This window comes from Nocardia takedensis NBRC 100417, from assembly GCF_000308695.1.
Taxonomy (GTDB): domain Bacteria; phylum Actinomycetota; class Actinomycetes; order Mycobacteriales; family Mycobacteriaceae; genus Nocardia; species Nocardia takedensis.
Map to the genome: position 1 here is coordinate 57,293 of NZ_BAGG01000009.1, position 55,845 is coordinate 113,137.

Here is a 55,845-nt window from a genome sequence, read left to right on the forward strand (position 1 = left end):
GCCACACTCGATTCCGCGCCCGAGTCGGGTAACGCGCGACTGCTGGTCGCCGCGAAGGTAGGCGCGACCAGGCTGATCGACAACGCCGCCGTCACGCTCGGCGCGAGCATCGACGGCCATCCCACCGTATCGACCACCTCCGCTCGGACCGCGGGCTAGAAAGGCGACGAAGATGTTGCGCACCATGATGAAGTCCAAGATCCACCGGGCCACCGTCACCCACGCCGACCTGCACTACGTCGGTTCGGTGACCGTGGATCAGGATCTGCTCGACGCCGCCGACCTGCTCGAGGGCGAGCAGGTCTGCATCGTCGACATCGACAACGGCGCCCGCCTGGAGACCTATGTCATCGCGGGCGAGCGGGGTTCGGGTGTCATCGGGATCAACGGCGCCGCCGCGCATCTGGTCCATCCCGGTGATCTGGTGATCCTGATCGCCTACGGCATGATGAACGAGCAGGAGATCGCCGCCTACGAGCCGAAGGTGGTCTTCGTCGACGATCGCAACCGTCCGGTCGAGTTGGGCGCGGATCCCGCGCACGCGCCGGAGGGTTCCGGGCTGACCTCGCCTCGTACGCTGAGCTTCGCCTGACCCACCCCCACCCCCCACCTCTCACGACCCCGGGATCGGTTGAGCAATGCTGCTGACCATCGACGTCCGCAACACCAGCATCGAGTTGGGCCTGTTCGCGGGCAGCGGCGCGCACGCCAGGCTCGAACGGCACTGGCGGATGCACACCAATCCGCTGCTGACCGCGGACGAATTCGCCATGCAGGTGCGCGGCCTGGTCGGCGAGGACCTCGCGCAGGTGATGGGCGTGTCCGCGCTGTCCACGGTGCCGCCGGTGCTGCGGGAATTGCGCACGATGCTCGACCGGTATTGGCAGCACGTGCCGCACGTGGTCGTGGAACCCGGTGTGCGAACGGGAATTCCGCTGCTGGTCGACAATCCCAAGGAGATCGGCGCAGACCGCATCGTGAACACCCTTGCGGCACATCACCGTTTCGGTTCAGCGGCAATTGTCGTCGATTTCGGCACGGCCACCACCGTCGACCTCGTTTCGGCGAAGGGTGAATTTCTCGGCGGCGTGCTCGCGCCGGGCGTGGAGATCGCGGGCGAGGCGTTGATCGAGCGGGCGGCGTTGCGGCGCGTCGAATTGGCGCGGCCGCGCTCGGTGGTCGGCAAGAATACTGTCGAGGCCATTCAATCCGGCGCGGTTTTCGGTTTCGCCGGCATGGTGGACGGCCTGATCGATCGCATTCGCGACGAGTTCGACGCATTCGCGGGCGACGACGTCGCGGTGGTGGCGACCGGATTCAGCGCGCCGTTGATCGTGGCGGAGTCCGAGACCATCGATCACCACGAACCGCATCTGACCCTGACCGGCCTGCGATTGGTCTACGAGCGCAATCAGGCGCGACGGAAGTGAACGGCGCGACGCGCGCGGATGCGGCGCAGATCACCGTGGCGTGGGGTGTTGCGGCTCCGTCGGCCGCTGCTATGCTCGCCGACATGTTCTCCAGTGTGAGCACCCGGGAGTGTTGTCGAGGCCGATAAGGGCCTCGACCGTTCGAGGCCGTCCGTGACCCTCGATCGTCGACACATGCTGGAGATGCGCTCATGCGTTCATCTGTTCTCTCCCTCACGTCCGGACGGACGCCTCTCTCGGCCACCCCGCCGCTGGATCGCGCGGTCGCCTCGGCGCTGCCGACTCGGCTGCGGCCCGCCGACCTGCTGCGTCTGACCGACGAGGGTGCCGAGGACGTGCTCGCGGGCCGCTACGACCACCTGCTCCCGCCCGGCGGCGTCTGGCCGCTGGAGCGGCGCTGGGCGGCCCGGCTGCTCGCCGACGACGAGGTCGACGTCTGGCTCATCAGCTGGACCCCGGACAAATCCACCGAACTGCACGATCACGCGGGCTCGCTCGGCGCGCTGACCGTGCTCAGCGGCGCGCTGTCGGAATTCCGTTGGAACGGAAAGGAATTACGCGGCCGCACGTTGACCGCGGGCGATCAGGCCTCCTTCCCGATCGGCTGGGTGCACGACGTCATGCGCGCGCCCGCGGCCGTGGAATCCGCCGGTCCGCTCGACCCGACACTGAGCGTGCACGCCTATTCGCCGCCCCTCACCGCCATGTCGTACTACGAGGTGACCGGCCACGGCACCCTGCGACGCACCCGCACCGTTCTCACCGACCAGCCCGAAGGTGAACTCTGACATGAGCCTGACCATTGATCAGATGCTCGACAACGCCCGCGCCAAACTGACCCGCGTCTACGCCTTCGAGATTCCGCAGGCGCTGAGCAGGGGAGCGATCCTGGTCGATATCCGGCCCCAGGCCCAGCGCGACCGGGAGGGCACCCTGCCCGGCGCGCTGGTCATCGAACGCAATGTCCTGGAATGGCGCCTCGACCCCAGCAGTTCGGCCCGCCTGGCCGCGGCCACCGATCACGACGTGGAATGGATCATCCTGTGCTCGGAGGGCTACACCTCGAGCCTCGCGGCGGCCTCCTTGCAGGATCTGGGATTGCATCGCGCCACCGATCTGGTCGGCGGATATCAGGCGTTGAAGGCGGCCGGGCTGCTGACCGTCGGAATCCGCGCCGCGCATTTCACCCGCGAGGTCGCCTCGCTCGCCTCCCTCTGACACCCGCGTCCGCCGCCGCCCGCCGAACAGGTCGGCGGCGCAGCGATTTTCGTCCGGCGACGATTCGTCCACCCCTGCCGGTCCCGGTGTTGAACCGTGCCCGTACCCGGCGTGCGACCAGTCCGATCGGCTATCGGTCAGCACTGGCCGGGCACCGCGCGAAACGATTTCCGGTGCCCGCTAGGGTAGTTGGTTGTGAGTGAGCGTAGCGAGCGATCCATAGGCGCGGCAGCATTGCTCGCGACCCTGCCGAGCATCTGCGAGGTGCGGCCGTGAGCGAGCCGCGTAACCCTTCGTCACCCGGGTCAGTTCCCCGCGGGCAAACCCCCGGCGCGGCTACCGGGGCCGACGACGTACCCGAGCAGATGCGTATTCGCCGGGAGAAGCGGGAGCGTTTGCTCGCCGCGGGCGGCGAGGCATATCCCGTGGTCGTGCCGCGCACCCATTCGCTCGCCGAAATCCGGGCCGCGTACCCCGACCTGCCCGCCGATTCCCAGACCGGTGATCAGGTCGGCGTCGCCGGGCGGGTGATCTTCCTGCGCAATACCGGCAAGCTGTGTTTCGCCACCCTGCAAGAGGGCGACGGCACGAAGTTGCAGGCGATGATCAGCCTCAACGGCGTCGGGCCCGAGGCGCTTACCGCCTGGAAGTCCGACGTCGATCTCGGCGATTTCGTCTTCGTGCACGGCGAGGTCATCGTGTCGCGCACCGGGGAATTGAGCGTGATGGCCGATTCCTGGTCGATGTCGGCCAAGTCGCTGCGCCCGTTGCCGGTCGCGCACAAGGAGATGAGCGAGGAATCGCGGGTCCGTCAGCGCTATGTCGACCTGATCGTGCGCCCCGAGGCCAGGGAAATGGCCAGGACCAGGGTCGCGGTCGTCAAGTCGCTGCGCGCGGCGCTGGAGCGGCGCGGATTCCTCGAGGTCGAGACCCCGATGTTGCAGACCCTGCACGGCGGGGCGGCGGCCAGGCCGTTCGTCACCCACTCCAATGCCCTCGATATCGACCTCTACCTGCGCATCGCTCCGGAACTGTTCCTGAAGCGGTGCGTGGTCGGCGGCCTGGAGAAGGTCTTCGAGATCAACCGCAACTTCCGCAACGAAGGCGCGGACTCCACGCATTCGCCGGAGTTCGCGATGCTGGAAACCTACGAGGCCTACGGGACCTACGACGACTCGGCCCGGATGATCCGGGAATTGGTGCAGGAAGTCGCGCAAGAGGCTTTCGGCACCCAGGTGGTCACCCTGGCCGACGGGACCGAATACGATCTCGGCGGCGAGTGGGCGACCGTCGAGATGTACCCCTCGCTGTCGGACGCGCTGGGCGTGCCGGTGACGCCGGAAACGACGGTCGAGGAATTGCGGGCGCTCGCCGATCGGGTGGGACTCGAAATTCCGGAGGGCAAGGGCTACGGCCACGGCAAACTGGTAGAGGAACTCTGGGAGCACCAGTACGGGGACAAGTTGTATGCCCCGACTTTCGTCCGCGACTTCCCGGTGGAGACTTCTCCGCTGACCCGGCAGCATCGCAGCAAGCCCGGAGTTACCGAGAAGTGGGATCTGTATGTGCGCGGCTTCGAGTTGGCAACCGGCTATTCGGAGTTGGTCGATCCCGTGATCCAACGGGAACGGTTCGTCGATCAGGCGCGGTTGGCCGCAGCCGGCGACGACGAGGCTATGGTGCTCGACGAAGACTTCCTCGCCGCGATGGAGCACGGCATGCCCCCGACAACCGGAACCGGTATGGGAATCGACCGGTTGTTGATGGCGCTGACGGGATTGGGAATCCGAGAAACAATACTGTTCCCCATTGTGCGTCCGGTCACTCGCTGAGTGGCGGTTTGCATAGACAAGTCTCGTCTTGGAATTTCCGGAATTCGAGGTATTCTTGCCTCGGGTAATCGGCCTAGTATGCGGGTCGCACGATTTCGAGAGGACGTTCATCTCATGGCAAAGAAGGTCACCGTTAGCCTGATCGACGATGTCGACGGTGAGTCCATCGCGGACGAGACCATCGAGTTCGCGATCGATGGTGTTTCGTACGAGATCGACCTGTCGACGGCGAATGCCTCGAAGCTGCGCGACGAGTTGGAGCAGTGGGTTTCCAGCGCGCGGCGGGTCAGCGGCCGTCGTCGCGTCAAGGCCGCCGCGGCAGGCGCCACCGCGGGCCCCAAGAGCCGGGTTTCGATCGACCGCGAACAAAGCGCCGCAATTCGCGAGTGGGCTCGCCGGAATGGGCACAAGGTATCCGCGCGGGGTCGTATCTCCGCCGACATCACCGACGCGTACAACAAGGCTGCCAAGGGCTGACCCCGATCGGTCTGCCGCCCGGGCGAATCGTGCGACGCCCGGGCGGCAGCCTTGTTTCCGGCGCCGTACCCGGCGCTCGCCAGGGGGCGGCGGCGCGGCCGATCGTGCACAGTGGGAAAGTGTCGGGCGGTCGAGCCCTCGTTCGACCCGCGCGGCCCGATCTTGCTCGTGATTCCCCGAGGCGGCACCATGGAAACCGTGGGTCGGGTGTCACTGGCGGTATGGAGAGACGAGGTATCGGCACAGTGACAGGATTCGTCGGATCATTCCTGCGATTCACCGACGACACGGGTCGTCAGCAGGAGTTGATGCTCACCCCCGATCGGCAGCGCATCACCATCGGGCGCTCCCCGCAGGCCGATCTGACCCTCGGGTGGGACGCCGAAGTCTCCCGTCTGCACGCCGCCGTCGAATATCTGGGCGCGCATTGGACCATCGTCGACGACGGCCTGTCCCGCAACGGCACCTTCGTCAACGGCGAACGCCTGGTCGGCAGACATCGACTGATGGCGGGCGACAAGATCCGCGTCGGCACCTCGCTGGTCTCCTTCCACGATTTCGGCGGCGCGGCCGAGGACATCACCCGTGCGGCCACCGGGGCCATGCCCACCCTGCGCTCGCTCACCGAGACCCAGCGGTCGGTGCTGATCGCGCTGTGCAGGCCCTACAAGAACGGTGCCGGATTCGCGACGCCCGCCTCCAACCAGCAGATCGCCGACGAGTTGTTCCTCAGCGTCGACGCGATCAAGACCCATCTGCGCGCGCTGTTCGCGAAATTCGGGGTGGAGTCGCTGCCGCAGAACCAGAAGCGGGTGCGGTTGGCCTTTCTCGCCATGCAGAGCGGGATCATCTCCGAACGAGATCTGTGAGGCCGCTGCCCGCGATCGGCGCGGTCGAGGCGGAGGTAGACGCTCGCTGGTGTACCCGAGTCGCTGACACATGTTCACCGAGGTCGCGACGCGGTTGACTCGAGATATCGAACCGGAGGGGCCACCCCGACGGACATCCGAGTCAGGAGAAGCGCATGCTCGCCGCCCGTATCGCCGCCTTGGTCGCGGCCACGCTCGCGACCGGACTGGTCGCCGGGGTCTTCTACGCCTACGCGATCTCGGTGATGCCCGCCCTGGCGCGCACCGAGGACCGCACGATCATCGACGTGATGCAGAAGATCAACGTGGTGATCATCAATCCGTGGTTCATGATCGGATTCGTCGGCACCGTCGTCTTCGGCATCGCCACCGTCGTCCTGCACCTGGGGTCCGAGCACCGCACCACGCTGATCTGGATCGGCGTCGCGCTGGCGCTGAACGTCATCGCCTTCGCGATCACCGCGGCCTGCAACGTCCCCTTGAACGATCAACTCATGGCGGCGGGCGACCCGGCGAGCGCGGCCGAGGCGGCCTCGGTCCGCGCCGACTTCGAATCCTCCTGGGTCCGTTGGAACATTGTTCGCGCCGTCGTGCACACCTTGGCCTTCCTGGTGCTGTGCGGTGCGCTGTTCGTCGGGGGAATCCAGCATGGCAAGCAATCGGTCCAGGCGGCGGTGCCGTCCGCGACCGGTGACTTCGCTCCGCAGGTGGTCGCCGGAACGCCGTTCCGGGGCTTCTGAGCCGCACACCGACCGCGGGGTCCGTTGCCGGGGCGTCGGGAGAAAAATCCCACACCCGCCCGCCAACGGGCCCCACGGTCGGTGTTCGTCCACGATGATGGAGGTACGCGGTCGATGACGGGTAGCGGTCGAGCTGTTCGCTGTAGGCAAAACCCGCTCGGAAACGAAACCCGCCACGGGCACGTTATGAGTGAATGACCGTGCTGTCGCCGCTCACCAATAGGGTGGACTGGAGGCGGCCCGAACCCCCGCCAACTAGAGTGGAGGCGGGGGCCGCAACCCCCGGGCTTCATGGCAGGCTGACGACCACAGCTTGGACACAGCACTGAAGCGTCGGACGCCAGTGAAGGCTTGAGCAGGAGAGTGAGGGAGCGATGTTCGAGAGGTTCACCGACCGCGCGAGGCGTGTCGTTGTCCTGGCCCAGGAAGAGGCCCGGATGCTCAACCACAACTACATCGGCACCGAGCACATCCTGCTTGGGTTGATCCACGAGGGTGAGGGCGTCGCGGCCAAGTCGCTGGAATCCCTCGGCATTTCGCTCGAGGGTGTGCGCAGCCAGGTCGAGGAGATCATCGGCCAGGGCCAGCAGGCCCCCTCCGGTCACATCCCCTTCACCCCGCGCGCCAAGAAAGTACTCGAGCTCAGCCTGCGCGAAGCGCTGCAGCTCGGCCACAACTACATCGGCACCGAGCACATCCTGCTCGGCCTGATCCGCGAGGGCGAGGGCGTCGCCGCCCAGGTCCTGGTGAAGCTGGGCGCCGATCTCAACCGGGTGCGCCAGCAGGTCATCCAGTTGCTGTCCGGATACCAGGGCAAGGAGCCGGTGGAATCCGGTTCCCGCGGCGAGGCGGGCACCCCGTCCACGTCGCTGGTGCTCGACCAGTTCGGCCGCAACCTCACCCAGGCCGCCCTGGAAGGCAAGCTCGACCCGGTCATCGGCCGCTCGAAGGAGATCGAGCGGGTCATGCAGGTGCTCAGCCGCCGCACCAAGAACAACCCGGTGCTCATCGGCGAGCCCGGCGTCGGCAAGACCGCCGTGGTCGAGGGCCTGGCGCAGGCCATCGTCAACGGCGAGGTCCCCGAGACGCTCAAGGACAAGCAGCTCTACACCCTCGACCTGGGTTCGCTGGTCGCGGGCAGCCGCTACCGCGGTGATTTCGAGGAGCGCCTGAAGAAGGTCCTCAAGGAGATCAACACCCGCGGCGACATCATCCTGTTCATCGACGAGTTGCACACGCTGGTCGGCGCGGGAGCCGCCGAGGGCGCGATCGACGCGGCCTCCATCCTCAAGCCCAAGCTCGCCCGCGGTGAACTCCAGACCATCGGCGCCACCACCCTCGACGAGTACCGCAAGTACATCGAGAAGGACGCCGCCCTCGAGCGCCGCTTCCAGCCGGTGCAGGTCGGCGAGCCCACCGTCGAGCACACCATCAACATCCTCAAGGGTCTGCGCGACCGCTACGAGGCGCACCACCGGGTCTCCATCACCGACGGCGCGCTGGTGGCCGCGGCCACCTTGGCCGACCGCTACATCAACGACCGGTTCCTCCCGGACAAGGCCATCGACCTCATCGACGAGGCGGGCGCGCGCATGCGCATCCGCCGGATGACCGCGCCGCCGGACCTGCGCGAATTCGACGACAAGATCGCCGACGCGCGCCGGGAGAAGGAATCGGCGATCGACGCGCAGGACTTCGAGAAGGCCGCGCGGCTGCGCGACAAGGAGAAGCAGCTCGTCGCCAAGCGGGCCGAGCGCGAGAAGCAGTGGCGCTCCGGTGATCTGGACGTCGTGGCCGAGGTCGACGACGAGCAGATCGCCGAGGTGCTGGCCAACTGGACCGGTATCCCCGTCTTCAAGCTCACCGAGGAGGAGACCACCCGTCTGCTCCGCATGGAGGACGAGCTGCACAAGCGGATCATCGGCCAGGAGGACGCGGTCAAGGCGGTCTCCAAGGCGATCCGCCGCACCCGCGCCGGCCTGAAGGATCCCAAGCGTCCCTCCGGCTCGTTCATCTTCGCCGGTCCGTCCGGCGTCGGTAAGACCGAGCTGTCCAAGGCGCTGGCGAACTTCCTGTTCGGCGACGACGACGCGCTCATCCAGATCGACATGGGCGAGTTCCACGACCGCTTCACCGCCTCGCGGCTCTTCGGCGCGCCTCCCGGGTACGTCGGCTACGAGGAGGGCGGCCAGCTCACCGAGAAGGTGCGGCGCAAGCCGTTCTCGGTCGTGCTGTTCGACGAGATCGAGAAGGCCCACCAGGAGATCTACAACACCCTGTTGCAGGTCCTCGAGGACGGCCGCCTGACCGACGGTCAGGGCCGCACCGTGGACTTCAAGAACACGGTGCTGATCTTCACCTCGAACCTCGGCACCTCCGACATCTCCAAGGCCGTGGGTCTGGGCTTCTCGCAGTCCAACAGCGAGGGCTCGAACTACGAGCGGATGAAGCTCAAGGTCAACGATGAGCTGAAGAAGCACTTCCGCCCCGAATTCCTCAACCGCATCGACGACGTCATCGTCTTCCACCAGCTCACCAACGAGCAGATCGTCCAGATGGTGGACTTGATGATCGGCCGCGTCGAGAAGCAGCTGAAGAACAAGGACATGGCGCTGGAGCTGTCCGAGAAGGGCAAGTCCCTGCTGGCCAAGCGCGGATTCGATCCGGTGTTGGGTGCGCGGCCGCTGCGTCGCACCATTCAGCGCGAGATCGAGGATCAGCTGTCGGAGAAGATCCTGTTCGGCGAGATCGGCCCCGGTCAGACGGTGTTCGTCGATGTCGAGAACTGGGACGGCGAGGGTTCGGGTGAGGACGCCAAGTTCACCTTCACCCCGAAGGCCAAGCTGACCAAGGCGCCCGCCGCCGAGGACAAGCCCGAGGTCGTGCTGACCGGTGCGGCCGAAGGGCCCACCGAGGCCGCTTCCGGCGAATAAGTTCTGACGGCGAATGGCCCATCCCGATGCGGGGTGGGCCATTCGCCGTTTCGGGGCTCAGCCCCAGTTCATCAGCGCCGCTTGTTCACGGGCGGCGGTGGTGAAGAAGAATTGCCGCAGGTCGCGGTACCTGTCGAGGATGTAGTCCCGCGCCCAGTCGGTGCCCCAGATATTCGGGTACACGTTCTCCCGCGCCATTCGCGCCTGGTCGAAATACGGCAGCAGATCCGCAAACGGCACCTCCCACAGTGTCGCGGAGGTCCGCGCGACCAATTCCGCGTCCCAGATCGCCTGATTCCCCTCGTCCCCGAGGAAGGCGGGCGTCTCCAGCAGGTCCACCCCCAAGTCCGCGACCGCCATCAGATACCGGATGCCACCCCACGCTTTGTCCAGATAGACGTGGCCGTACCCGGCCCGCTCCAACCCGATAAAACTGTCCACCCCCTTCGCATCCCGCACCAACCCGTCCGCCTCCCGCTCGGACACCGCGGTGAAACTCATGACCATCCCCACAACGCACTCCCGATCGACACCGACACAACGCCGCGACCGTAACAGCGCCCCCCGACAATCGCTCACGCGTCGGGTTCCTGCCCCGCGGTGGTGCAGCGGTGGGCGAGGGTGGTGAAGGCGGTGCGGAGGGCGGGGGGTTGTAGGACTCGGATGGGGGCGTCGAAGTTGGCGAGGGTGGCGGCCAGGCCCATCCAGGACCAGGAGCCGACGGTGGCGCGGCAGCGGGTGGGGGTGAGTTCCTCGACGACGGCGTCGCGGAGGTAGGTGGAGACCAGGGCGGCGGGGCGGTCGATGATCACCTCTCCGGTGCACGGCCAGGTGGGGGCGCCGCGGAACTTCGCGACGACGTAGGCGGTGACGTCGCCGCCGGGGAGTTCGCGCGGGTGGAAGCGGGGGCCGGTGGGGATGCGCGGGGTGATGCGGTCGACGCGGAAGGTGCGCCAGTCGGCGCGGTCGAGGTCCCAGGCCACCAGGTACCAGCGCCCGCCCCAGGTGACGAGGTGGTGGGGTTCGGTGCGGCGCGGCGGGTCGGGCGGGTCGGGGGCCTCGGCTTTGGCGTAGTCGAAGCGCAGGATCTCGTGGGCGTGGGCGGCGGCGCTGATCGCCAACAGCACGCCGCTGTCGACGCGCGGTCGGGCGGCCGGTTCCACCGGGGTCACCTGGAGCATGTCGATGCGGTGCCGCAGTCGCGACGGCATGACCTGGCGGATGGTGTTGAGGGCGCGGACGGCGGCTTCTTCGATGCCCGCCTGCGAGCCCGCCGCGAGTTGCAGGGCGACAGCGAGTGCGACGGCTTGTTCGTCGTCGAACAGCAGCGGGGGCAGTTCGGCGCCCGCGTCGAGTCGGTATCCGCCTTCGGGGCCTTTCACGGCGGCGATGGGGTAGCCGAGTTCCCGCAGACGGTCGACGTCGCGGCGCACGGTGCGCGCGCTGATGTCGAGGCGTTCGGCGAGCAGCGCGCCCGGCCAGTCGCGTCGGGTCTGCAACAGGGACAGCAGGGCGAGCAGGCGCGCGGAAGTTTTCGGCATGAATTCGATTCTGCCCGCAATAGCGGACACATACTGTCCGCTACCGCTGCGAGGGTGGTCCCATACCCACCGACGAGAGGAACCAGATGACCACCGCGACCGCCCCCGTCCTGGACACCGAGCGCGCCGAACTGCTCGCCGAACTGGCCACCACCCGCGAAGCGCTGCGCACCACCGTGTGCGGGCTGTCGGACGCGCAACTCGGCGAGCGTCCGACGGTGAGCGCGCTGTGCCTGGGCGGTCTGGTCAAACATGTCGCCGCCACCGAGAAGGCGTGGATGCAATTCGTGCTGCACGGGGCCTCGGCGATGAATTTCGATCTCCCGGAGGGTGTGACCTGGGAGGAGTTCATGAACGGCACCGCGCGCGAATACCCGCAGTGGGCGATCGACCGCCAGAACGATTTCCAGATGCAGCCCGGGGACACCCTCGCCGGAATCCTGGAGAACTACGCGGCGATCGCGGCCGAGACCGAGCGCGTCATTGCCGCCGTGCCCGATATGTCGGCGGCCCGGCAACTGCCGTACGCGCCGTGGAACGAGGAGGAGAACCCGATGCGCAGTGTGCGCCGGGTCCTGGTCCACGTCATCGCCGAAACCGCCCAGCACGCGGGCCACGCCGACATCCTCCGCGAAACCCTCGACGGGCAGACCACCACCTAGATCCGCGCGCGGAGGGCCGCGCCGGCCTGATCCGGCGCGGTGCACCACATCGGACCCGCGCACCCGCCGCACGAGGGGTGCGGCGGATGTTCGCTAACATCTGACGGTTCGGGTGGTGTGCGATGGGTCCCAGGGGGACGGATGAGACAGATCCTGTTCGCGGCGATGATCGCCTCGGCGGTGTCGATCACGTTGACGCCGATGCTGATCCGGCTGTTCACCCGCGAGAAGCTGGGGCAGGAGATCCGTTCGGACGGCCCGCAGAGCCATCAGACCAAGCGCGGAACGCCGACCATGGGCGGAATCGCGATCCTGGTCGGCATGTGGGCCGGTTACCTGGGTTCGCACCTGATCGGCCTGCGCTACGACGCGGACGGGATCTCGGTCTCGGCGCTGCTGGTGCTCGGTCTGACCACGGCGCTCGGGATCGTCGGCTTCCTGGACGATTTCATCAAGCTGCGCAGGCGGCGCAACCTGGGCCTGACCGCGGCGGGCAAGTACCTGGGCCAGTTGACGGCGGCCATCGTGTTCGGCGTGCTGGTGCTGCGGTTCCCGAACAGTCACGATCTGACGCCCGCGAGCAGGCACGTCTCGATCGTGCGGGATCTGCCGTGGCTGACGTTGACGCCGGTGGTGTTCCTGATCGCGGTCTGTTTCCTCGTCGTGGCCTGGTCGAACGCGGTGAACATCACCGACGGCCTCGACGGACTGGCGGCGGGGTCGATGGGCCTGGTGTTGGGCGCGTACGTGCTGATCACCTTCACCCAGTATCAGAATTCGTGTTCCACCAAGCCCGTTCCTGGCTGCTACACCGTGCGTGACCCGCTGGATCTGGCGTTGGTGTGCGCGTCGGCGGCCGCGGCCTGCGTCGGATTCCTGTGGTGGAACACCGCGCCCGCGCAGATCTTCATGGGGGACACCGGATCGCTGGCGTTGGGCGGCTTGCTGGCCGGTCTGTCGGTGACCACGCACACCGAACTGCTGATGGTGGTCGTCGGCGCGCTGTTCTGCGCGGAGATCCTGTCGGTGCTGTTGCAGATCGTGGTGTTCCGCAGCACCGGCAAACGCTTGTTCCGGATGGCGCCGCTGCACCACCATTTCGAGTTGAGCAGTTGGGCGGAGACGACGGTGTCGATCCGGTTCTGGCTGTTGGCGGCGATCTCGGCGGCCGCGGGTCTGATGCTGTTCTTCAACGAGTATCTGACCGTCAGCTGAGTTCTCAGCGCGACGGGTCGGTCCGCGCGCCCGAGTCGGCGCCGACCATGAGCCGGGTGGGCAGCCGGGCCGCGACCCGGAATCCGCCGCTGGGCCGCGGGCCCGCGGTGAGCTGACCGCCGAGGGCGTGGGCGCGGTCGCGCATGCCGATGATGCCGTTGCGCCCGCCGGAGCCGCCTTTGGACTTCTCGGTGGGGCGGGTGTTGTCGATGGTCAGGTCGACCGATTCGGCGCTGTAGCGCAGGGTGACGGTGGCGCGCGCGCCGGGCGCGTGGTCGACGACGTTGGCCAGCGAGTCGCGCACGATGCGGGCCGCGGCCTCGTCCAGGACCTCGGGTAGCTTCACCGGCGTTCCGATCACCCGCGTGTCCACTTCGACGCCTGCCGCGCGGGTGCGCTGGAGCAGCCCCTCGAGATCCTCGATGGTGGAACCGGCGCCGAGCGGGAGTCCGTTGCGGGCGTCGCCGTCCCGGTCGGCGGGCGGCTTCTCGTTCACGGTGGCCGTCGCGATGACCGGTTCCTCGGCCACGGCGGCGACGATGGCCCCGGTGCGCAGGGATTCCAGCAGCGCGTGCGATTCGCCGAGCGCGTCCTTGCTGGCGGTGCTGATGGTCGCCAGCGCGGTCGCGCCCTGCTGCGGTCGGCGGTCGAACAGTTCGGCGGCCACCGAGGACTGCACGTTGATGCGCGAAAGCGCTTGCGCGAGAAGGTCGTGCGATTCGCGAGTGATGGCGAGGCGCAGATCGCCGGCCTGGCGTTCGCGTCTGGTCTGCTCCTCGTCGCGCAGCGCCAGGTCACGTTCGGCACGTGCCTCGGTGAGCGCGCGCCGGGACCGGATGCCTTCGGCGACCGCGACCAGCACCGCCAGCCACCCCAGCAGACCCCACTGCTGCCAGGCGTCGGTGGGACGGTCCAGCAGCGCGGGCATCGGCCAGATCATCAACGCGTAGCTGAAGGGCACCAAAGGGTAAGTCCACCAGCGTGATCCGAGGACGGCGGCGGTGAGGAAGGCGATCACGGGGGACAGGAACACCGGCCCGTACCCGTAGTCCAACGCGAGGTGAATGCCCGCGGCGGCCAACGTCACCAGCAGGACCGCGAGTGGTTCGCGGCGGCGCAGCAGCAGCGCGACGGGACCGATCAGCAGCAGTGTGTAGCCGAGCCAGTCCAGCGGTTGCGCGCCGTCCTGGAGCTGGTTGGCCGCGCGTCCGCCCACGACCTGCGCCACCGCGACCGCGAAGGCGAGTCCGCAGTCCCAGTACAGGGCGGAGCCACGTTTGGTCATTCCTGACGCTCTCACGCCTCTGAGACTAGTCCGCCGCGCCGTGGCGTCCGACGGTTCGTGCGGCGCGGGTGCGGGTGTCGCCGCCGGGTATTGTCCATGCATGTCCGACCAGCCGATTCGCTTCCCGGATCTGTCCGCTCGTCCGCACGAGCTCTCCTGCGAGCGCGTGATGTCCGCCCCGCCCGGTCTGCTCTACGCGGCCTTGACGCAGGGTTTCGACATCTGGTTCGCCGCCCAGGGCTCGCTGTTGATGAAGCCGGCGGTCAACGAGCCGTTCTTCTTCGAGACCGAGCACGCGGGTCTGCGCTACCCGCACTACGGACGTTTCCTGCGGCTGGAACCGGAGCGCCTGGTGCAGATGACGTGGGTGACCGGCGCGGACGGCACCGAGGGCGCCGAGACGGTGGTGACAATGGAGTTGTTGAAGCAGCCGCGCGGCATTCGACTTCGGTTGCGGCACGAGGGTTTTCCGAACGCGCAGGCCCGCGACCGGCACGAGGCGGCCTGGCCGCTGGTGCTCGAGCAGCTCGATCGCCGTACGGGCGCCGTGGACTGAGCCGGGCCGGTAGGTTCGTCAGCGAACGGATCGAATCATCTGTGAAAGGACCGTAATGCCCACTCGCAGCGCGCGTACCGCTTGGACCGGTGGCCTCCAGGATGGGTCGGGACAGGTCGAATTGGCCAGTTCCGGCGTCGGCAAGTACGACGTGTCGTTCCCGAAGCGGTCGGCCGAGGACGCCGACGGCACCACCAGCCCCGAGGAACTGATCGCGGCGGCGCACTCCTCCTGCTACGCCATGGCGCTCTCGGCGCAGATCGGCAACGCGGGCGGCACGCCGGAGAGCCTGGACGTGAGCGCCGATGTCACCCTCGGACCGGACCCGGCGGGCGGTTTCCGCATCACCGGCATCGCGCTGACGGTGCGCGGTCGGGTCTCGGGTCTGGATGCCGAGCAGTTCGCGACCGCGGCGAACGCCGCGAAGGCGGGCTGCCCGGTGAGCAAGGCGCTGGCCGGGGTCGACTCGATCACCCTGGACGCCGCGCTGATCTGAGCGCCGCTCGAACGCGAAAGGCAGTGCCGGTCATCAGCTCCGGCACTGCCTTTTTCGTGTCGCGCTAGCGCGGCTCAGGCCGCCGCGGGCACGGGTTCACGAGCGGGCGCGCTCGCGCGGGCGCCGTATTCGGTGAGGAACGCGAAGGCCAGACCGAGCGCGGCCCACAGGGTCGCGGTCTGGGCCAGCGAGGCCACCCGGAACTGCCACAGCAGACTCGCGGGGAAATCGGCCTTCACCTCGTCGACGCCGGGCAGCAGGACGTAGCCGAGCGTGACGACGACGACGAACGCGGCCACCCCGCCGAGAATCCGCAGGGTGTCGAGCCTGCCCGCGAGTGCCTTGTACGCGAAGACGGCCGCGCCGACGGCGACCAGTCCGAGCAGTACGGCGGCCACCCACAACAGGGTGCGGTCGTTGATGGTCTCCGGGTCGCCCACCGCGGGCGGGTTCGCCGGATATTTGAAGAACGGCACCGCGACGATCGCCAGCCATCCGCCGAGGGCGAGGGTGATCGCCAGGGCGGGGCCGGACAGGGTGCTCGCACGCCGCGCGTAGTGGGCGACGGCGGCGAAGAGCGCGCCGAAGGCCATACCCGCCAAGCCGAGGGCGAGGAATTGTCCCGCCTTCTGACCGTCCCGGCTGACCAGCGGTTCCTCTTCGTCACCGTGGGTGTGACCGGCCGACGCGGCCGGGTCCTCGTGCGCGGCGGCGGCCTCTTCGAGCGCGATGGCCGCGTCGATCTTCGGTTCGCCGACGAAATAGCCCACGGTGGCGGCCAGCAGACCGGCGATCAAGCCGGCCAGCAGGCCACGCAGTAACAGTGTTCTCAGTGATCCGGTCAGTGGCACGGAACACCCAGCAGGTGCCGACCGTCGTGCATCAACTCGTGCAGGAACATCCCGCTGCGCGAGATGGCCCCCTGGTCGAAGCCGACCAGGTAGAGCGCGAGCAGTGCCAGCAGTACGACGCCTACCGTGACGAGTACGGTCGCCAGCGAATCGCTCGCCGCGGCCTGACTCGGGGAATGTGCGATGGCCATCCGAGTTCCTCCCTTGGGATGCGCGTCCCGTCGGTCCGAGCGACGGTGCCGGTGTCTGGCTTTCCGGCACCGGCATCCGATGCGTGGAACACAGTGGCGCGACCGCTCCGGGATCTCACCGGATTACCGCGTCACCATCGCGTTTGTCTCTCGAACTGTGACACCGCGAGGTACCCGGCGTCAATACGAACCGACGCCGCCGACCCCGTTGTCGGGCGCGTCCCCGGCGAGTCCGATATCCGCGACCCGCCGGGTTCGCCCGGATTTCTCAGGAGGTTTTGGCCGCCACGTCGAGCACGACCTCGAATTCGAGCAGCGACGCGCCCGTCGACACCGGCTTCTGCTGCTCGCCGCCGCCCGCGTGCGCGGCACGGGCGGGCCCGTCGCGCCACGCCGCGAAGGCTTCCTCCGAATCCCACTGCGTGACCACGAAATACCGGTTGTCCCCGGCCACCGGCCGCAACAACTGGAAGCCGAGGAATCCCGGGGAGCCCTCGACGGCGTGCGCGCGGTGCGCGAACCGCTTCTCCAATTCGGGGCCCGCGCCTTCGGGGACCTCGATCGCGTTGATCTTCACGACTGCCATACCCCGACAATACGGTGCGTCGGCGCTCGCGCGTCGCCCCGGCAGAATCGAGTCATGCTGCATGACGAAGGTGGGGTCGGGACGCCGATCCTGTTGTTGCACGGCTTGATGGGCAGCGCCGGGACCTGGCGCGAGCACCTGGGGTGGTTGCGGCCGTTCGGGCACTTGTTCACCTTCGACGCCGCCGGGCACGGCCGCGCCGCCCCCGCCGCATTGACCACCGAGGCGTTCATCGACGACCTGGCCGCCGCGACCGCCTCGATCACCGAACCGATGGTGGTGATCGGGCATTCGATGGGCGGCCTGCACGGCTGGGTCTTCGCCGCGCGCTTCCCCGAGCGGGTCCGCGCGCTGGTCGTGGAGGACATCGCCCCGGATTTCCGCGGCCGCACCGCCGCGGACTGGGCCGCGCTGATCCGCACCTGGCCGCAACCGTTCCCCGACGAGCGGGCGGTGCTCGACTTCTTCGGCCCGGTCGCGGGCCGCTATTTCCTGAACGCGTTCACCCGCGGACCGGACGGCTACCGGTTGCACGGTTCGGTGGACACCTTCCGCGACATCTCCGAGGAGTGGGGCGGACGGCATTTCTGGGACGAATGGCGTGCGGTCCGGGTGCCCACGGTGCTGCTCGAGGGCGAGCACACCATCACACCGCCCGGCCAGATGCGCCGCATGGCCGAGGAGGGGGCCGACACCGAATACCTGCTGGTGCCCGGTGCGGGTCACCTGGTGCACGACGAACGACCGGAGATCTACCGCGCCGCGGTGGAAAGGTTCCTCGAGCGTGTCCTCCGCGCGCGGTGAGATCCGCTCAGTCCTTCGGGTCCGAGCCGCCCTCGCCGGCGAGGGCGAACAGTCCGTCGGCGGTCTGCTCGATCAACCCGTCGACCAGCAGTGAGTCCAGGGCGCGGGCACGTTGGCCGGGGTCTCTGGTCCAGGCCAGATCCAGCCGTACCCGCTCGACCGGCCCGCCCGCGCCGCGCAGGACGTCGAGCAACCGCCCGCGCGCCTGCCGGTCGGTGCCCTCGTACTTCTGGACGCGGCGCGCCACGTCGGCGACCGGACGGCCCGCGCTGATCCACGCGCACTTCGGCAGCGGACAGCGCGCGCAGTCGGGATTGCGCGCGGTGCACACCGTCGCGCCGAGTTCCATCAGCGCCGCGGAGAAGACGGCCGCGCGTTCGACGGAGCGGGGCAGCAGCGCCTCGGTCTCGGGCAGGTCGCGCGAGGACGGGTTGCCCGCCTCGGCCCGGCCGTGCACCGCTCGCGCGACCACCCGGCGAACATTGGTGTCCACCACCGGAACCCGCTGTCCGTAGGCGAAGCAGGCGACCGCCCGCGCGGTGTACGCGCCGATGCCCGGCAGGCCGAGCAGCACCTCCACGTCGTCGGGCACCTCGTCGCCGTAGTCGGTGGCCAGCACCCGCGCGCATTCGCGCAGGCGAAGGGCACGACGCGGATAACCGAGTTTCCCCCAGGCGCGCAGCACCTCGGCGGGTGTCACCGCGGCCATCGCGGACGGGACCGGCCAGCGGGCGACCCACTCGCGCCAGATCGGCTCGACCCGCACCACCGGGGTCTGCTGGAGCATGATCTCGCTCATCAGGATCTGCCACGCCGTGACGCCCGGACGTCGCCAGGGCAGATCGCGCGCGGTCTCGCCGTACCAGGACAGCAACACTTCGGCATCGATGGCGTCGGGGGCGATCTCGACCGTCCGCCGCGCGGCCTTCCTTGTGATCTGCGTCATCGTCCTCACCGCCGCGATTCGCGCGTGGCCAGTGGGTATTTGCCGGTTCGTAACGAGGCGTACTCGCTGGTACCGGAATGCTTGTGCACAATGAGAGGTATGCCTGGATCCAATCCGATCAGTGCCTGGAAATCCCTTCGCGAGGGCAACGAGCGCTTTGTCAACGGCACGCTGCTGCATCCTAGTCAGGGCGCGGCCGACCGAGCCAAGTTGGTCAGCGGACAGCACCCGCACGCGATCCTGTTCGGCTGCGGTGATTCCCGCGTCGCCGCCGAACTGATCTTCGACCAAGGGCTCGGCGACATGTTCGTGGTGCGCACCGCGGGCCACGTCGTGGACAGCTCGGTGCTCGGCTCCATCGAATACGGCGTCCACGTGCTCAACGTCCCGCTGATCGTGGTCCTCGGCCACGACAGTTGCGGCGCGGTCAAGGCCACCATCGACGCCCTCGACGGCGGCGAGGTGCCGGGCGGGTTCATCCGCAGCCTGGTCGAGAGGGTCACCCCGTCGATCCTGGTCGGCAGGCGCGAGGGGCTGTCCACGGTCGACGAGATCGAGGCGCGCCACGTCGTGGAGACCAGTCAGTTGCTCATGGACCGGTCGATGATCATCGCCGACAAGGTGGCCAGTGGACAGCTGGCTATCGCGTGCGTCACCTACAAGCTGGTGGACGGACGAGCGCAGCTGCATCGTGTCGTCGGTGACATCGGCGAGACGGCCTGAACCGAATACCCACAGCGTACGGGCGGTAAACCTCTCGGCACGAGTGCTGTTCACCGCCCGACACGCCGAGGTCCTGAGTCACGTTACCGGCCCGTGCCTTTACCGTTGAGACGTGCTGGAACCGACTGGACCGCTGCCTCCGGAGATCTACTGGCGTCGTCGTGTTTTCGCCATCGGCGCTCTGGTGGTGGCTCTCGCGGTGGTGATCTGGCTGGTGGTCATGATCGCGCGCGGCGGCAACTCCCCCGGGGAGGCCGACGCGTCCTCGACCACCAGCAGTTCGGTCGCGGCGGGCGCCTCGAACACCTCGGCCAAACCCAGCGAACCGCCCAAGGTCTCCGGGAGCGCCGTGGCGACCGCCGCCGCGGCCCCCGCGGCCGGACAGTGTCCGGACCAGTCGCTCGCGGTCAAGGTCACCGTCGAACAGCCCACCTACCGACCCGGTGAACAACCGGTCTTCGGGATCGTCATCACCAACATCTCCTCGGTGGCCTGTTCGCGCGACGTGGGATCGGGCCTGCAACAGATCTCGGTGCTGTCGCTGGACGGTCAGCGCCGCCTGTGGTCGAGCACCGACTGCTACCCCGACGGCCAGCCCGACGTGCGCACCCTCAACCGCGGCGAACAGGCGGCCTTCCAGGTCACCTGGTCGGGTTCCACCTCCCAGCCCAACTGCGCGGGGGAGCGGGTGCCCGTCCCCGCGGGCGCGTATTCGGTTGTCGCCCAGCTGGGTTCGGTGCGCAGCGCGGCCGAGCCGTTCAACATCGCCTGAGCACGGCTCAGGCGTACGGGGTGTCCGGACCGGCTTCGGCCAAGCGCGACAGCCCTTCCCGGATCCGCGCGGCCATCGCCGCGTCGACGCCCGCCGCCGCGCGCAGATCCGCCGTCGTGGCCGCCAGCAGCCCTTGCAGCGACCCGAACGAGCTCACCAGCGCTTCGACGCTGTCGAAACGCAGGCGGGGAATCCTGGTCAACAGGCGATAGCCGCGCGGGCGTACCGACCGCTCCAGCGCGGCCACCGTGCCCGGATAGCCCAGCGGGGCGGCCAGACCCGTCAGATCGAGCAGATCGGCGTCCGAGAGCGCGTCCAAGCGCTCCAACGCCCGATCCACCGCCTGCGCCGCGGGCGCGGCCCGCAGATAGTCGCGCACCAACAGTTCGCGCAGCCACGCGCCGTCACCGACCAGATCCTCGAGCCGCAGCGCGAGTTGACGTCCGTCGGTGCCGAGTTCCACGACGTCGCGGTCGATCTCCCCGGCGATCCTGCGCACCATCTCCAGACGCTGCATCGCGGTCAGCGCGTCGCGCAGGGTGACGAAATCCTCGATCTCGGCGGCGGTCAACTGCACGCACGCCTCGTCCAGCCGGGACCGGTAGCGCTCGAGGGTGTGCATCGCCTGGTTCGCGCGGGCCAGGATGGTGGCCGACGGCTGCACCACGTGCCGCGCGCCGCCCGCGTAGACCGTCACCAGACTCATCGACGCGCTCACCGAGATCACCGGAACGCCGGTCTGGAGTGCCGTGCGTTCGGCGGCCTTGTGGCGGGTGCCCGACTCCACGGTGGGCAGCGACGGATCGGGCACCAGGTGGACGTTGGCGCGCACGATCGTGCCGCCGTCGCGCGTCAGCACCAACGCGCCGTCCATCTTGGCCAGTTCGCGCAACCGGGTGGGCGCGAACTCGACGTTCAACTCGAAGCCGCCGTCGCACAGGGCGCGCACCCGTTCGTCGTCACCGAGGACGATCAGCGCGCCCGTACGCCCGCGCAGGATGCGCTCCAGGCCGTCGCGCAGCGCGGTGCCCGGCGCGAGCGCCACCACCGTCTCCCGCAGGATCGCCGCCGCCGTGACGGCCGCTTCCCGGCGCGCCGCCGCGCGGGTCACGACCCCGTGTCCCGTCTGGCGCGCAACCCGCTCAACCGCAGCGCCGAGCGCAGATCGCTCACCTCGTGGATCTTCATACCCCCACCTTTCGGACGTTCCGAGCCGGGCGGCACGATCGCGTCGGTGAAGCCGAGCCGTTCGGCCTCGGCCAACCTGCGCGTCAGACCGGTCACCTTGCGCACCTCGCCGGCCAACCCGACCTCGCCGAGCACGACCCAGCCCGCGGGTAGCGCGGTGTCGGATTCGGCGCTGGCGATGGCCAAGGCGATGGCCAGGTCGGCGGATGGTTCGACCAACCGCATGCCCCCCACCGTGGCAGCGTAGACGTCGTGTTTGCCGAGGAACACCCGGCCGCGGCTCTGCAACACCGCGAGCACCATCGCGACCCGGTTGTAGTCCAGGCCGCTGACCGCGCGGCGCGGAGCCGGGATCTCGGTCTTGACCGTGAGCCCTTGGACCTCGCCGACCAGGGGACGCTTCCCGTCCATCGCTACCGTCACCGCCGTGCCGGGCACCGCGTCGCTGCGATGGTGCAGGAAGAGCCCGGACGGATCGTCCACCCCGACGATTCCGTCCTCGTGCAACTCGAAGCAGCCGACCTCGTCGGCGCTGCCGAACCGGTTCTTGATTCCGCGCACCATGCGCAGCGTCGAATTCTTGTCGCCCTCGAATTGCAGCACCACGTCCACCAGGTGTTCGAGTGTGCGCGGCCCCGCGACGTTGCCGTCCTTGGTGACGTGACCGACCAGCAGCACCGCGATCCCGCTGGCCTTGGCCAGCGAGGTCAGCGCCGCCGTCACCGCGCGGACCTGGGTGACGCCGCCGATCACGCCGTCGACGTCGGGGGCGAGCATGGTCTGCACCGAGTCGACCACCAGCAGGGACGGCCGCACCTGTTCGACGTGGCCGAGCAGGATCGACAGGTCGGACTCGGCCGCCAGGTAGACCCGCTCGTGCACCGCGCCGGTGCGGTCGGCGCGCAGGCGGACCTGGCCCGCCGACTCCTCCGCCGTCACGTACAGCGACTTGCCGTCGCGCTGGGCGGCCCACCGGTAGGCGACCTCGAGCAGCAACGTCGACTTGCCCACCCCGGGTTCCCCGGACAGCAGCACCACCGACCCCGGCACCACGCCGGTGCCCAATACCCGGTCCAATTCCGACACGCCGGTGGGCCTGGCGACGGTGATCGTCGAATCGATCGTGGAGATCGGCGCGGCGGCGGTGCTGGGCAGCATGGCGCGCCGGGCGGGCGAACCCGCGGACGTCGCCGCGACCGCGACCTCGTCCACCGTGCCCCAGGACCCGCAGCCGGGGCATTTGCCCACCCACTTGGCCACGTCGTGGGAGCAGGACGAGCACCGGAAGATCGGCTTGGTCTTTGCCACAGGCGCACCTTACGCAGCGGGTCCGACACGACGAAGGCTGCCGCACCAGTGCGGTGCGGCAGCCTTGCGCGGTTCGTGCGGGGCGGTGCGGGACCGCCCCGGTGACTCAGTGTCCGCTGCCCTCGGGGGCCGGGCCGGACTTGTCGGACTCGTGCCGGTCGGTGGCGATGCCCGCGTCCACCGGGACCTCGACCTTGACGGTGCCGTTGCGCTCGAAATCGAACTGCACGACGTAGGTCAGGCCCGGGGTGATGTCGCGGGTGAGGTTGGTGATCTCGATCTTGATCGGCTTCAGTTCCGGATCGGTCGCCGCGGGCGCCGGGGCCGCACCGGTCGGCGCGCCGTGCGAATCACCGTGGCTGTCGGCCTTGACCTCGACGGCGGGGGAGGCCGCGACGACGGTCTGCTGCGGGCCGATGACGATCTTGGACGTGCCCTCGGCGGGGGTCAGCTTGACCTGGCCCAGATCGCTGCTGACGCCGACCAGCGTGTCGGGATCGGCTTCGCCGGTGTTGATGATCGACAGCGCGACCAGCGCGTTGCCGCCCTTGACGTTGGTGTAGCCCTGGCCGGGGTACACGATGTGGACGTTGCGCAGCGCGATCCGGTCGGAGTCGGCGCTGCTGCCGTTGACGGCGGCGACCTGGTCGGCGGTCTGCGAGATCTGGCCTGCGCTGCATCCGGAGACGGCGAGCGCCGCGCCCGCGGCCAGTGCGGCGACCATGGCCAGACGACGTCGCGTCCGCGCCCCCGACGAGGCTGTCACAGGATTCAGGGCAGTCACGGGTTGTCCTCCATGTCGACCGGCGTACTCCGCTACGGAGAGTAGTAACTAGGCAGCGTAGTAGTCACTACTCGTCGCGACATCGCCGGGTGGGCGCAGCCGTGCGTGTCGCCGACCTCCGTCGTCGTTGACAACCATTGCATAACGGTTTTCGGGGGGCTTTACCGATTGCCGGTCGAGTGCTGGGATTCCGATCTTGCTCGGACCCCTGATCATGCGGGTCGAAAGGGTGTTCCGGGACAACGTAATGCACACATGGCTGGTTCTGTCAACCCCGGTGGTTGTCTCGTTGTGGCCCTGACCTGCACCGTTGATCGCGCCGTTATCGAGTCGCATGTTAAACTGTGAACATCGAAAGGGGCACGGGACACATGATTTTTAAGGTCGGAGACACCGTCGTTTACCCCCACCACGGAGCGGCGCTGATCGAAGCAATCGAGACTCGCACCATCAAGGGTGAGCAAAAAGAGTATCTGGTCCTGAAGGTCGCCCAGGGTGACCTCACTGTTCGGGTTCCCGCGGAGAACGCCGAATACGTCGGCGTTCGTGACGTCGTCGGCCAGGAGGGTCTCGATCGAGTCTTCCAGGTGCTGCGCGCGCCGCACACCGAGGAGCCGACCAACTGGTCGCGTCGCTACAAGGCCAATCTGGAGAAGCTGGCCTCCGGCGATGTGAACAAGGTGGCCGAGGTCGTCCGTGACCTGTGGCGTCGGGAGCAGGATCGCGGTCTGTCCGCGGGCGAGAAGCGGATGCTCGCCAAGGCTCGTCAGATCCTCGTCGGTGAACTCGCGCTCGCGGAGGGCACCGACGACGGCAAGGCCGAGACGCTCCTCGACGAGGTCCTCGCCGCGGCTTCCTGACCGTGGACAACCATCTCGACAACGGCCTCGCGGTCGTTGCCCTGGTACCTGCCGCCGGTCGCGGCGTTCGGCTGGGCGCTCACGCTCCCAAGGCGTTCGTCGAGGTCGGCGGCACGGCCATGGTTCGGCTCGCCGTGGACGGCTTGATCGCCTCGGGAGCCGTCGACCGGATCATCGTCATGGTCCCCGCCGATCTGGTCGAGACAGCTCTGGCCCTGCTGCCCGGTTCCTCCGTCACCCCCGCGGACACCGTGCAGATCGTCGTCGGCGGCGCGGAGCGCACCGATTCGGTGCGCGCCGGTATCGCCGCCGCGCCCGAGGCCACCCATTTCCTCGTGCACGACGCCGCGCGGGCGCTCACGCCGCCCCGGCTCGTCGCCGAGGTCGCCGCCGAACTGCGCGCCGGGCACCCCGCCGTGGTGCCGGCGCTCCCGGTGGTCGACACCATCAAGTCGGTGGACGCGCACGGCGTCGTCACCGGCACCCCCGCCCGCTCGGGACTGCGGGCCATCCAGACGCCGCAGGGATTCGCCGCGGATCTGCTGCGCACCGCCTACGCCACCGACGTCCCCGCCACCGACGACGCGGGCCTGGTCGAACTGCTCGGCGCGCCGGTGCGCACCGTCCCCGGCGACCCGCTGGCCTTCAAGATCACCACCGCGTTGGACCTCACCCTGGCCGAGACCATGCTCGCCAGGCTCGCGCCCGCACCGATCGGGCCGCTGTCGTGACCATGCGCGTGGGGATCGGCAGCGACGTCCATCCGATCGAGCCCGGTCGCCGATGTTGGATGGCGGGGCTGCTGTTCGAGGATGCCGACGGTTGTGCCGGGCATTCCGACGGCGACGTCGCCGCACACGCCCTGTGCGACGCCCTGCTCTCGGCCGCCGGACTCGGCGACGTGGGCGCGGTCTTCGGAACCGGCCGTCCGGAATGGACGAACGTCTCCGGGGCGCGGATGCTCGAGGAGGTCCGCACGCTGCTCGACGGCGAAGGCTTCGAGATCGTCAATGCCGCTGTACAGGTGATCGGGAACCGGCCCAAGATCGGTCCGCGCCGCGCGGAGGCCCAGAAAGTGCTGGGTGAACTGCTCGGCGCACCGGTTTCGGTGTCGGGCACCACCACCGACGGGCTCGGCCTCACCGGACGCGGTGAAGGCGTGGCCGCCATCGCCACGGCATTGTTGCAACAACGCACATAGCGCCCGCTTCGGCAGACCTGAGCCGGGGCGGGAACCCCCAGCTACACCGACTAGGATCGACTGCCGTGACTCTGCGCCTCTTTGACACCGACACGCGGACCGTGCGCGAATTCGCGCCACTGGTCCCCGGCCGTGCGTCGGTGTACCTGTGTGGCGCCACCGTGCAGGGGGAGCCGCACATCGGTCACGTCCGCAGCGGCGTCGCCTTCGACATCCTGCGGCGCTGGTTGCAGGCCCACGATTTCGACGTGTGGTTCATCCGCAATGTCACCGACATCGAGGACAAGATCCTGACCAAGGCCGCCGAGGCGGATCGGCCCTGGTGGGAGTGGGCGGCCACCTACGAGCGCGCCTTCGACCGCGCCTACCGGCAGCTCGGCGTGCTGCCGCCGTCGGTGGAACCGCGCGCCACGGGGCACATCACCCAGATGATCGACATGATGCGGCGGCTCATCGAGCGCGGGCACGCCTACGCCTCGGAGGGCAACGTCTACTTCGACGTGGTCAGCTATCCCGACTACGGCTCGCTGTCGGGGCATCGCCTCGATGACGTCCACCAGGGCGAGAGCGCCGGATCGGGTAAGCGCGACCCGCGCGATTTCACGCTGTGGAAGGCCGCCAAGCCCGGCGAACCCACCTGGCCCTCGCCCTGGGGGCCGGGTCGCCCCGGCTGGCATCTGGAGTGCTCGGCGATGGCCGAGTTCTATCTCGGACCCGAATTCGATATCCACTGCGGTGGAATGGATCTGGTATTTCCGCACCACGAGAACGAAATCGCCCAATCCAAGGCGGCGGGCGATGGATTCGCGCGCTATTGGTTGCACAACGGATGGGTGACCCTCGGCGGCGAGAAGATGTCGAAATCGTTGGGCAATGTGCTCTCGGTTCCGAATGTGTTGAAAAAAGTGCGCGCGGTGGAACTCCGGTTCTATCTCGGCAGTGCGCACTATCGCTCGATGCTGGAATATTCCGACAAGGCGTTGCACGACGCGGCGGCCTCGTATCAGCGGATCGAGGCATTCGTGCACCGGGTTGCCGACCGCGTCGGGGAGATTCCGGTCGGTAAATGGACCGACGCGTTCGCCGAGGCGCTCGACGACGATCTCGCGGTGCCGCGCGCGCTGGCCGAGGTGCACCGGGTCGTGCACGAGGGCAACAAGGCGCTGGAGTCCGGGTCGGTCGACGCGGCACGGGAACTGGCCGGTCAGGTCCGGGGGATGCTGCACATCTTCGGGGTGTGCCCGCTGGATCCGCAGTGGTACCGCCCGCAGGACAACTCGACGGCCCTGGACGCGCTCGACGTCCTGGTGCGCGCCGAACTCGACCGCCGTCAGCAGGCGCGCGCGGCGAAGGACTGGGCCAGCGCCGACGCGGCCCGCGACCGGTTGCAGGCCGCCGGTATCGAGGTCACCGACACCGCCGCGGGTCCGGAGTGGACGCTGGCGGCCCCCCGTGGAAAGGCGAACTGATGGCAGGGAATTCGCAGCGTCGGGGGGCGATTCGCAAGGGCGCGTCGAAGAAGGGCGCGGTCGTCGGGTCCGGCGGCAAGCGCAGGCGCGGGCTCGAGGGCCGCGGGGCCACGCCGCCCGCGGAGGCGCGCACGAAGCACCCCGCCGCCAAGCGCGCGGCGGCCAAGGCCAAGGCCGCCGCCAATCCCGCGCGTCCCGCGAGCGCGCGGGGCGGGACGGGTCGGCCGCCCGCCGGTCGCCGCACCGAGGACGGTCCCGAGTTGGTGCTCGGCCGCAACCCGGTGCTGGAGTGTCTGCGCGCGGAGGTGCCCGCGACGGCCCTCTACGTCGCGGTCGGCACCGAGAACGACGACAGGCTCAGCGAGAGCGTGAAACTGGCCGCCGACACCGGCATCTCGATTTTGGAGGTGCCGCGCACGGATCTGGATCGGTTGAGCGCCAACGGTTTGCACCAGGGCGTGGCCTTGCAGGTGCCGCCCTACCGATACGCCCATCCGGACGATCTGCTCGATCGGGTGCGCGCGAGCGGTGAACCCGGTCTGCTGGTCGCCCTGGACAATATCTCCGATCCCCGCAACCTGGGCGCGGTGATCCGCTCGGTGGCCGCGTTCGGCGGGCACGGCGTGGTGATCCCGTCGCGGCGCAGCGCGAGCGTCACCGCGGTGGCCTGGCGCACCAGCGCGGGCGCGGCGGCCCGGCTTCCGGTCGCCCGCGCCACCAACCTGACTCGCACGCTGAAGGATTGGGCCAAGCAGGGCTATCGGATCGTGGGCCTGGACGCGGGCGGCGACACGGCGCTCGACGATTTCGACGGTTCCGATCCCACGGTCGTGGTGGTCGGTTCGGAGGGCAAGGGCCTGTCGCGGTTGGTGCGCGAGAGCTGCGACGAGATCCTGAGCATTCCGATGGCGGGCCCGGTGGAATCGCTGAACGCCTCGGTGGCCGCGGGCGTCGTGCTGGCCGAGGTGGCCCGCCGCCGCAGGCTGGGGTGAGCGTCGGCGCGGCGGTCCGGCCGCGCCGAAACCACCTCGCTCCGAACGCAACCCGCGCGCCGCGCCGCGAGTTCCGGCGCGCCGGTCCGGTGAACACGCAGCGACGCGGGCGCTGCCAAATGGGTGTGCCTGCCCGTAGAATTCGGTGAGTGGTGATACCGGACAAGCCCATCGGGCAGCCTATCGAGCACCCCAATGCGACGGCGGTGCTGTTCCTCGGGGCCCTCAGTGTCCTGTGCTGCGGCATCCTTGGGCCGGTGGCGTGGGCGCTGGGCAGGCGCGCGCTCGATCAGATCGAGGAGTCCGGCGGCGCCTACGGCGGCCGGGCGCAGGTGTTGGTCGGCTACGTGCTCGGGGTGGTCGGCACGGTGCTGATGATCGTCATGGCGATCCTGTTCGTGCTGATCGTGTTGGGCGGCAACGCTTGACCCGACGGTAGCGGCCCGACCCGGCGATTCAGTCCAGGACCGGCCGCTCGGCGCCGCCGTCCCAGGCGGGCCATTCCGAGCTGATGCTCCCGGTCCAGTTGGGTTGGCGGCGTTCGCGGAACGCGGCCATCGCCTCGTCGCCGTCGATGCTCTTGGCGGCGTGCGCGTTCAGGTCGGTCTCGAGCCGCCCGACCATGTCGGGGCTCATCCCGAGACCTTCCCACAGCAGCCGCTTGGACAGTCCGACGGTGAGCGGCGCCGAGCCGTTGACCAGGTCGTGGGCCACCGAGATCGCGGTGGGCAGGACTTCCGCGGCCTCCAGGCAGCTGTTGGCCAGCCCCATCGACTTGGCCTCGTCGCCGTCGAAGGTGCGTCCGGTGAGCATGATGTCGGCGGCGTTGGCCATGCCGACCAGGCGCGGGAGCGTCCAGTGCGCGTACCCGTCGGCGAGGACGCCGCGGCGGACCTGGCTCAGGCCGTAGACGGCGTCGCGGGCGACGTAGCGCAGGTCGCATTGCAGGGCCAGGGCGAGTCCGATGCCGACCGCGTGGCCGTTGACGGCGGCGATGACGGGTTTGCGCACCCGCCACGGGGCGGGGTCGATGGTGGCGCTGACTTCGCCGACCCGGTGGGACAGGTCGGCGCCCGCGCAGAAGGCGGGTGGGGTGCCGGTGATCACAACCGCCCGGATCGCGTCCTCGGTGTCGCAGCGGCGCAGGGCGGCGCTGAGCGCCTCGGTCATCGCCGGGGTGAAGGCGTTCTGCTGCGCGGGCCGGTTGAGCGTGAGCACGGCGATGCCCGCGGAGACATCGACGAGCAGTTCCGAACTCATGTCCAGCATGGTAATCGAACGACTTGCGGATGGTTCCGGACCGCAATATCCGGTGACCGGTTCGGCCGCCCGGCCCTGCGGAAGCGCGGGGCTCGGACGGCCGAGGGGGGATAGGGGGTAGGGGATCAGCCGCGCAGCACCTGGCGGCCGATGGCGTACTTGTGGACCTCGGTGGGGCCGTCGTAGAGGCGGAAGGCGCGCATGTCGCGGAAGATCATCTCGACCACGGTCTCGTCGCTGATGCCGATGCCGCCGAGGACCTGCACGCAGCGGTCGGCGACCTTGAACAGTTCCTCGGAGACGTAGGACTTGGCCATCGAGGATTCGTGCCTGGCCTTGTGGCCGTTGTCCATCAGCCAGCAGGCGTGCCAGATGGTCAGGCGGCACTGGTGCAGGGCCACCTCGTTGTCGGCGAGCAGGAACGACACACCCTGGTGTTCGCCGATCGGCTTGCCGAAGGCGGTGCGGGTGCGGGCGTAGTCGACGGCGATGCTCTGCGCGCGTTCGGCGGCGCCGAGCCAGCGCATGCAGTGGGTCAGGCGGGCCGGGGCCAGGCGCAACTGGGCGTAGCGCAGGGCTTGGCCGGTTTCGCCGAGCAGGGACTCCTTGGGCAGCACCAGGTTCTCGAACCGTACGACGCCGTGGCCGCCGACGTAGTTGCGGTCCATGGTGTTCATGGTGCGCTCGATGACGATGCCGTCGTGGTCGGCGTGGGTGAGGAACAGCGTCGGGCCCTCGGGGACGTGCGGGTTCGGGGCGACGCGGGCCATGATGATCCAGGTCTTCGCGCCGTCGGCGCCGGTGATCAGCCATTTGCGGCCGTTGATGGTGAAGTTCTCGCCGTCGAAGACGGCTTCGGTGGCGAGTTGGTTGGGGTCCGAGCCCGCGCCGTCGGGTTCGGTCATGGCGAACACGGTGCGCTGGTGGCCGTTGATCGCCGGGACGAGGTGTTCCTCGATCTGCCGGGGGTTGGCGATCTTGGACAGCAGGTACATGTTGCCCTCGTCGGGCGCGGCACAGTTCATGGCGACCGGGCCGAGGGTGGACCAGCCCGCGGCCTCGTAGATGACGGCCTGTTCGACGTGGCTCAGTCCGCGTCCGCCGAATTCCTCGGGGGCCTGCACGGTCAGCAGTTTCTCCGCGCGCGCGAGTTCGACGAGTTCCTGGCGCAGGTCGTCGGTGGGGCCGTGCGAGCTCAGCCGGGGGTCGCGCTCGAACGGGATGATCTTGTCGATGACGAACTGCCGCACGCGGTCGCGTTCGGCGGCGAGGTCGGCGGGAATCGAGAAGTCGATCATGGGTCACCTTCGTTCGGCGGCGTTTGGTTCCGAGCATACGAAACCTCGGGCATGCGACTGAAGTCGACTGCCCTCAAATGGTGCCGACCGAGGACCTTCGACCCCTGTGGGAAGTATTCTCGCAGCTCAGACCGCTGCGACGGTGCGCGTGCGCACCCGGCGCGCCACCCGGCAGATCAGGTAGATCGAGAACGAGAGCGTGGTCACGAACGTCGAGACCGGCACGCCGGGAGCCAGCGAGAGCAGGATGCCGCCCACCGCCGCGATCTCGGCGAACACCACCGCCAACACCGTCGCCCGCACCGGGTTCGCGGTCAGTTGCGCCGCCGCCGCGGCCGGGGTGATCAACAGCGCCAACACCAGCAGCGCCCCCACGATCTGCACGCCGAAGGCCGCGGTGATGCCGAGCATGACCGCGAAAACCAATGCGAGCGCGCGCACCGGAACACCGCGCGCCACCGCCACCTCCGGATCGGAACTGGCGAACAGCAGCGGCCGGTAGACCACGGCCAGCGTGCCCAGCACCAGCACCGTGCAGGTCACCAACAGGGCCAGGCCGCTGTAGCCGACACTGACGACCTGACCGGTCAGCAGCGAGAACTTCGAACCCGCGCGCTCCGGGCCCAGCCACAGGAACAGCACCGACAGCCCGAGGCCGAAGGACAGCACCACGGCGATCACCGAATCGCGTTCGCGCGCCCGCGTCCCCAGCACGCCGAACAGCACCGCCGCCACCACCGAGCCGATGATCGCGCCGAGCCCCACGCCGATGCCCGCGAGCAGCGCCGCCGCCGCGCCGGTCAGCGACAGTTCGCTGGTGCCGTGCACCGCGAACGACATCTGCCTGCTGATGATCAGCGGACCGATCACCCCCGACAGCAGACCGAGCAGCGCGGCCGCCAGGACCGCCTGCTGGACGAAGTCGTAGCCGAGCAGGTTCGCGGTGGTCGAGAAGTCGAACATCTTCGACAGGACATCGGCGAGTTTGTCGATCACCCGCGCACTCCGCTCGGTTCCGGTTCGGCCAGGCAGTGCCGGTCCGCGGACGCGCCGAGCGCGTCCATGGTGTCGCCGGTGCCGACGACCACCAGTCGACCGCGCACCCGCAGCACGTCGACCTCGGTGCGGTACAGCTCGGAGAGCACCGCCGAGGTCATCACCTCCTCGGGCCGCCCGATCCGGAACGCGCCGTCGACCAGGTACAGCACCCGGTCGACCAGCGGCAGGATCGGGTTGATCTCGTGGGTGACGAACAGCACCGCGGTGTCGTGGGTGCGGCGACGCCGGTCGATCAGTTCGGCGACCAACCGCTGATTGGCCAGGTCCAGGCTGAGCAACGGTTCGTCGCAGAGCAGCACCTTCGGGTCGCCGACAAGGGCCTGGGCGACGCGGAGTCGCTGCTGCTCGCCGCCGGACAGCGATTCCAGCGGCTGCCCGGCGAACCCCAGCGCGCCGACGTCGGCGATGGCGGCCTCGACCTTGCGCCTGCGTTCGGCGCGCCGACGCAGCCCGAGACCCCAGCGGTGCCCGTCGACGCCGAGGCCGACCAGATCGACCCCGCGCAGTTGCACGCCCGCGTCGATGGTCTTCTGCTGGGGGATATAGCCGATGTCGTGGTTGCCCGCGCGCGCGGGCGCGCCCGCGATGGACGCGCTGCCCGAGGTGAGGCCCAGTTGACCCAACAGCACCTTCAGCAGCGAGGTCTTGCCCGAGCCGTTGGGGCCGAGAACCGCGATGAACTCGCCGGGCGCGACGTCGAGGTCGAGACCGGCCCACAGGGTGCGGTCGCCGAAGGACAGTCGGGCGGTGTCCAGGCGGACGGCGGCGCCGTCGGTGTCGCCCGCCCGCCCCGCCACCGGTCCGGTGTGCTCGGTCAGCGCGGCTCCCTCGGTCGTGGCGGGCTCGGTCATGGCGGGCTACTTCAGCGCGGAGGCCAGCGCCTCGGCGTTGTCGGTCTGCCACTGAATGTAATCGACCCCGGGGGGCAGGGTTTCGGTCACCTCGAGGACGGCGATGCCGTTCGCGGCGGCGAGATCGCGCAGGTCGCGGGTGACTTTGTCCTCGGTCTGCACGTTGTAGACCAGCGCGCGCACCTGCTTGCCGGTGAGCAGGTCGCGGGTGGCGGCCACGGCGGCGGGCGACGGGTCGGTCTCCTGCTCGATCGCCTCCTGGAAGGCGGGCGGGGTGCGATCGGTGGCGGCGGCGTCGAGCAGCAGGTAGTGGGCCAGCGGTTCGGTCTGCACGACGGGGACGCCCGGGTGTTCGGCGGCGATCCGGTCGGTGACGGCGGTGATGCCGGCCAGGCGGTTCTTGAAGGCCAGCGCGCGTTCGCCGTAGGCGGCGGCGTGTTCGGCGTCGATCTCGCCGAGGGCGGCGGCGATCTGGTCGGCGACGGTGGCCACGGTGGTGATGTCGTACCAGAGGTGTTCGTTGTCGTCGGCGGTGTCGGAGCGGACCGCGAACGCCTCGACGCTGCGGGTGTCGCGGCCGTCGAGCGCCTTCTCGATGAATTCGTCGTAGTGGCCGCCGTTGAACACGACCAGGTCGGCGTCGCTGAGTTTCGCCGATTCCACCGCGGAGGTCTCGTGGGAGTGCGGGTCGGCGGCGGGATCGGTGATGATCGCGCTGACCTCGGCGTCCGGGCCCGCGACGGCGGCGGCGATATCGCCCCACACGTTGGTCGAGGCGACCACGGTGGGTTTGCCCGAGGTGTCGCCTGCGCCGCAGCCGGTCAGCGCGAGGGCCGTGGCCGCGGCGAGGGCGCCTCCGGCGAACTTCAGGACGAATCGGCTTCTCACGCGGGGTACTCCTGGCGGTGCGGTGGATTCCGGGTCGCGCATCCCTCGGGCGCTCGCCACCGGGCCGGGAGTGCGCGCCTCGGAAGTGCTCGAGACCGTAATGGAAATCGTTACCGTTTTACTTTAACAGGGCCGCGCAAATCGAGAACCGCCCGCGTACCGCCCCCGCGCTGCCCACCCAGCGCCCCGCGGGCGAACACGCCGAACGCCGCGCCGGAACCGTTCGGCTCCGGACGCGGCGTCCACGAATCGATCAGACCAGCGCCTCCGCGGGCTGCCCCAGCAACTGGGCGCAGCGCAGCAGACCGAGGTGACTGTAGGCCTGGGGATGATTGCCCAGCGACCGCTCGGCCACCGGGTCGTACTCCTCGCTCAGCAGACCGGTCGGGCCCGCCACGTCGACCAACTGGGCGAACAGCGCCTCGGCGTCGGACCGCTTGCCGATCAGCAGGTACGCCTCGACCAGCCAGGCCGCGCACAGGTGGAACCCGCCCTCGCCGCCGGGCAGACCGTCGTCGTGGTGGTACCGGTACACCGTCGACCCGCTGCGCAGTTCCGCCTCGGTCGCCACCACCGTGGCCGCGAAGCGCGGATCGGAGGGATCGATGAGCCCGCTCAACCCGATGTGCAGGGTGGCCGCGTCCAGGTCGGTGCCGTCGTAGGCCGCGGTGTAGGACTGCACGTCGTCGTTCCAGCCCTTGGTCTTGACCTCCTCGGCGATGGTGTCGCGCAGGGCGGTCCAGGCCGGGTCGACCTCGCGGCCGAACCGCTGGGCCAGGGTCAGCGCGCGATCCACCGTCAGCCAGCCCATCACCTTGGAGTAGACGTGGTGACGCGGGTTGCCGCGGATCTCCCAGATGCCGTGGTCGGGTTCGGTCCAGCGGCGCTGCACCGCGGAGACCATGGCGCGCACCAGTTCCCAGTCGGCGTCGGGCAGCGCGTGCCGCGGTTCGGTGATGCCCTTGTGCTCGCGGGCCTGGGCCAGCGTGGCGATCAGGTCGACGATCGGGCCGAACACGTCCAACTGGACCTGCATGTTGGCCGCGTTGCCGACGCGCACCGGACGCGACCCCGCGTAACCCGGCAACTGGTCGATGACCGCCTCCGGGGGCAGGGTCTCGCCGTAGAGGGTGTAGAGCGGGTGCAGACGCTCGGGGCCGGGCAAGGTCTCGAGCACCCGGTGCACCCACACCAGGAACGCCTCGGCCTCGTCCAGCGACCCCAGGGTGACCAGCGCCTGCGCGGTGAGCGAGGCGTCGCGCAGCCAGCAGTAGCGGTAGTCCCAGTTGCGCACGCCGCCGATGTCCTCGGGCAGCGAGGTGGTCGCGGCGGCCAGGATCGAACCGGAGGGCGCGTGCACCAACCCGCGCAGGGTCAGCGCCGAACGCTTCATCAGATCCGGCTTGAGCGGGGGCAGTTCGAGTTCGCCCGCCCAGTCGGCCCAGTAGCGTTCGGCCAGCCTGCGGCGGTCCAGTTCCGAACTCGGCGCGGCGTCGAGATCGTTGGTGCCGCAGCGCAGTTCGAGCACGATCGGGCCGTCGGAGGGATCGACGACCGCGCGGGCGACGTCGTGGGTGCCGTCGGTCTCGATCTCCCACACCACGCCGGGGGAGCGCAGCACGGTGGGATCGTTGGTGCCCAACACTTTCAGGCCGTCGGGCGCGTGCTCGATGCTCACCGGCACCTGACCGAATTCCGGTCGCGGCGCGAAGGTGACGACCGCCTTGGCGTCACCGGTGATGACGCGGGTCAGATCGGTGCGGCTGGGGGCCACGTCGTGCGGCAGGTAGTCGAGCACCTGCAAACTGGCCCAGCGGGTTTCGACAGTCATGGTGCCGTCGACGTAGCGCTGCGACAGCGGCAGCCCGGGACGTTCGGGCGCGATCGTGAAATGACCCGCCTGCGGTCCGCCGAGCAGATGCGCGAACACCGCCGCCGAATCCGGTTCCGGATGGCAGAACCAGGTGACCGTGGCGTCGGGGGTGAGCAGCGCGACCGAGCGCGGACTCGACAGCATGGTCAGACGTTCGATGCGCGGGGCGCTGGCGCCCGCGAGCCAGGTGCGGCGCGCGTCGAGCAGGAACGCCAGCGCGCGCGAGACGTCCTCGGTGCTCTCGACCCGGAATTTCGCCAGGCTGTCGCCCTCGCCGACCTTGATGCCCAGATCCGGGCCGGACAGGACGCGGAAAGCCTTCTCGTCGGTGACGTCGTCGCCGAAGAACACCGCGGCGGTCGCGCCTTCCTGATGACGGATGGTGTCGAGCGCGGTGCCCTTGTCGGTGGGGATGACGGCCAGTTCGATGACCGCCTTGCCCTCCGTCACCTGGACCCCGACCCAGCAGGCCGGTCCTTGGCGGGCGGATTTCAGTGCGCGCAAACCGATCTCGGGACTCGCGTTGCGCACGTGCAGCGCCACGCTGGCCGGCTTCACCTCCACGGTGACGCCCGGATTGTCCGCGGCGATCTTCGACAGCGAGGTCTGCACCTCGGCCAGCAACTGTTTGGCATCGTTGTCGATCGCGTGCACGAAGCCCACGTCGAATTCCGATCCGTGGCTACCGATGAGTTGTACTTCGACCGGGAGCCGGGAGAGGGCGGCGAGATCCCGCAGCGCGCGGCCGGAAATGACCGCCGCGGTGGTTCCGGTGAGGCCGGCGAGCGCGCGTAACGCGCTCACCGATTCCCGGTGGGGATACGCCTTGGTGGGGTCGGAAACGATGGGCGCCAACGTCCCGTCGTAGTCCGAGGCGACCAACAGCCGTGGCTCGCGTGCGATCGTCGACAATGCACGGCGAAGTTCCTTTGGCAGATCCTGTGCGCTCACACATCCAACCTAGTGATCGGAGGAGTTTTTCCATGGGCGGGCAAAACAATACTGTGTTGTATTCCCCGCACCGCAGCGCGTCGGCCCCCGTGCGGGCGAATACGAACACGGGAACCGAATTTGCCCAGTTAACACGCAGGTAACCGGCCGGTAACCTGCGCACCGGTCGGATCGCCCCGTGTCGCCTGTGGAGCACGAGGGTCGCCGCCGTGACGCGCGAGCGCCCGTGCGGACCTGCCGGGGGTGAGTCGCTTTGCCGGACATCGGGGTTCGGTGTCGGCTCGGCGACCGCGGGCAAACGCGGCATACCTATAACGGTAGCTCCGTTCGCGCGCTCGTGCGCGGTCACGCGGGCATCCGCGCGGCGAACCCCGACCGGCTACAGCGGCCGGCTATTTCTGGGCACCATCCCCGAGGAGCAGGTCCACGGTCAGTTCCAGACGGTCGGCGACATCGGTGGCCGAAGCCCGCCGGGTGAGCCAGGCGACCAGGTTCGACAGCCACACATCGCTGATGACGCGAGCGATCGCGAGTTGCCGCTCGGTGGGTTCACCGTCGTTCATCGCGCGGGCGAAGACCCGGTCCATCACCTTGCCGACCCGGTCGACCTCGGCGGCGGCGGAGGCGTCGGCGAACATGAACGCCCTGGTCATCGCTTCGGTGAGCAGCGGGTCGCGCTGCATGTTGCGGGTGATCTGGGTGAGCAGCAGGTGCATGCGCTCGCGCGGACTCTGGCCGGCGAGGGGCTTGCGCTTGCCCTCGATCTGCTCGAATTCGCGCGAGAGCGCCGAGACCAGCAGGTGCACCTTGGACGGGAAGTACCGGTAGAGGGTGCCCACGGCGACGTCGGCGCGTTCGGCAACCGCGCGCATCTGCACCGCGTCGTAGCCGCCCTTGGAGGCCAGCGCCAGCGTCGCGTCGAGGATGCGCTTGCGGCGTTCGCGCTGGGCGCTCGAACTCAGTTCGTCCTCGCTGAGTGTGGTGACCGTCGCGGTCGCCCGCGCGGAGTTGGACGCGCGTCGATCCTTCGAGCTCTCGTTCTCGAGTTGCACTGTCGCCTCCGCGCCCTTCGCCTCGTGATCCTGTCCACCGCCGAGCGGGCGTGGGCAAGACCCTCTCTTGACTTCCGCCCGGCTCAGATATTAGAACATGTTCTAGGTGTGGGAGTCACGCCGGAGAGGCGGTACGGACTGTGACCATCGCCACCACTGACGAGCACAAAGCCGTCCAGGAGTCGATGCGTCGGTGGGCGGGATCGACCCGACCGATTGCAACAATGCGCGCGCACACCGCCCCCGACGCGGACGCCGCCGCAGGTACCGGGTCCGCCGCGTACTGGAACACGTACTGGTCCTCGCTGGTCGAACTGGGGATCTTCCAGGTGGCCGTCGCCGAGGAATCCGGCGGGGCGGGCGCCACCGTCGTCGACCTCGCCGTCCTGGTCGAACAGGCCGCCCACGACCTCGTCGGCGGGCCGGTGCTGGCCACCGCGGCGGCCAACCTCGTCACCGCGGGCGCGCTCCCCGAGGATCTGCCCTGCGGCATCGCCCTGGACTTCCTCGTCGAAGCCGAGGCCAGCGTACCCGCCGCCGATCAGCCGGTGTTGCTGACCGGTGTCTGGGAATCGGTGCTCGGCGCCACCGCGGCCACCGCCGTCCTGCTGCCGGTGCGCACCCCGCAGGGCAAGCGGTGGGCGCTGATCGATCCGGACGCCGCCGGACTGCGGATCGAGCCGACGCCCTCCGCCGACCCCAGCGTGCCACTGGCACGCGTGCACTGCGCCGAGGTCGCGGTGCCCGCCGAACGCCTCTTCGCCTCCCCGCACGCCGTCGAGGATCTCGTGGTCGTGCTCGCCGCCGCCGAACTCGCGGGCATCGCGGGGTGGTGCCTGCACACCGCCGTCGAATACGCCAAGGTGCGCGAGCAATTCGGCCGCACCATCGGTTCCTTCCAGGCGGTCAAGCACATCTGCGCCTGGATGCTGTGCCGCACCGAACTGATCCGGGCCGTGGCCGCCGACGCCGCGGCCGCCGTCGACGAGGGCGGCGCGGAACTGCCGATCGCCGCCGCCATCGCCGCAGCCATCGCGCTGGACGCCGCCGTCGAGACCGCCAAGGACTGCGTGCAGGTGCTCGGCGGCATCGGCTTCACCTGGGAGCACGACGCCCACTTCTACCTGCGCCGAGCCCAGACGCTGCGGCAACTGCTCGGCGGCGCGGACCGCTGGCGCGCGCGGGTCACCGAACTGACCAGGGCGGGTCATCGCCGCACGACCGGGGCGGACCAAGTCCTGACAGAAGCTGCTCTCACCGCCTCGGAGATCACCGACACCGAAGCCGCGGCCGCCGACGACCTCGCCGCCGAGGTCGCGGCCATCGCCGCGCTGCCCGTCGACCAACAGGCCGACGCCTTGGTGGACGCCGGCCTGGTGATGCCGCACTGGCCCGCCCCCTACGGCCGGGGCGCGAACCCGATGACCGGACTGGTCATCGGGGAGGAACTGCGCCGCCACGGGTTGAAGACGCCCGACCTGGCCGTCGGCGGCTGGGCGGTGCCGACCTTGTTGCAGCACGGCACCCCCGAGCAGATCGAGCGCTTCGTGTGGGCGACGCTGCGCGAGGACGTCATCTGGTGCCAGTTGTTCAGCGAACCCGGGGCGGGGTCGGATCTGGCCGCGCTGCGCACCACCGCCAAGAAAGTCGACGGCGGCTGGGTGCTGGACGGCCAGAAGGTGTGGACCTCGCTGGGCGACCGCGCGAACTGGGGCATCTGCCTGGCACGCACCGACCCGTCGGCGGCCAAGCATCGCGGCATCAGCTACTTCCTGGTCGACATGCGCGCGGCGGGCGTGGACATCCGCCCGCTGGTGCAGATCACCGGGGAGGCCAGATTCAGCGAGGTGTTCCTCGACGGGGTGTTCGTCCCCGACGACCGCTTGGTCGGCGCACCGGGCAACGGCTGGAAGATCGCCCGCTCCACCCTGTCCGCCGAACGGGTCGCCATGGGCGGCAACGGGATCGGGCCGGTGCTGGAGGAGCTGATCGCCAAGTTGCCCGCCACCGGACCCGGCGCGGAACTGACCGCCGACCGGCTGGGGCGTTTCGTCGCCCAGGCGGTGTCCGGTCTGCTGCTCGAACAGCGCGCGGTGCTCGCGATGCTCTCCGGCGGCGACCCGACCGCGCTGAGCAGCGTGCGCAAACTCGTCGGCGTCCGGCACCGCCAGGACGTCGCCGAATTCGCGGCCGTCACCGCGGGGCCCGCGGGCGCGCTGGAATCGGATGTCGTCAAGGAATTCCTGCTCACCCGCTGTCTGTCGATCGCGGGTGGCACCGAACAGATCCTGCTCACCGTCGCGGGTGAGCGGGTTCTCGGACTGCCCCGCGACGCCAACGGTTAGTCGACGAGGGGAACTGGGAGCACAGCGTGGACTTCACCAGGGACGAGGGCCAGGATGCCGTGGCCGAGGTGGTCGTCAGCGTTCTCGAGAGAGAATCGGCGCGCGATCTGGACCTGTGGCCGAAACTCGTCGAGAGCGGACTGCTCTCGGTGGCCCTGCCGGAACGCTTCGGCGGCGACGACATGGGCCTGTCCGAGATCGCGGTCCTGTTGACCGAATTGGCGACCGACGCGGTCGCCGTACCCGCCTTGCCGACACTGGGTTTCGCCCTGCCGTCGCTGATCGCGGGACTGCCCGACGCCGTCGCCGCGCAGGTGCTGCCCGCGGTGGCCGGGGGCGCGATCCTGACGGCCGCGCTGAACGAACCGGGCGCGCCGTTCGTCACCGCGCCCGCCACCACCGCCGTCGCCGACGGTGACTCCGTGCGGATCACCGGACACAAGGTCGCCGTCCCTTACGCCGAGCAGGCCCGCTGGCTGCTCGTCCCGACCGACACGGGCCTGGCCCTGGTCGAGCGGGAAGCCGACGGGCTGACGATCACGGCCTCGCCGGTGTCGGGCGGAATGCCCGAGGCCACCGTGCGCCTGTCCGACGTGCGGATCCCGGCCGATCACCTGATCCCCGACGGCCTGCCCGACCTGCACCGGGTCGCGGTCGCGGCCATCGGCGCGGTCGCCGACGGATTGCTGAAGGGCGCGCTGACCCTGACCGCCCAGCACCTGCGCACCCGCCACCAGTTCAACCGGCCGCTGGCCGAATTCCAGGCCGTCGCCCAGCAGATCGCCGACGTCTACGTGGTCTCGCGCACCCTGCACGCGGCCGCCGTGTCGGCGTCCTGGGCGCTGTCGCTGTCGGACGGCGACGCGGCGCACCGGGCGCGCACCGACGACGACCTGGACGTGCTGGCCTATACGGTCGCCTCGGAACTGCCCGCCGCCATGCAGAAGTGTCACCACCTGCACGGCGGCATCGGGGTCGATGTGACCCACTCGATGCATCGCTACTACTCACAGGCCAAGGACATCGCCCGCTGGCTCGGGGGCGCGTCGTTCCGACTCGACCGATTGGGGGCGAGATGTTCATCGATCTGACCACCGAACAACGCAAGCTGCGCGCCGACCTGCGCGCCTACTTCGCCGATCTCGTCACTCCCGAGGAGGAGGCCGAGATGCTGGTCAACCGGCACGGCGACGCCTACCGCGCGGTGGTGCGGCGGATGGGCCGCGACGGGTGGCTCGGCGTCGGCTGGCCCAAGGAGTACGGCGGCCAAGGCTTCGGCGCGGTCGAACAGCAGATCTTCTACAACGAGGCCGTCCGCGCGGACGTGCCGCTGCCGCTGGTCACCCTGCTCACCGTCGGTCCGACCTTGCAGACCTACGGCACCGAGGAGCAGAAGCAGCGCTTCCTGCCCGGAATCCTCACCGGCGACGTGCATTTCGCGATCGGCTACTCCGAGCCGGAGGCGGGCACCGACCTGGCCGCGCTGCGCACCAGCGCGGTGCGCGACGACGCCGGCGACTGGATCGTCAACGGGCAGAAGATCTTCACCACCGGCGCGCACGAAGCCGACTTCATCTGGTTGGCCTGCCGCACCGGCACGGTCGAGGAGCGCCACCGCGGCATCACCATCCTCATCGTGGACACGAAGGACCCCGGGTACTCCTGGACGCCGATCATCACCTGCGACGGCGCGCATCACACCAACGCCACCTACTTCGACAATGTCCGGGTGCCGGCGAACATGCTGGTCGGACAGGAGAACCGGGGCTGGCAGCTGATCACCACCCAGCTCAACCACGAGCGGGTCGGGCTCGGCCCCTCGGGCAAGATCGAACAACTCTACGACCGCGTCCGGGCCTGGGCCGAGGCCAACGGCGTGCTGGACGACCCCGCCGTGCGTCGGGCGCTGGGCCGCCTGCACGCCATGGCCCGACTCAACGAACTGCTGAACTGGCAGGTCGCGGCCACCGCGGACAGCAAGGCCGAGGACCCGATGGGCGTCATCGCCGACGCCTCGGCCACCAAGGTCTACTCGACCGAGTCGTTGCAGGAGGCGGGCAGGCTGGCCGAGGAGATCGTGGGCGCCTACGGCGATCCGGCCGACCCGGCCACGGCCGAACTGCTGACCTGGCTGGACCGTCGCACCAAACAGAACCTGGTGGTGACCTTCGGCGGCGGCGTCAACGAGGTCATGCGCGAACTCGTCGCCTCCGCGGGGCTGAAACTGCCCCGCGTGCCCCGCTAGCGCCGCCCCGTCACACCGCCGCAGGACAAGGAGATTCGCGTGCCCGACACGAGCGCACCCGAGGACATTCTCGCCGCCGCCGAACGGATCAGGGCGGCGGGAGAGAGCGCGCCGCGCACGGCCCGCGACCCGGTCAACCAGCCGATGATCAACAACTGGGTCGAGGCCGTCGGCGACGCCAACCCGATCTACGTCGACGAGCGGGCCGCCCGCGACGCGGGCCACCCCGGCATCGTCGCACCGCCCGCGATGGCCCAGGTGTGGACCATGTTCGGGCTCAACGGCGTCCGCCCGGCCGACGATCCGATGGGCGCGGTCACCGAACTGCTCGACGCCGCCGGATTCACCTCCGTGGTGGGCACCAACTGCGAGCAGATCTACCACCGCTACCTGCTGCCCGGCGAACAGGTGACGGTCACCAGTCAGCTCGACACCTTGATCGGCCCGAAGCGCACCGGACTCGGCGACGGCTGGTTCGCGACCTTCCGCACCAAGTGGTACGTCGGCGACGAAGTCGTCACCGAGATGCTGTTCCGCATCCTGAAATTCGCGCCCGGCGCGCCGAAACCGCCTGTGGGCGAGAAGGTCAAGCCGCTGGTCTCGCACGACACCGAATTCTTCTGGGAGGGGACGAAACTCGGCGAACTGCGGATTCAGAAGCTGCCCGACGGTTCGCTGCGGCATCCGCCCATCCCGGCGGTGTGGAAGGACAAGTCCGAGTGGACCGACTACGTCGTGTCCTCCGGTCGCGGCACGGTCTTCAGCTACGTCGTGCACCACGCGCCCAAGGTGCCGGGACGGCAGTTGCCGTTCGTGGTCGCGCTCGTGGAACTCGAGGAAGGCGTACGCATGCTCGGTGAACTGCGCGGCGTCGACCCCGCCGAAGTGAAGGTCGGACTGCCGGTGCGCGCCGGCTTCGAGGCGCTCGACGACGACGCCACGCTGCCCTATTGGAAGGTGAGCGAATGACGACCGCGACCGTCGGAACCGCGCTGCCCGAGTTGGTGATCCACGCCGACCCCACCTTCGTGATCAGCACCGCGCTGGCCACCCGCGACTTCCAGGACGTGCACCACGACCGCGACAAGGCGGTGGCGCGCGGATCAAAGGACATCTTCGTCAACATCCTCACCGACACCGGGCTGGTGCAGCGGTTCGTCACCGACTGGGCGGGCCCGCGCGCGATCGTGAAATCGATCGCCCTGCGCCTGGGCGTCCCGCTCTACGCGGGCGACACCCTCACCCTCACCGGCACGGTGACCGCCGTGACCGGCGACGACGTCGAGATCGAGGTCATCGGACGCGACAGTCTCGGCGAGCACATCACGGCCAAGGCCGTCATCGCGATCCCCGGAGGTCAGGGTGCGTAACGAGCAGGCGCTGTCGGGGCGCGCGGCGATCGTCGGCATCGGCGCCACCGACTTCTCCAAGGAATCCGGCCGCAGCGAACTGCGGTTGGCCGCCGAGGCGGTCAACGCCGCGCTGGCCGACGCGGGCCTCAAGCCCGAAGACGTCGACGGGCTGACCACCTTCACCATGGACACCAACACCCAGGCCGCCGTGGCCAGGGCCGTCGGCATCCCGCACCTGAACTTCTTCTCCCACATCGGCTACGGCGGCGGCGCGGCGTGCGCCACCGTGCAGCAGGCCGCGATGGCCGTCGCCACCGGCATCGCGGACGTCGTGGTCGCCTACCGCGCGTTCAACGAACGCTCGGTGTCGCGGTTCGGGCAGTTCTCCACCGCGTTGGCCACCGCCCCCACCTCCTCCGGCATCGACGCGGGCTGGTCCTACCCGCACGGCCTGGGCACACCCGCCGCGCAGGTCGCGATGGTCGCCCGCCGCTACATGCACGTCTACGGGGCGACCAGCGAGGATTTCGGCCGCGTCGCCGTCGCCGACCGCAAGCACGCCGCCGTCAACCCCGACGCCTTCTTCTACGGCAAGCCGATCACCCTCGACGACCACCAGAACTCCCGCTGGATCGCCGAACCCCTGCACCTGCTGGACTGCTGCCAGGAATCCGACGGCGGCGTCGCGATCGTCGTCACCAGCGTCGAGCGGGCCCGCGAACTGTCGAACACCGCCGCCGTCATCACCGCCGCCGCGCAGGGCAGCGGGGCCGACCAGTACGTGATGACCAGCTACTACCGCGACGAACTCACCGGCCTGCCCGAGATGGGCCTGGTCGGCGAACAGTTGTGGCGGCAGAGCGGACTCACGCCCGCCGACATGCAGGCCGCCATCCTCTACGACCACTTCACCCCCTTCGTGCTGATGCAATTGGAGGAGTTGGGGTTCTGCGGGCGCGGCGAGGCCAAGGACTTCATCGCCGACGGGGCGATCGAACTCGGTGGCCGCCTGCCACTCAACACCCACGGCGGCCAACTCGGCGAGGCATACATCCACGGCATGAACGGCATCGCCGAAGCCGTCCGCCAGATCCGCGGCACCTCGGTCAACCAGGTCGACGACGTCCGCAACGTACTGGTCACCGCGGGCACCGGCGTCCCCACCTCGGGTCTGGTCCTGTCCGCGGGCTGAGCACGGGTGCGTCGGTCCCGCGAACGCCGGGACGCGGTCCGCGCGTGGCGTGTCGGGCCCGCCCGGCGTTCGCCGGGCCGACGCGCCCAGGTCGGGAGCGCTCTCAGTCGGGGATTTCGAGACGGGCGGCCTTGCGTAGCAGCAGGTCTCGTTCGCGTTCGTTGCCCGCCAGGGCGGCGGCGGCTTCGAGTTCGGCGCGGGCGTCCTCGCGACGGCCCAGGCGGGTGAGCAGTTCGCCGCGGGTGGCGGGCAGCAGGTGGTAGCGGGCCAGGCGGCCGTCCGCGACCAGCGCGTCCACCAGGCGCAGGGCCGTGGCCGGGCCCGCGGTCATCGAAATCGCCGCGGCGCGGTTGAGTTCCACGACGGGCGAGGGCGCGATCCGGCCCAGCGCGTCGTACACCAGCACGATGCGCTGCCAGTCGGTGTCGGCGAAACTCGGCGCCGCCGCGTGACATGCGGCGATGGTGGCTTGCAGGGCGTACGGGCCGCGCCCGCGTCCCATCGCGTCCACGCGTGCCAAGGCCGCCTTGCCGCGGGTGATACTCGACCGGTCCCAGCGGCGGCGGTCCTGATCGGCCAACAGGATCGGGTCGCCGTTGACATCGGTGCGGGCCGGGAACCGCGCGGCCGTCAGTTCCATCAGCGCGACCAGTCCGTGCGCCTCCGGTTCGTCGGGCACCAGCGCCGCCAGCACCCGCGCCAGGCGCAGGGCCTCGCGGCCGAGATCCGCGCGCAGCCAACTGTTCCCGCGACTGGCCGCGTATCCCTCGTTGAACATCAGATACAGCACGCCCAGCACACCGGCCAAGCGCGTCGGGAACTCCTCGCGCGCGGGTACCTCGAAGGGCACGTGCGCGGCGGCCAAGGTCTTCTTCGCCCGCACGATGCGCTGCTGCACCGTCGCGGTGGGCGTCAGACACGCCTTCGCGATCTCCTCGCCGGTCAGGCCGCCCACCACCCGCAGCGTCAGCGCCACCTGCGCCTCCCGGTTCAACACCGGATGGCAGGAGACGAAGATCAGGCGCAGCACGTCGTCATCGATGCGGTCGGGATCCCAAGGCGGGGAATCGTCGCCGGCCGTGGCCAACTCGTGCGCGATGCTCGCCAGGCATTCGGCATAGCGTTCGTCGCGCCGCCACCGGTCCACGGCCTTGCGTTTGGCGACGGTGGTCAGCCACGCGCCGGGGTTCTTCGGAACCCCGGCCTCGGGCCACTGCGCCAGCGCGTCGACCAGCGCCTCCTGCGCCAGATCCTCCGCGACCCCGAAATCGCCGACCGCGCGGGTCAGGGTCGCGACGATCTTCGCCGACTCCATCCGCCAGACGGCCGCGACGGAGCGCCGCGCGGACTCCGCGTCCCGACGCGCGGTCGTCTCCGCGTTCTGAGGCGCAGTGGTCCCCGCGTCGGGACGCTCGGTGGCGTCGGGGCGCCGCGTCGCGGGCTCGTCCATGGCGGATATTCCTCGGGCTGGTCGAATCGGGGGAGCGGTTCAGGACTGGCGGGCGGCGATCTCCTCGCGCCAGCCCTCCTCCTTCTGGATCCACTCGTTGTCCTGCGGGAAATCCTTCGACTCCACGACCCGGCGCACCTCGAGTTTGGAGCCGGGGCCCAGCGGGGCGCGCTTGGCCCATTCGGCGGCTTCCTCGCGCGAGGCCACCTCGAGCATCCAGAAGCCGCCGAACATCTCGGTGGTCTCCCCGTACGGTCCGTCTGTCACCAGCGGTTGGTCGGCGGCGAAATCCACCACGAACCCTTCCTCCGGTTCGGTGAGCCCCTCGCCGCCGATGAGCACGCCCGCCTTCATCATCTCCTCGTTGTAGCGCCCCATCTCCTCCATGATCTGCTCGAACGGCTTCTCCTTGGACGCCTCGATCGCTTCGTCGGTGGACCGCATGATGAGCATGAACTTCACGATGTTTCTCCTTCGTCGGTGGGCCGTGTCGACCCTCTCACCCATACCGTCGATCGAGAAGAACCGATATCGACACCGCCGCGAAGTTTTTTCGAAGGAGTTTCCGATGCCCGCATCCCACCTGGTCGACGCGCACATCCTGCTCCGGCGCGACGGGGAATTGCTGCTGAGTCGGCGGCGCAGCGGCGACGAGTTCGACGGCCGCTGGCATCTGCCCGCGGGCAAGGTGGAGGCGGGTGAATCGGTCGCGGCGGGCGCGGTGCGGGAGGCGCGCGAGGAGATCGGCGTGGAGTTGGACCCCGCCGATCTGACACTGGTCCACGTCGCTCACGTCGTGGCTCCGGGCCGTCCAGCGCGCCTGGGCCTGTTCTTCGAGACCCGGCGGTGGGCGGGCGAGGTGCGCAACGTCGAGCCCGACAAATGCTACGAACTGCGCTGGTTCCCGGCCGATGCACTCCCCGCGGACATCATCGCCTACCCGCTGCTCGGCATCGACCCGCCGGCGCTGTATTCCGAATACGGCTGGGGCAACTGAAGCGCGCGACTACGGGGCGATCGCGCCGCGCAGGTAGGCCGACAGCAGTCGGCGGAGTCGGGCGGGCCGGTCCTCGGGGGCAGCGGACAGTTCGGTGAGGACCGCGCCTTCGAGGACCGCGAGGAAGTCCGCCGCGAGCGGGGCCGGTTCGTCGCATCCGAGTGCGCGGAACAGGTCGGTGGCCCGCTCGGGGGAGAACAGGCTGCGGGCCAGGCGCGCGCGGAGATCGGGCTCGGGCAGCGGGTCGACCAGCAGCGCTTGACGGGCGATCAGGTGGTGGCGACGGGTGGTGAGCATCCGGTCGAGTCGGTCGGCGACATCTCGCGCGACGGTCTCGGCCGTGAGGTCGCGCGGCGCGGCGGTCGCGAGGAAGTCGGCGCGCGAACGCTCGGTGAGATGGTCGGCCACGGCGTCGAGCAGTGCGCGGCGGGTGCGGAAGTAATAGGACGTCGATCCGGCGGGCAGGTCGAGCGCGGTGTCGAGCGCGCGGTGGGTCAGCGCGCGCAGACCGGCCGTCGCGATCAGGTCGACGGCGGCTTCGGCGATCAGGGTTCTGCGGTCGGTTGTGGACATCCTCACCTTCGGTGGTCGCGAGCGATCCGTGCCTCTACAAATGTAGAGGACGCCGTTACGTGACGCGAGGGGTGCGCATGAACAACACAGCCGGTCGACGCCATGCCGAAGCGCCGGGGATGAACTCCGACCCGCTCGAGGTGTCGGACCTGGATGACCGCCAGCGCGCCGTCGCCGCGCGACTCGCGCGTCTGCTGGACCGGCGGGGACGCCCGCGCCGCAACGCTCGCGGGGTCTACCTGTACGGCCCGCCCGGTCGGGGCAAGACCATGCTGGTGGATCGGTTGGTGGCGTCCGCCGATCCGAAGCGGGTGCTGCGGCGGCACTTCCACGAGTTCTTCGCCGAATTGCACGCGGCGGTCCGGGCGACGGGCGCGATCGAGCAGGCCGTGCGGCATTCGACGCGGGAGGCTCGGTTGTTGTGTTTCGACGAGTTTCACGCCGAGGACATCGGTGACGCGATGATCGTGGCCCGGGTGCTGGATCTGCTGTTCGCCCGGGGTGTGGTGCTGGTGACGACCTCCAACTGCGCCCCCGCGGAGCTACTGCCCAATCCGCTGTTCCACGACCGTTTCGTGCCGACCATCGACGCGCTGACCGCCCGGATGGACGTGCTGGCCTTGGACGGTCCGGTGGACTACCGCACGCGGGCGGGCGGTCGGCGGACGGGATTCGCGGCGGGCCGCTACCTGGTCGGCCCGTGCCGGGCGGTCGAGGAACCGGGGCGGGTCGCGGTGGGGCACAGCGAAGTGCGCGCGCTGCGGGTCGACGCCGAGGAGGTGGTGTTCGCGTTCGCGGACCTGTGCGGCGCGCCGGTCTCGGCCGCGGACTATCTCGCGCTGACCCGCCGTTTCCGCCGCTGGACGCTGACGGAGGTGCCCCCGTTGGCCGCCGCGCCGCCGGACCGGGTGACGCGCCTGCTGAATCTGGTCGATGTGCTCTACGACACGGATCGGGAGCTGTCGGTGTATGCCCGCGCGCCGCTCGCCGAACTGGTGCGGGAGGTGTCCGGGATTCCCGGATTCGCCCGGACGGTGAGCCGACTCAGTGAGATCGCACAATCTGATCGGGGGTCGGATTGGTAGCTGTATCAGGTGCGGTAGAGCGGTACGATCGTACCGACATCCGGCGATAAACCCGAGGTGGTCCGAAGTATTCGATTCCTTCCCCGGCGGACCATTCGGCATGTAACGATGTGGCTGTTTTGTGGCAGTCCTGAGATTCGGTGGGTAAGTCGGTTGGTTCGAGCGCGAGCGGCGACAACGCGCGTGATCGTGCTGATCACGCTGGTCGTCTGCGCCGTGATCGCCCTGCGCGGCTACGTTCCCGGCGCGGCGGAGCACGGTCCGCCGACGGAGGTTCCCTCGGCGGTTGCCGTGGCGCTGATGCCGGTGCTGTTCACCGTGTCGGTGGTCATCCTCGTGGCCGGAGTCATAGCGAGCAGACATCGCCTGCCGCTGGCGATGCCGGAGACCGAACGCGACGACGACGTCACCTCCTGGCAGTTCGGCCGCATCGGTCTGGTCGTCCTGGTCGCCGTCACGGTGCTCGCCATTCTGGCCGCCCTCGCCTCGCTCGCCTACGTCGTCCTGGACGCGACCCCGCGCGACTATCCGCCGCCCCCGGCCGCCGCGACCCCGACGCCGACCGCCACCACCGACCAACCGGCCGCCGACCCGGGCGATCCCGTCCCCGCCGAAGGGTTGGAGGGACTGGCGCTGGTGGTGACGATCGGCGCGGCGGGGGTCTTGGTCGCGGTCGGGCTGATCGGGATGGGCTCGGTGGTCTACATGGCGCGCAAACCGGTGGCCGCCGAGGAGGAGCAGGCCGCCGAGGCCGCGCCCGCCGTGGTCGACTCGCTGGTCATCGCGGCCGAGATGGGTCTGGCCGCGATGAACGCGCCCGGTCAGGAACCGCGCGCGGCGATCATCGCCTGCTATGTCGCGATGGAACGCGGCCTGGCCTTCGACCGGGCCGCCGCACCGCTGATCTCCGACACCCCGACCGAGGTCCTCGCGCGCGCCTTCGAGCACGGCGCGCTGCACGACGCCTCGGCCCGTGAACTGGTCGCGCTGTTCGAGGAGGCCCGGTTCAGTCCGCACGCCATGCTCGAATGGCAGCGCCTGCGCGCCGAACAACTGCTGCGCGTGGTCCTGGCCGACCTGCAGAGCAAACAGAGTGCCGCCAACCAAGGCGCGGAGGTGGGCGTATGACCCGGGTGGCGGTGATCGGCTTCGCGGTCGCGGCGGCCGCGGTGATCGAGGTCCTCGCGGTGTTGCGCGGCCCGGACCTGCTGATGGCGGCCGCCGCGATCCCGGTGGCCTACGCCATGTTCCAGCTGACGGTGTCGTTGCGCGACCGGGGCGCGGGCGCGCCCGAGGACCTGCCGGAGGAGATGGAGAACGGCCCGGCCGAGATGCTGCAACGCTGGCAGGCCAGGGCCCAGATGCTCGCCGACCGCGCGGAGGGCACCCGCGCGGACTGGGACCGGCACCTGCGGCCCCTGCTGGCCAAGGAATTCGAGTTGTCCACCGGCCTGCGGGTCGCCAAGAACAGGAAGGCCACCGAGACCGCCGGACTCCTGCAATTCGGACCCGAACTGTGGCGGTGGGTCGACCCCGCGAATTCGGCGCTGCGCGACCAGGTCACGCGGGCCCCGGGCCGGGCGACGCTGGACGAGATCCTGCGTCTGCTGCAACGACTGTAGAGCGAATTCCCGACACGGATTGGTTGGAACAAGTGCGAGTGGACATATGACGATGCCGATGGACGCGACCGTCCAGAAGACCGAGGCCGTCCTGCGGGAGTTGTCCCGCGTGGTCGTCGGCAAGCGCGACGAGTTGCAGTTGATCATGATCGCCGTGCTGTCGGGCGGACACGTCCTGATCGAGGATCTGCCGGGCCTGGGCAAGACGTTGATCGCGCGGTCGTTCTCGGCCGCGCTCGGCCTGGATTTCACCCGGGTGCAGTTCACTCCCGACCTGCTGCCCGCCGACCTGCTCGGCTCGACCATCTACGACATGTCCTCGGGGCGGTTCAATTTCCGTCGCGGACCGGTGTTCACGAACATGCTGTTGGCGGACGAGATCAACCGGACGCCGCCCAAGACCCAGGCGGCGCTGCTGGAGGCGATGGCCGAGGGGCAGGTCAGCATCGACGGCGAGACCTTCCCGCTGCCGCAGCCGTTCATCGTGTTGGCCACCGACAACCCGATCGAGTACGAGGGCACCTATCCGCTACCTGAGGCGCAGTTGGACCGGTTCGCGATCCAACTGCGCCTGGGCTACCTGTCCGAACACGACGAGACCCAGATGATCCGGCGCCGACTCGAACGCGGGTCGACGCCGCCGCAGGTCGGGCAGGTGGTGGACGCCGACGGCCTGCTGCAGATGCGGCAGTCCGTCGAATACGTCACCGTGCACCCGGATGTGGTGTCCTACGTGGTGGCGCTGGCGGCGGCCACCCGCGCGCATCCGCAGGTGGAGGTGGGCGCGAGTCCGCGCGCGGAACTGGATCTGGTGCAGATGGCGCGCGCCAGGGCGCTGCTGCTGGGCCGCGACTATGTCGTCCCGGAGGACGTGAAGGCGCTGGCGGTGCCCGCGATGGCGCACCGGATCACCCTGCGCCCGGAGATGTGGGTGCGGCGGATCAGGGGCGAGGACGTCATCGGCGAATTGCTGCGCCGCCTGCCCGTCCCGCGCGCCACCGTGACATGAGCGCCTCCGAGGTCGCCGTCGTGAGCGATCGGCGCGCGGCGCGGCATCGGAACTCCAGCGCCACCGTGGAGGCCGAATTACGGTGGCGGCCCGCCGCTCTGGTGTACATGCTGGCGGTGTGCGCGGCGGCGGCGCTGGTCGCGGCGGTCCTCGCGGGCCGCTGGCAGCCCGTGGTGTTCGCGGCACCGATGATCGGGGTGCTGGCGACGGCGCCGTGGCAGCGGACCAAGACCAGGATTCAGGTCGACGGCGGCCCCACGCTGCGCTGTTTCGAGACCGAGGAAGTGGTGCTCTCGGTGGCGGCGTTCGTCGACTCGGGGCACGCGCTGCTGCGGATGAAGCCGCGCGCCCTCGACGGACTCGGCGTCACCGTCGAGGCCACCCGCGACTCCGGGGAGACACCGGCGGGCCTGCGTTTGGCGCTCACCGCGGACCGGTGGGGTCGCTACCCGTGCGAGGTGAAGGTGACCGCGCTGAGCCCGGCCGGGCTGGCCATCGCCACCGCCGTGCTGCCCGCGGGTCAGCTCTACGTCTACCCGATCGCCGACCCGCAGCGGTTGATGCTGCCGCGCACCGAACTGCCCGACCGCCTCGGCACCCACCTGACCCGCAAGCACGGACCCGGCGTCGAATACGCCGACATCCGCGCCTACGCGCCGGGCGATCAACTGCGCCTGGTGAACTGGGCGGTGAGCGCGCGGCGCGGACGGCTCTACGTCACCGAACGGCTGACCAACCGCGCCGCCGACGTGGTCGTGCTGGTCGATGTCTCCCAGCAGGCGCCGGGACCGGCCACCGACGCGATGGAGCGGTCGGTGCGCGGCGCGGCGCAGGTGGTGCAGTCGACTCTCCAGGCGGGGGACCGGACGGCGGTGGTGTGCCTGGGCGGCGCGCCCCGCTGGCTGCGCCCCGACATCGGCCGCCGCCAGTTCTACCGGATCGTGGACACCGTGCTCGGCGTCGGTGACGAGCACCTCGAGACCACCGGCACACTGGCTCCGTACGCGGCGGTGCCGCTGGGCGCGATCGTGATCGCCTTCTCCACCTTGCTCGACACCCAGTTCGCGCTGGCGCTGATCGATCTGCGCAAGCGCGGGCACGTGGTGGTCGTGGTGGATGTGCTGCGCGGCACGCCTTTCCGCGAAGGACTCGACGACACCTTGGCGCGCATGTGGCAGTTGGAGCGCGCGTCGATGTACCGGGACATGGGCACGGTCGGCGTGGACATCGTGGCCTGGCCCGAGGACACCAGACTCGATCAGGTCATGAAACTGGCTCCCGAGCACCGTCGCACCATGCGGGTGCGCCGATGACCCGATTCCTCGCCGTTCTGTCGGGCGCGCTGCTGGTGCTCGCGGTCACGCTCATGCAGCCCTTCGCGGCCGTGCCCGCGCTGATCCTGGTGGTGGCGGGGTGGTGGCTGCGCCCGTTCGCGGTGGCCGCGGTCCTGGCCGCGCTGGCCGTGCTGGTGCTGGCCGACACCGGCGTGATCGCCTCGGCCTCGGTCGGACTGGTCGCCACCGCCTACCTGTTGAACATCGCGACGGTGTCCGCGCCGGTCGGCGTCGTGCCGACCACCATTCCGTCGGTGGTGGGCGCGGTGGTGTTCGTGGGCTGCGCGGTCGCGGCGGCGCTGCTGCCGGTGCGGATCGCCTGGGCCCCGCTGGTCGCGCCCGCCGTGGTGTTGGTGCTCTACGGCCTGCTGGTGCACGGTCTTTCGGTGCGCTGGCGCGGCGAGCACGCCGTCCGGGAGTGACGCGCGACGGCCCGCCGCGCGTACGCGACGGGCCGATCGGGTGGACCGCTCAGCTCAGGCTCAACACCACGTCCGCGAGGACGGGCGCGTCCTCGCGTTCGACCACGGTCGCGGTGAGGACGAGTTCGCCCTCGCCGCGCCAGATCCGGGTGCGGATGGTCTCACCGGGGTACAGCACGCCGGCGAAACGCGCGCGGAATCCGGTGATGCGCGCGGCCTCGGAGTCCAGCGCGGTGTCGGTCGCGGTCTTGCAGACGATGCCGTAGGTGCACAGTCCGTGCAGGATCGGATTCGGGAATCCCGCCGCGCGGGCGAACTCCGGGTCCGAATGCAGCGGGTTGCGGTCGCCCAGCATCCGGTACAGCAGCGCCTGCTGCGGCAATGTCGGGGTGCTGACGTCGAAATCGGGTGCGCGGTCGGGCAGTTCGGTCTTGCTGCTCGGTCCGCGTTCGCCGCCGAATCCACCCTCGCCCTTGGCGAAGATGGACGAGCGCGCGGTCCACAGCGGTTCGCCGTCGGAGCCGACGGCGGTGTGCTCCTGGACGACCACCGCCGCCGAACCCTTGTCCCACACCTCGGCGATGCGGCGGCCCAGAGTCGCCTTGCCCGCGGCCGGGATGGGCCGGTGCAGGCGGATCTCCTGGTATCCGTGCACCACTTTCGCCAGGTCGATGTCGATCCCGGGGAAGCTCACCTTGGGCGGTTCGGTCTCGTGCAGGGTCGGGGCGACGGCGGCGAAACTGGGCAGGACCTGCGGGGCGCGGTCGTCGAGGTAGCGCAGTTCGGCCGGGTCGGTCCAGCGCGCGCCCGCGCCGAGGCCGAGGTGGTAGAGCTGCACATCCGAAGGGGTCCAGGCGAATTCGCGGCTGGGGAGCTCCGCGCCGAGCGCGATCTTCGGGTCAATGGGCATGGTTACCCCTTCGGGGACGGGTCAGGACGGTCACGCGTGTGCCTCCGCGGAGGGCGTGCCGGACTTCTTGCGGTCGACGATATCGAGCACGGCCAGGTAGCCGAAGGTGATCGCGGGACCGATGGTCGCGCCGGGGCCCGCGTAGGTGTGGCCCATCACCGGGGTGCTGGAGTTGCCCGAGGCGTAGAGGCCGTCGATGGCCGAACCGTCCTCGCGCAGTACGCGTCCGGCGGTGTCGGCGACCAGGCCGCCCTTGGTGCCCAGGTCGCCGGGCACGATCTTGGCCGCGTAGAACGGCCCCTGCACCAGTCCGGCCAGGCACGGGTTCGGCTTGACGGTCGGATCGCCGTAGTAGCGGTCGTAGTGGCTGTCGCCGCGGCCGAAGTCCTCGTCCTTGCCGGTCTCGGCGAAGGTGTTGAACCGGGCGACGGTCGCGCCGAGGTTCTCGGCGGGCACGCCGATCGCGGCGGCCAACGCCTCGAGGCTGTCGGCCTTGACGATGTTGTCGTTCTCCATCCACCGCGACGGGAACTTCAGGCCCGGTTGCAGGCCCGCGAAGATGTAGCGGTTGCGGTAGCGCTGGTCGAAGACCAGCCAGGCGGGGATGTTCTCGCCCGGACCGGGGCCCTGCCCGTTCTCGCCGCCGTACATGGTGTGCACGGCCTCGACGTAGGGCGCGGATTCGTTGCCGAAGCGCTTGCCCTCGGCGTTGACCATCACGCAGCCGGGCAGGTTGCGCTCGGCCAGCGCGAACCACGGTCGCCCGTTCTTGAAGATCGTCGGACCCCACCAGGCGTCCTCCATGAAGCCGACCGCCGCGCCCGCCTCCATGCCCGCCAGGATGCCGTCGCCGGTGTTGGCGGCCGCGCCGGTGGTCCATTCGGTGGTGATGGGCTGACGCTGGTATTTGGTGCGCATCTCGGCGTTGTGCTCGAATCCGCCGGTCCCCAGGACGACGCCGTAGCGCGCGGTGAAGCGCACCGGTTGCCCGTCCTGTTCGGCCTCGACGCCGGTGACCCGGCCGTCCTCGACGATCAGTTTCGTCAGCGGGGTGTTGAGCAGCAGCGGGACGTCCGCGTCGAGCAGGCCCTTGCGCATCGCGGCGATGATGGCCTGACCCATGACCATCAGGTGTTTGTTGGTCCATTTGGCCCAATAGGTCCGCGCGCCGACCCGCATCGCGCGCAACATGCCCTTGGGGTGGCGGCGGATCAGGTTCAAGCGCACGAAATCGGCCTGCATGACCGCGACGTTGAGCGGGGCCTTGGCGTAAGGCGGTTCCAACTCGAAGCGCGTCTCGCCCAGGACCTTGGCGTTGAACGGCGTCGGTTCGCAGGAACGGCCCTGGCCCAGACCGCCGGGGGCCTCCGGGTAGTAGTCGGAGTAGCCGGGCACCCAGCGCATCTTCAGCGGGGTGTGATCGAGAACGAAATCGAAGGCTTCGGCGCCGCGATCGATGTAGGTGTCGATCCGCTCGGCGGGGACCGCGTCGCCCACGATGCTGTGCAGGTAGGTGCGGGCGACCTCGCGGTCGTCGGTCCTGCCCGAAGCCTTCAGGGCCTTGTTGCCGGGGATCCACACACCTCCGCCCGAGCGCGCCGTGGAGCCGCCGTAGTGCGCGGCCTTCTCGATGATCACGGCGCTGAGCCCGTGGTGCGCGGCGGTGAGCGCTGCGGTCATGCCTGCGGCCCCGCTGCCGACCACCACCACGTCGTATTCCCGATCAGTCATGTAGAACACGTTATAGAATGATGGCGCTGTTGGTCTATGTTGAGAGGCAGAAGACTTGCTCGACACCCCAGTAGTCGAGGAAACTCGTTTCAGTTTCGGACCGGAGTGAAGTGTATGGCCCTCGAATGGGACCTGACCGCGGATGTGGTCGTCGTCGGATACGGCGCGGCGGGGGCGTCGGCCGCGCTGGAAGCCACCGCCTCGGGCGCGCAGGTGCTGGTCCTGGAGCGATTCACCGGCGGCGGCACCTCCGCGCTGTCCGGCGGGATCATCTACGCGGGCGGCGGCACCTGGGTGCAGAAAGCCGCGGGCGTCGCCGACACCCCCGAGCAGATGCTGGCCTACCTGCGCCGCGAGGTCGGTGACGCGGTCCGCCCCGAAACCCTCGAACGCTTCGTCGACCGCAGCCCCGAACTC

The 55,845-nt window shown here is 69.5% G+C and carries 59 protein-coding genes (2 of these 59 only partly in view); 37 read left to right on the plus strand and 22 right to left on the minus strand.

From position 1 onward, the window contains the following. The 10 genes from panC to ON30_RS02235 form a co-directional block, all read left to right on the plus strand. Window positions 1–159, plus strand: the end of a protein-coding gene (gene panC / locus ON30_RS02190; RefSeq protein ID WP_040703742.1) for a pantoate--beta-alanine ligase. It extends 762 nt beyond the left edge of the window; only the last 159 of its 921 coding nucleotides appear in the window; the start codon falls outside the window, past its left edge; the stop codon is at window positions 157–159. A gap of 13 nt (window positions 160–172) precedes the next feature. Continuing rightward, window positions 173–592 carry an aspartate 1-decarboxylase gene (panD, locus tag ON30_RS02195; RefSeq protein WP_040703744.1) on the plus strand — a complete coding sequence of 140 codons (420 nt, stop codon included), beginning with the start codon at window positions 173–175 and terminating at the stop codon, window positions 590–592. Window positions 593–638: 46 nt separating this feature from the next. Further along, on the plus strand, window positions 639–1,430 hold the full coding sequence (locus tag ON30_RS02200; RefSeq protein WP_040703746.1) for a type III pantothenate kinase: 792 nt from the start codon (window positions 639–641) through the stop codon (window positions 1,428–1,430). A 191-nt stretch (window positions 1,431–1,621) separates the two neighbouring features. Then, entirely contained in the window at window positions 1,622–2,218 is a 597-nt protein-coding gene (locus ON30_RS02205; RefSeq protein WP_083911088.1) for a cysteine dioxygenase, read from the plus strand. Between the two features lie 7 nt (window positions 2,219–2,225). Beyond that, window positions 2,226–2,648 (plus strand): rhodanese-like domain-containing protein, encoded by a 423-nt coding sequence (locus tag ON30_RS02210; protein ID WP_040703890.1) that lies wholly within the window; start codon window positions 2,226–2,228, stop codon window positions 2,646–2,648. Between the two features lie 365 nt (window positions 2,649–3,013). Continuing rightward, window positions 3,014–4,480, plus strand: coding sequence for a lysine--tRNA ligase (lysS, locus tag ON30_RS02215; protein WP_040703747.1), 1,467 nt, complete (start codon window positions 3,014–3,016; stop codon window positions 4,478–4,480). A 114-nt stretch (window positions 4,481–4,594) separates the two neighbouring features. Further along, entirely contained in the window at window positions 4,595–4,957 is a 363-nt protein-coding gene (locus ON30_RS02220) for a histone-like nucleoid-structuring protein Lsr2 (RefSeq protein ID WP_040703748.1), read from the plus strand. Window positions 4,958–5,265: 308 nt separating this feature from the next. Continuing rightward, complete coding sequence (locus ON30_RS02225) at window positions 5,266–5,826, plus strand: FHA domain-containing protein (protein ID WP_245553913.1); 561 nt, start codon at window positions 5,266–5,268, stop codon at window positions 5,824–5,826. A 155-nt stretch (window positions 5,827–5,981) separates the two neighbouring features. Next, complete coding sequence (locus tag ON30_RS02230) at window positions 5,982–6,566, plus strand: anthrone oxygenase family protein (protein ID WP_040703751.1); 585 nt, start codon at window positions 5,982–5,984, stop codon at window positions 6,564–6,566. Between the two features lie 374 nt (window positions 6,567–6,940). Continuing rightward, entirely contained in the window at window positions 6,941–9,499 is a 2,559-nt protein-coding gene (locus ON30_RS02235) for an ATP-dependent Clp protease ATP-binding subunit (RefSeq protein WP_040703752.1), read from the plus strand. 57 nt (window positions 9,500–9,556) lie between these two features. Here ON30_RS02235 and ON30_RS02240 read toward each other — a convergent pair whose 3' ends face one another. Together ON30_RS02240 and ON30_RS02245 are read right to left on the minus strand one after the other, a co-directional pair. Beyond that, the gene (locus ON30_RS02240; protein ID WP_157183580.1) at window positions 9,557–10,000 is read right to left on the minus strand and encodes a DUF1877 family protein; all 444 of its coding nucleotides are present in this window, start codon (window positions 9,998–10,000) and stop codon (window positions 9,557–9,559) included. A 74-nt stretch (window positions 10,001–10,074) separates the two neighbouring features. Continuing rightward, window positions 10,075–11,040: a helix-turn-helix transcriptional regulator gene (locus tag ON30_RS02245; RefSeq protein WP_040703755.1), complete on the minus strand. Its 966-nt coding sequence runs from the start codon at window positions 11,038–11,040 to the stop codon at window positions 10,075–10,077. Between the two features lie 86 nt (window positions 11,041–11,126). Here ON30_RS02245 and ON30_RS02250 point away from each other — a divergent pair, with 86 nt between their 5' ends. Continuing rightward, complete coding sequence (locus ON30_RS02250; protein WP_040703757.1) at window positions 11,127–11,702, plus strand: DinB family protein; 576 nt, start codon at window positions 11,127–11,129, stop codon at window positions 11,700–11,702. A gap of 141 nt (window positions 11,703–11,843) precedes the next feature. After that, a complete protein-coding gene (gene mraY / locus ON30_RS02255; RefSeq protein ID WP_040703758.1) occupies window positions 11,844–12,917 on the plus strand; it encodes a phospho-N-acetylmuramoyl-pentapeptide-transferase in 1,074 nt (357 codons plus the stop codon). Between the two features lie 4 nt (window positions 12,918–12,921). Here mraY and ON30_RS02260 read toward each other — a convergent pair whose 3' ends face one another. Then, window positions 12,922–14,217, minus strand: a complete 1,296-nt coding sequence (locus ON30_RS02260) for a sensor histidine kinase (protein ID WP_245553906.1) — start codon at window positions 14,215–14,217, stop codon at window positions 12,922–12,924. An 85-nt stretch (window positions 14,218–14,302) separates the two neighbouring features. Here ON30_RS02260 and ON30_RS02265 point away from each other — a divergent pair, with 85 nt between their 5' ends. Both ON30_RS02265 and ON30_RS02270 read left to right on the plus strand, forming a co-directional pair. Beyond that, complete coding sequence (locus tag ON30_RS02265; protein ID WP_040703759.1) at window positions 14,303–14,758, plus strand: SRPBCC family protein; 456 nt, start codon at window positions 14,303–14,305, stop codon at window positions 14,756–14,758. A 55-nt stretch (window positions 14,759–14,813) separates the two neighbouring features. Beyond that, a complete protein-coding gene (locus ON30_RS02270) occupies window positions 14,814–15,254 on the plus strand; it encodes an OsmC family peroxiredoxin (protein WP_040703760.1) in 441 nt (146 codons plus the stop codon). A 74-nt stretch (window positions 15,255–15,328) separates the two neighbouring features. Here the strand turns inward: ON30_RS02270 and ON30_RS02275 are convergent, their stop codons facing one another. From ON30_RS02275 to mhuD, 3 genes are all read right to left on the minus strand, one after another. After that, a complete protein-coding gene (locus ON30_RS02275) occupies window positions 15,329–16,105 on the minus strand; it encodes a CbtA family protein (RefSeq protein ID WP_040703761.1) in 777 nt (258 codons plus the stop codon). Continuing rightward, the gene (locus tag ON30_RS02280) at window positions 16,096–16,296 is read right to left on the minus strand and encodes a CbtB domain-containing protein (RefSeq protein ID WP_040703762.1); all 201 of its coding nucleotides are present in this window, start codon (window positions 16,294–16,296) and stop codon (window positions 16,096–16,098) included. The genes ON30_RS02275 and ON30_RS02280 overlap by 10 nt, the downstream gene beginning before the upstream one ends. A 268-nt stretch (window positions 16,297–16,564) precedes the next feature. Continuing rightward, the gene (gene mhuD / locus ON30_RS02285) at window positions 16,565–16,882 is read right to left on the minus strand and encodes a mycobilin-forming heme oxygenase MhuD (protein ID WP_040703763.1); all 318 of its coding nucleotides are present in this window, start codon (window positions 16,880–16,882) and stop codon (window positions 16,565–16,567) included. A 54-nt stretch (window positions 16,883–16,936) separates the two neighbouring features. On the opposite strand from mhuD, the gene ON30_RS02290 reads away from it, so the two are divergent. Then, entirely contained in the window at window positions 16,937–17,686 is a 750-nt protein-coding gene (locus ON30_RS02290) for an alpha/beta fold hydrolase (RefSeq protein WP_040703765.1), read from the plus strand. Window positions 17,687–17,693: 7 nt separating this feature from the next. Here ON30_RS02290 and ON30_RS02295 read toward each other — a convergent pair whose 3' ends face one another. After that, window positions 17,694–18,632 carry an HhH-GPD family protein gene (locus tag ON30_RS02295; protein WP_051028857.1) on the minus strand — a complete coding sequence of 313 codons (939 nt, stop codon included), beginning with the start codon at window positions 18,630–18,632 and terminating at the stop codon, window positions 17,694–17,696. 99 nt (window positions 18,633–18,731) lie between these two features. Between ON30_RS02295 and ON30_RS02300 the strand changes: the two genes are divergently transcribed. Next, window positions 18,732–19,355, plus strand: coding sequence for a carbonic anhydrase (locus tag ON30_RS02300; RefSeq protein ID WP_040703767.1), 624 nt, complete (start codon window positions 18,732–18,734; stop codon window positions 19,353–19,355). Between the two features lie 112 nt (window positions 19,356–19,467). Then, the gene (locus ON30_RS02305; RefSeq protein WP_040703769.1) at window positions 19,468–20,127 is read left to right on the plus strand and encodes a hypothetical protein; all 660 of its coding nucleotides are present in this window, start codon (window positions 19,468–19,470) and stop codon (window positions 20,125–20,127) included. A gap of 7 nt (window positions 20,128–20,134) precedes the next feature. On the opposite strand, the gene disA is transcribed toward ON30_RS02305, so the two are convergent. The 3 genes from disA to ON30_RS02320 form a co-directional block, all read right to left on the minus strand. After that, window positions 20,135–21,238 carry a DNA integrity scanning diadenylate cyclase DisA gene (gene disA / locus ON30_RS02310; protein ID WP_051028858.1) on the minus strand — a complete coding sequence of 368 codons (1,104 nt, stop codon included), beginning with the start codon at window positions 21,236–21,238 and terminating at the stop codon, window positions 20,135–20,137. After that, the gene (gene radA / locus ON30_RS02315; RefSeq protein WP_040703770.1) at window positions 21,235–22,623 is read right to left on the minus strand and encodes a DNA repair protein RadA; all 1,389 of its coding nucleotides are present in this window, start codon (window positions 22,621–22,623) and stop codon (window positions 21,235–21,237) included. Before radA ends, disA begins: the two co-directional genes overlap by 4 nt. Window positions 22,624–22,729: 106 nt before the next feature. Continuing rightward, window positions 22,730–23,389 carry a copper chaperone PCu(A)C domain-containing protein gene (locus ON30_RS02320; protein ID WP_040703771.1) on the minus strand — a complete coding sequence of 220 codons (660 nt, stop codon included), beginning with the start codon at window positions 23,387–23,389 and terminating at the stop codon, window positions 22,730–22,732. Window positions 23,390–23,778: 389 nt separating this feature from the next. Here ON30_RS02320 and carD point away from each other — a divergent pair, with 389 nt between their 5' ends. The 6 genes from carD (at window position 23,779) to ON30_RS02350 (ending at window position 28,357) form a co-directional block, all read left to right on the plus strand. Beyond that, on the plus strand, window positions 23,779–24,267 hold the full coding sequence (gene carD / locus ON30_RS02325) for an RNA polymerase-binding transcription factor CarD (RefSeq protein WP_011206964.1): 489 nt from the start codon (window positions 23,779–23,781) through the stop codon (window positions 24,265–24,267). A 2-nt stretch (window positions 24,268–24,269) separates the two neighbouring features. After that, the gene (gene ispD / locus ON30_RS02330; protein WP_040703772.1) at window positions 24,270–24,998 is read left to right on the plus strand and encodes a 2-C-methyl-D-erythritol 4-phosphate cytidylyltransferase; all 729 of its coding nucleotides are present in this window, start codon (window positions 24,270–24,272) and stop codon (window positions 24,996–24,998) included. A gap of 2 nt (window positions 24,999–25,000) precedes the next feature. Then, window positions 25,001–25,468 carry a 2-C-methyl-D-erythritol 2,4-cyclodiphosphate synthase gene (gene ispF / locus ON30_RS02335; RefSeq protein WP_040703773.1) on the plus strand — a complete coding sequence of 156 codons (468 nt, stop codon included), beginning with the start codon at window positions 25,001–25,003 and terminating at the stop codon, window positions 25,466–25,468. Window positions 25,469–25,533: 65 nt separating this feature from the next. Then, the gene (cysS, locus tag ON30_RS02340; protein WP_040703774.1) at window positions 25,534–26,937 is read left to right on the plus strand and encodes a cysteine--tRNA ligase; all 1,404 of its coding nucleotides are present in this window, start codon (window positions 25,534–25,536) and stop codon (window positions 26,935–26,937) included. Continuing rightward, window positions 26,937–27,929, plus strand: coding sequence for a 23S rRNA (guanosine(2251)-2'-O)-methyltransferase RlmB (gene rlmB, locus ON30_RS02345; protein WP_040703897.1), 993 nt, complete (start codon window positions 26,937–26,939; stop codon window positions 27,927–27,929). The genes cysS and rlmB overlap by 1 nt, the downstream gene beginning before the upstream one ends. A gap of 149 nt (window positions 27,930–28,078) precedes the next feature. After that, entirely contained in the window at window positions 28,079–28,357 is a 279-nt protein-coding gene (locus tag ON30_RS02350) for a DUF4190 domain-containing protein (protein ID WP_040703776.1), read from the plus strand. Between the two features lie 28 nt (window positions 28,358–28,385). Here the strand turns inward: ON30_RS02350 and ON30_RS02355 are convergent, their stop codons facing one another. From ON30_RS02355 to kstR, 7 genes are all read right to left on the minus strand, one after another. After that, complete coding sequence (locus tag ON30_RS02355) at window positions 28,386–29,189, minus strand: enoyl-CoA hydratase/isomerase family protein (RefSeq protein ID WP_040703899.1); 804 nt, start codon at window positions 29,187–29,189, stop codon at window positions 28,386–28,388. A 125-nt stretch (window positions 29,190–29,314) separates the two neighbouring features. Then, window positions 29,315–30,487, minus strand: a complete 1,173-nt coding sequence (locus ON30_RS02360) for an acyl-CoA dehydrogenase family protein (protein ID WP_040703777.1) — start codon at window positions 30,485–30,487, stop codon at window positions 29,315–29,317. A 126-nt stretch (window positions 30,488–30,613) separates the two neighbouring features. Beyond that, window positions 30,614–31,450, minus strand: coding sequence for a metal ABC transporter permease (locus ON30_RS02365; RefSeq protein WP_373282477.1), 837 nt, complete (start codon window positions 31,448–31,450; stop codon window positions 30,614–30,616). 29 nt (window positions 31,451–31,479) lie between these two features. Next, complete coding sequence (locus ON30_RS02370; RefSeq protein WP_083911089.1) at window positions 31,480–32,397, minus strand: metal ABC transporter ATP-binding protein; 918 nt, start codon at window positions 32,395–32,397, stop codon at window positions 31,480–31,482. A 6-nt stretch (window positions 32,398–32,403) separates the two neighbouring features. Continuing rightward, window positions 32,404–33,327: a metal ABC transporter solute-binding protein, Zn/Mn family gene (locus tag ON30_RS02375; protein WP_083911090.1), complete on the minus strand. Its 924-nt coding sequence runs from the start codon at window positions 33,325–33,327 to the stop codon at window positions 32,404–32,406. Between the two features lie 211 nt (window positions 33,328–33,538). Further along, window positions 33,539–36,109 (minus strand): trehalose-phosphatase, encoded by a 2,571-nt coding sequence (gene otsB / locus ON30_RS02380; RefSeq protein WP_040703780.1) that lies wholly within the window; start codon window positions 36,107–36,109, stop codon window positions 33,539–33,541. A 392-nt stretch (window positions 36,110–36,501) separates the two neighbouring features. Beyond that, entirely contained in the window at window positions 36,502–37,071 is a 570-nt protein-coding gene (gene kstR / locus ON30_RS02385; protein ID WP_245553914.1) for a cholesterol catabolism transcriptional regulator KstR, read from the minus strand. A 230-nt stretch (window positions 37,072–37,301) separates the two neighbouring features. Between kstR and ON30_RS02390 the strand changes: the two genes are divergently transcribed. From ON30_RS02390 to ON30_RS02415, 6 genes are read left to right on the plus strand one after another with little or no spacing between them, the layout of a single operon-like run. After that, a complete protein-coding gene (locus ON30_RS02390; protein ID WP_040703783.1) occupies window positions 37,302–39,506 on the plus strand; it encodes an acyl-CoA dehydrogenase family protein in 2,205 nt (734 codons plus the stop codon). A gap of 26 nt (window positions 39,507–39,532) precedes the next feature. Beyond that, window positions 39,533–40,597 (plus strand): acyl-CoA dehydrogenase family protein, encoded by a 1,065-nt coding sequence (locus tag ON30_RS02395; RefSeq protein WP_040703785.1) that lies wholly within the window; start codon window positions 39,533–39,535, stop codon window positions 40,595–40,597. After that, entirely contained in the window at window positions 40,582–41,751 is a 1,170-nt protein-coding gene (locus tag ON30_RS02400) for an acyl-CoA dehydrogenase family protein (protein WP_040703787.1), read from the plus strand. Before ON30_RS02395 ends, ON30_RS02400 begins: the two co-directional genes overlap by 16 nt. A 39-nt stretch (window positions 41,752–41,790) precedes the next feature. Further along, on the plus strand, window positions 41,791–42,720 hold the full coding sequence (locus ON30_RS02405) for a bifunctional MaoC family dehydratase N-terminal/OB-fold nucleic acid binding domain-containing protein (protein ID WP_040703788.1): 930 nt from the start codon (window positions 41,791–41,793) through the stop codon (window positions 42,718–42,720). Beyond that, window positions 42,717–43,121 (plus strand): MaoC family dehydratase, encoded by a 405-nt coding sequence (locus ON30_RS02410; protein WP_040703789.1) that lies wholly within the window; start codon window positions 42,717–42,719, stop codon window positions 43,119–43,121. Before ON30_RS02405 ends, ON30_RS02410 begins: the two co-directional genes overlap by 4 nt. Beyond that, complete coding sequence (locus ON30_RS02415) at window positions 43,114–44,295, plus strand: lipid-transfer protein (RefSeq protein WP_040703790.1); 1,182 nt, start codon at window positions 43,114–43,116, stop codon at window positions 44,293–44,295. The genes ON30_RS02410 and ON30_RS02415 overlap by 8 nt, the downstream gene beginning before the upstream one ends. A 103-nt stretch (window positions 44,296–44,398) precedes the next feature. On the opposite strand, the gene ON30_RS02420 is transcribed toward ON30_RS02415, so the two are convergent. Further along, complete coding sequence (locus ON30_RS02420) at window positions 44,399–45,610, minus strand: RNA polymerase sigma factor (RefSeq protein WP_051028868.1); 1,212 nt, start codon at window positions 45,608–45,610, stop codon at window positions 44,399–44,401. 174 nt (window positions 45,611–45,784) lie between these two features. Then, window positions 45,785–46,207 (minus strand): YciI family protein, encoded by a 423-nt coding sequence (locus tag ON30_RS02425; RefSeq protein WP_040703791.1) that lies wholly within the window; start codon window positions 46,205–46,207, stop codon window positions 45,785–45,787. Between the two features lie 106 nt (window positions 46,208–46,313). On the opposite strand from ON30_RS02425, the gene ON30_RS02430 reads away from it, so the two are divergent. Continuing rightward, window positions 46,314–46,742, plus strand: coding sequence for an NUDIX hydrolase (locus ON30_RS02430; RefSeq protein ID WP_040703792.1), 429 nt, complete (start codon window positions 46,314–46,316; stop codon window positions 46,740–46,742). 9 nt (window positions 46,743–46,751) lie between these two features. Here ON30_RS02430 and ON30_RS02435 read toward each other — a convergent pair whose 3' ends face one another. Next, window positions 46,752–47,315, minus strand: a complete 564-nt coding sequence (locus ON30_RS02435) for a TetR/AcrR family transcriptional regulator (protein WP_040703793.1) — start codon at window positions 47,313–47,315, stop codon at window positions 46,752–46,754. 77 nt (window positions 47,316–47,392) lie between these two features. Here ON30_RS02435 and zapE point away from each other — a divergent pair, with 77 nt between their 5' ends. The 6 genes from zapE (at window position 47,393) to ON30_RS02465 (ending at window position 52,787) form a co-directional block, all read left to right on the plus strand. After that, complete coding sequence (gene zapE / locus ON30_RS02440; protein WP_245553907.1) at window positions 47,393–48,400, plus strand: cell division protein ZapE; 1,008 nt, start codon at window positions 47,393–47,395, stop codon at window positions 48,398–48,400. A gap of 183 nt (window positions 48,401–48,583) precedes the next feature. Beyond that, window positions 48,584–49,528, plus strand: a complete 945-nt coding sequence (locus ON30_RS02445) for a DUF4129 domain-containing protein (protein ID WP_040703794.1) — start codon at window positions 48,584–48,586, stop codon at window positions 49,526–49,528. After that, window positions 49,525–50,022, plus strand: a complete 498-nt coding sequence (locus ON30_RS02450; RefSeq protein WP_040703796.1) for a hypothetical protein — start codon at window positions 49,525–49,527, stop codon at window positions 50,020–50,022. Before ON30_RS02445 ends, ON30_RS02450 begins: the two co-directional genes overlap by 4 nt. A 46-nt stretch (window positions 50,023–50,068) precedes the next feature. After that, window positions 50,069–51,031 (plus strand): AAA family ATPase, encoded by a 963-nt coding sequence (locus ON30_RS02455; RefSeq protein ID WP_040703797.1) that lies wholly within the window; start codon window positions 50,069–50,071, stop codon window positions 51,029–51,031. 107 nt (window positions 51,032–51,138) lie between these two features. Then, window positions 51,139–52,344: a DUF58 domain-containing protein gene (locus ON30_RS02460; RefSeq protein WP_373282478.1), complete on the plus strand. Its 1,206-nt coding sequence runs from the start codon at window positions 51,139–51,141 to the stop codon at window positions 52,342–52,344. Beyond that, complete coding sequence (locus ON30_RS02465; RefSeq protein WP_040703799.1) at window positions 52,341–52,787, plus strand: hypothetical protein; 447 nt, start codon at window positions 52,341–52,343, stop codon at window positions 52,785–52,787. Before ON30_RS02460 ends, ON30_RS02465 begins: the two co-directional genes overlap by 4 nt. A 49-nt stretch (window positions 52,788–52,836) precedes the next feature. Here ON30_RS02465 and chsH3 read toward each other — a convergent pair whose 3' ends face one another. Both chsH3 and kstD read right to left on the minus strand, forming a co-directional pair. Beyond that, entirely contained in the window at window positions 52,837–53,697 is an 861-nt protein-coding gene (chsH3, locus tag ON30_RS02470) for an enoyl-CoA hydratase ChsH3 (RefSeq protein ID WP_040703801.1), read from the minus strand. Between the two features lie 30 nt (window positions 53,698–53,727). Beyond that, a complete protein-coding gene (gene kstD / locus ON30_RS02475; RefSeq protein WP_083911092.1) occupies window positions 53,728–55,437 on the minus strand; it encodes a 3-oxosteroid 1-dehydrogenase in 1,710 nt (569 codons plus the stop codon). Window positions 55,438–55,542: 105 nt separating this feature from the next. Here kstD and ON30_RS02480 point away from each other — a divergent pair, with 105 nt between their 5' ends. After that, window positions 55,543–55,845: the 5' end (the start) of an FAD-binding protein gene (locus tag ON30_RS02480; protein ID WP_040703802.1), read on the plus strand. The gene runs 1,323 nt beyond the window's last position; the window shows 303 of its 1,626 coding nt (coding positions 1–303); the start codon lies at window positions 55,543–55,545; the stop codon falls past the right edge of the window.

What these genes read in the sequence shown, in the direction of transcription:
- ON30_RS02280 (WP_040703762.1), bottom strand. Translation starts at nt 16,296, where the DNA reads ATGGCCATCGCACATTCCCCGAGTCAGGCCGCGGCGAGCGATTCGCTG.
- ON30_RS02360 (WP_040703777.1), bottom strand. Translation starts at nt 30,487, where the DNA reads ATGATCGACTTCTCGATTCCCGCCGACCTCGCCGCCGAACGCGACCGC.
- ON30_RS02290 (WP_040703765.1), top strand. Translation starts at nt 16,937, where the DNA reads ATGCTGCATGACGAAGGTGGGGTCGGGACGCCGATCCTGTTGTTGCAC.
- ON30_RS02430 (WP_040703792.1), top strand. Translation starts at nt 46,314, where the DNA reads ATGCCCGCATCCCACCTGGTCGACGCGCACATCCTGCTCCGGCGCGAC.
- ON30_RS02460 (WP_373282478.1), top strand. Translation starts at nt 51,139, where the DNA reads ATGCTGGCGGTGTGCGCGGCGGCGGCGCTGGTCGCGGCGGTCCTCGCG.
- ON30_RS02235 (WP_040703752.1), top strand. Translation starts at nt 6,941, where the DNA reads ATGTTCGAGAGGTTCACCGACCGCGCGAGGCGTGTCGTTGTCCTGGCC.
- panD (WP_040703744.1), top strand. Translation starts at nt 173, where the DNA reads ATGTTGCGCACCATGATGAAGTCCAAGATCCACCGGGCCACCGTCACC.
- ON30_RS02200 (WP_040703746.1), top strand. Translation starts at nt 639, where the DNA reads ATGCTGCTGACCATCGACGTCCGCAACACCAGCATCGAGTTGGGCCTG.
- ON30_RS02270 (WP_040703760.1), top strand. Translation starts at nt 14,814, where the DNA reads ATGCCCACTCGCAGCGCGCGTACCGCTTGGACCGGTGGCCTCCAGGAT.
- zapE (WP_245553907.1), top strand. Translation starts at nt 47,393, where the DNA reads ATGAACAACACAGCCGGTCGACGCCATGCCGAAGCGCCGGGGATGAAC.
- ON30_RS02240 (WP_157183580.1), bottom strand. Translation starts at nt 10,000, where the DNA reads ATGAGTTTCACCGCGGTGTCCGAGCGGGAGGCGGACGGGTTGGTGCGG.
- ON30_RS02465 (WP_040703799.1), top strand. Translation starts at nt 52,341, where the DNA reads ATGACCCGATTCCTCGCCGTTCTGTCGGGCGCGCTGCTGGTGCTCGCG.
- ON30_RS02455 (WP_040703797.1), top strand. Translation starts at nt 50,069, where the DNA reads ATGACGATGCCGATGGACGCGACCGTCCAGAAGACCGAGGCCGTCCTG.
- ON30_RS02365 (WP_373282477.1), bottom strand. Translation starts at nt 31,450, where the DNA reads ATGTTCGACTTCTCGACCACCGCGAACCTGCTCGGCTACGACTTCGTC.
- ON30_RS02420 (WP_051028868.1), bottom strand. Translation starts at nt 45,610, where the DNA reads ATGGAGTCGGCGAAGATCGTCGCGACCCTGACCCGCGCGGTCGGCGAT.
- ON30_RS02205 (WP_083911088.1), top strand. Translation starts at nt 1,622, where the DNA reads ATGCGTTCATCTGTTCTCTCCCTCACGTCCGGACGGACGCCTCTCTCG.
- ON30_RS02250 (WP_040703757.1), top strand. Translation starts at nt 11,127, where the DNA reads ATGACCACCGCGACCGCCCCCGTCCTGGACACCGAGCGCGCCGAACTG.
- ON30_RS02225 (WP_245553913.1), top strand. Translation starts at nt 5,266, where the DNA reads ATGCTCACCCCCGATCGGCAGCGCATCACCATCGGGCGCTCCCCGCAG.
- ON30_RS02410 (WP_040703789.1), top strand. Translation starts at nt 42,717, where the DNA reads ATGACGACCGCGACCGTCGGAACCGCGCTGCCCGAGTTGGTGATCCAC.
- ON30_RS02300 (WP_040703767.1), top strand. Translation starts at nt 18,732, where the DNA reads ATGCCTGGATCCAATCCGATCAGTGCCTGGAAATCCCTTCGCGAGGGC.
- ON30_RS02355 (WP_040703899.1), bottom strand. Translation starts at nt 29,189, where the DNA reads ATGAGTTCGGAACTGCTCGTCGATGTCTCCGCGGGCATCGCCGTGCTC.
- ON30_RS02370 (WP_083911089.1), bottom strand. Translation starts at nt 32,397, where the DNA reads ATGACCGAGCCCGCCACGACCGAGGGAGCCGCGCTGACCGAGCACACC.
- ON30_RS02400 (WP_040703787.1), top strand. Translation starts at nt 40,582, where the DNA reads ATGTTCATCGATCTGACCACCGAACAACGCAAGCTGCGCGCCGACCTG.
- ispF (WP_040703773.1), top strand. Translation starts at nt 25,001, where the DNA reads ATGCGCGTGGGGATCGGCAGCGACGTCCATCCGATCGAGCCCGGTCGC.
- ON30_RS02375 (WP_083911090.1), bottom strand. Translation starts at nt 33,327, where the DNA reads ATGCGCGACCCGGAATCCACCGCACCGCCAGGAGTACCCCGCGTGAGA.
- mraY (WP_040703758.1), top strand. Translation starts at nt 11,844, where the DNA reads ATGAGACAGATCCTGTTCGCGGCGATGATCGCCTCGGCGGTGTCGATC.
- ON30_RS02220 (WP_040703748.1), top strand. Translation starts at nt 4,595, where the DNA reads ATGGCAAAGAAGGTCACCGTTAGCCTGATCGACGATGTCGACGGTGAG.
- rlmB (WP_040703897.1), top strand. Translation starts at nt 26,937, where the DNA reads ATGGCAGGGAATTCGCAGCGTCGGGGGGCGATTCGCAAGGGCGCGTCG.
- ON30_RS02295 (WP_051028857.1), bottom strand. Translation starts at nt 18,632, where the DNA reads ATGACGCAGATCACAAGGAAGGCCGCGCGGCGGACGGTCGAGATCGCC.
- ON30_RS02230 (WP_040703751.1), top strand. Translation starts at nt 5,982, where the DNA reads ATGCTCGCCGCCCGTATCGCCGCCTTGGTCGCGGCCACGCTCGCGACC.
- carD (WP_011206964.1), top strand. Translation starts at nt 23,779, where the DNA reads ATGATTTTTAAGGTCGGAGACACCGTCGTTTACCCCCACCACGGAGCG.
- chsH3 (WP_040703801.1), bottom strand. Translation starts at nt 53,697, where the DNA reads ATGCCCATTGACCCGAAGATCGCGCTCGGCGCGGAGCTCCCCAGCCGC.
- lysS (WP_040703747.1), top strand. Translation starts at nt 3,014, where the DNA reads ATGCGTATTCGCCGGGAGAAGCGGGAGCGTTTGCTCGCCGCGGGCGGC.
- mhuD (WP_040703763.1), bottom strand. Translation starts at nt 16,882, where the DNA reads ATGGCAGTCGTGAAGATCAACGCGATCGAGGTCCCCGAAGGCGCGGGC.
- ON30_RS02265 (WP_040703759.1), top strand. Translation starts at nt 14,303, where the DNA reads ATGTCCGACCAGCCGATTCGCTTCCCGGATCTGTCCGCTCGTCCGCAC.
- ON30_RS02245 (WP_040703755.1), bottom strand. Translation starts at nt 11,040, where the DNA reads ATGCCGAAAACTTCCGCGCGCCTGCTCGCCCTGCTGTCCCTGTTGCAG.
- ON30_RS02435 (WP_040703793.1), bottom strand. Translation starts at nt 47,315, where the DNA reads ATGTCCACAACCGACCGCAGAACCCTGATCGCCGAAGCCGCCGTCGAC.
- ON30_RS02450 (WP_040703796.1), top strand. Translation starts at nt 49,525, where the DNA reads ATGACCCGGGTGGCGGTGATCGGCTTCGCGGTCGCGGCGGCCGCGGTG.